The organism is Pseudomonas sp. RA_15y_Pfl1_P11, assembly GCF_963970975.1.
In the GTDB taxonomy this organism is placed as follows: Bacteria; Pseudomonadota; Gammaproteobacteria; order Pseudomonadales; family Pseudomonadaceae; genus Aquipseudomonas; species Aquipseudomonas tritici.
On record NZ_CAXAOY010000026.1, the window covers coordinates 1 to 56,583 of the forward strand.

Genomic DNA, 56,583 nt, shown 5'->3' on the forward strand with positions numbered 1-56,583 from the left:
CTTGGCGCGCACGATGGCGGCGGAGTCATTGGCGGTGACGGCGCGGGCTTCGATGGCGGCGGCAGCGCCGGCACCGTCGAGGCGGTCCATGTTGGCTTCGGTGGCGTGGCCGGCGTTGGCGCCTTTGATCACCGCTGCACCGGTGTCTTCGTTGTCGACTTCATCCCAACTCAGCATCGAAATATTCCTTTCAGATCGGGTTTGACGGCCCTTGGAGCCGCCAAAAAATAAGTAATTTGCAGGCTTCAGGCATTGAAATACTGCGCATAGTGTGGTCGATAAATACCGATACCGCACACTATGTAGTGGTCTGTTCTGTTTGTGGGCACACTATATGGTGTGTGGCTACGATGGTCAACGCGCAAGAGGGCAGCGAATGTCGCAGGGGCCATGGGCGAAATTCACAGCCCCCATGACTTTTAATGGTTGCGGCCGGCTTGCATCAAAAGCAAAAACCGAGGCGGCCTGCTAGCCGACCTGATCGATGAGGCGTACGCGTTTCCCTGTGGGGGCTTGCCTGCGAAGGCATCGACTCGGTGTGCCTGATGAACCCGGGCTTCTGCATCGCCGGCAAGCCAGCTTATACATTCGGACTGAGTAAGGCTTAGAGCGCCCGATTCAACCTCACAAACTGATCTCGATCTGCGCGCACCAGGTGTTCCATCTCGTGCAGGTCGCTCCAGAGTTTGTCGCGGTCGGCGCAGTCTAGCGATTGGCGACGCGGTTGCCTTGTGCCCTTTGTATTGCAGTGTATCGGGCGATAAGGCGCTACACGATGAAGCAAAATTGCGGGTTGGATACTCAGGGGAGCGCCAAGCTTTGCTCGACGTCCTACGCCATCCGGGAATAAAGCGATGGCTTCACTTGACCGGAATCGCTCGAACTTCCAGCTTCAACGCACATCCGGGTGTGTGCCCTGGATCGGAAGATCAGGCTTCATTGCCTGATAAGAGTGCATTCATGACAGTCGTTACTTCACGTGCGAGCAGCACATACCAGATGATTGAACAGTTTCAGCACCGAGATGACCGCGGTGGAGGCATCCAACACAACGGATTACCTTCAAAAACCCCTGAAGAGGCGATCGAGAGACTCTGGCGAGGGAGTGCCGGCTGGCCGGACATGAATGGGAATGGTCATTATGACGTGACCTATGAATTCCGGGCCTCTGAAGTCAAGGATAAAAAGCCCCGTAAAATAGCTGGTTTCACGCCTGTCTTCGACCTCCAAAAACAACAGGTCCGACGCAGTTTGCGATCTATTTCCGACGTGGCAAACCTCACGTTTACCGAGGGACCGAAAACAGCAACCAGCGAAGGTCATCTGACTATCGGCAATTACACCCATTTGGCCAATAAGGTGGGCCAGCCCTACCCGCAGACTTATTTGCCAAACCCCAAGGACACGCGAAGCGGCGAAGTGTGGTTTGTCGATACAACGGAGGATCAAGCCGTTTCCCATGCCGTTCAAGGCGACGCAGGTCGCTTTACCGTCGTGCATGAGCTGGGCCATGCCTTGGGGCTGAGCCATCCCAGCCGATATGACGCCCGTTCCGGGCCAGCGAAGCCCGGGTATTTCGAGGACTCTGAAAGCCATACCAGCATGAGTTATTTTGGCGTAGGTAGAGGCTATATGGACCATGGCGATACCCGCGCGTCGGCGCCGCAACTGGACGATATCGGTGCCTATCAAAAGAAATACGGCGCCAACTACGAAACCCGCAAAGACGACACCACCTACGGTTTCAACGCCAATACGAACCGGGACTTCTTGAGCCTAAAGACCGACAAAGACAAGATGGTCGCTGCCATCTGGGACGGTGGCGGCAATGACACATTGGACTTTTCCGGCTATCAGCAGGACCAAAAGGTCAGCCTGGAACCAGGGACGTTCTCTGACGTCGGCGAGCTCAAGGGCAATGTCTCGATTGCCTACGGCGCAACCATCGAAAACGCCATCGGCGGCTCGGGCAATGATTTGCTGGTCGGCAACGCAGCGGCCAACACGCTTATGGGAAGGGATGGCGATGACCGCTTATCCGGCGCGGGCGGGGCAGATATCTTGTGGGGCGGCAAAGGCAATGACGTCTTTGTTTATGGGAAGACCAGTGAGTCCACCTGGGCTGCCCCCGACCAGATCATGGATTTCGTCAGCGGTGAGGACCGGGTGGACGTGTCCGGAATCACCACGACACTGGGTGACATGCCGCTGAAGTTCGTCAGTGCATTTTCTGGTGCCAGCGGTGAAGCGATGGTGACCTATGACCCGGCACCTCAGATAAGTACGTTGCGCATCAGCGCCAAGCCCGACGAGCCCGCCTTGGTCCTTATGGTCCACGGCAAATTGAAACAGAGCGACATCGTGAGTTGATTCAACTGACACCTTGCAACCGCGCCTCAAACACCTGCTGCACCCGTGGCTCATCACTGTGAGCCACATTGAAGCGCATCGAGTCGCGGTGCGCCGGGTCATAACCGAGCAGCGCGCCCGGCGCCAGCACCATGTCTTGTTTCAATGCCGCCTGGGTCAGCAACTCGCCATTGATCCCAGGCGGCAGGCGCGCCCAGATAAACATCCCGCCTTCGTAACCCATGGGCAATTCGCAGCCGCAACGCTTGAGCCATTGCTCGACCCGCCCACCGGCCTCGATCAAGCGCAGCACCATGCGCTTGCGGTGCTTGGCGTAGCTGCCTTCGCTGAGCATGCGGTACACGATCTGTTCGAACAGCTCCGAGGTCACGCCGCCGCTCATCAGCTTCATATTGGTCAGGTTGGCCGCCAATTGCGGCGCGGCCACGACGAAGCTGACGCGGGCGCCCTGCGCTGGGCAGCGAAGCAGCCCCAAAACAGCCAATGCCTATTTATCTGAAATACCCATTGCCTGGACTGGGGCCGCTTCGCGGCCCAGCACGAGCAAGCCACAAGCGGCGATGTTGTCTTGGAGAGTGGTGTTGGTTTTACCAAGTTGATGGGTCTTCGAGGCCGGCTTTTTCGAGGTCGTCCTTCCAGACCTCGTTGGCGAGTCGGTAGATGTCGACGAAGAAGCCTCGAGGATCGGCGATTTCGGTTTCGTCCCAAGCCATTTTTGAATACGCCTCTGGATCGTCCTCAAAGTAAGCGTGGAAGTTAAAGTTTTCAGTGTTTAACGCCTGAAGTAAGGTTTCTACTAGTCGGTACCTATGGCGATAGGAAAGCCTGTTGAAAGGATCTAAGCAGTACTCATGTATAAGCGCTTCTCTGTCTTTCTTTTCGTTTGGATTGAGGCGGGCGAGTGCTTTCCCTTTGGTTTCCTCCCTGTCATAAATATCAAAAACGCCTACGAAATAGTTCAAGCTGGCATCGAAAGGTATGTGCTCGGAGGAAGGGTGAAATAGCATTTTTATTCCTTAATTGGGAATAGAGTAAAAGGCGTTCCGCTTTCACGAAATTTCATTTCTGCGCCATTCATTGAAGGGTTGAAAGTTGGATTGTCAGGGTCTTTCTTGTTAGGTCTGTAGCCACGTCCAGCTCCTGGTAATTCTAAGCGGACAATATCGTTTGTCTTGTCGTCAATGTCAGTGTAGCGCGGCAGGCCTCGTTCAACCCGAGACGTAGCCTTTGTCCATGCCTGAAGTTGGAGCTTCCAGCTGTTAAGTTGGGAACTTGGGACGCCTTTTTTATTTTGCGGAGTTATATCTGTTATTGGGTCTGCTCCATTGATCGAACGCCTTCTTATCTTGTGACTCTCTACCTCTGGACCGTGCTTGCCAACCATGTGCATGTCGTACTCTGCTTCGTATTCCAGTACTCGACGTTTCGCATTTGCTTCGGTAAGTTCCTCAGTTCTCTTCTGTCTAGCTGTAAGCTGCGGCCCGGGAGTTTTTGGCTCACCGGAGTTGACTTTAACGGAGTCAAAAGGACTTTGGGCGTTATAGGATGGTTTGCATCCAGCGGTTCTTGGGCAAGAAGTTAATCCCAGAGGATCCACCCAGCCAGTAGGATTGGGCACGTACCGGTACGCATTGATCCCACCCGCCAGCTTCACCGGGTCCGGCGTCAGGTAACGACCAACATCCGGATTGTAGTAGCGATGGCGGTTGTAATGCAGCCCGCTTTCCGGGTCGAAGTATTGGCCTTGAAAGCGCAGCGGGTTGTCGACTTTTCCTATGTCCAGGCGGCTGATTTCGCCGTAGGCGCGGTAGTGCGCAGACCAGACGATTTCTCCGTTGGAGGCGGTGAGTTCCTGTGGGGTGCCGAGGTGGTCGAGTTGGTAGTGGTAGGGCTTGGTGTCTTTTGGGCCGAAGCCTTCCAGCAGCGCCAACGGGCGAAAGCTGTCGGGTTCGTAGAGGTAACTGCGGTGGCGGTCCGCGTGGTGTTCGGCGATGAGTTTGTCGCCTTGCCAGAAGAACTCGGTGGTTAGGCCGTCGATGGTTTTGCTGATGCGGCGGCCGAAGGGGTCGTAGCGGTAGCTGGCCGTTTTTCCATTGGGTTGCGTTATACCGATCAGGCGGTGCTGGCAGTCATAGCGGTATTCGGTGACGAGTTGGTGGCCTTTGCCTCGGCGTTCACGGATCAGATTGCCGAAGGCGTCGTAGTCGTAATGGCGATCACCTTGGATCATCAGACGGTTGCCGGCGACGATGTCCGGGCCGGGGCGGTCTTGCATGAGCAGGTTGCCCGCCGGGTCATGGCCGAAGTGTTCCTGCTCGCCTTGGGAGTGGTCGGCGCGGGTCAGGCGTTGCTGGTCGTCGTAGTGGTAGTGGCTGATTAGGTGGCCTTGTTGGCGTTGGTGTTCCTGGCCGGCTTTGAATAAGTGTGAGGTCAGGACCGCACCATTCAGTTCAACTGTGGAAAGGTGTCCGCCTTTGTCGTGGTTGAAGGTGAGGCGGTTGTTATCCGGCAGGCGCAGTTTTTGAAGTTGGCCGCAGGCGTCGTAGCCATAGCGCAGAGTGCCCCAGCCTTGGTGTTCGGCGGTGAGGCGGTGTTGCGGATCGTATTCGTAGGCCAAGGCCCAGTGGCCGTCGTCGACGCTGAGGAGGTTGCCTTGGCGGTCGTAGGCGTAATCGACGATGTTACCGTCGGGCAGGGTTTTTCTGACGAGGCGTCCGGCATGGTCGCGCTCGTAGCGGGTGACTAGCTGACTGCCATCGTCGCCATATTCGGTCTTTTCTTGCAGGTTGCCGTTGAGGTCGTAAACGTAAGCCGTGCGCTGCCCGTCAAATCCGATTTCCTGTTGGATCAGGCCGTTGCTGTGGTACTGGAGCCGTTAGGTTTCGCCGACTTCGTTTTCGATCTCGGTCAGCAGTAGCCTGGCGTTGTCGTAACGCTGTTCCACCTTGTCCCTAACCATCGGCACCGGATTGGAAACCACCTGATCCCCAACCTTCAGCGGCACATCCGGAATCACCCTGATCGGCGTCGCCGGCCCCCCCCAGCAGAATCGGTTTGGCCGCTTCGATATGCGGCTCCAACCGAGGCCCCACCAGTTGATCCGCCAACATCTCAAGCAACTTGCGCGCTCTACCCGACTTGATTTGACTCAGCACCTGCACACCCAGGCGCACGGCCACACCCATGGCGCCCGCGACCCTCAACAGCAGCAGATTGATCAACACTTCGCCGGTGATTTCCCCCATCACCTCGTTCATCTCTGGTGGCGGCAACATCCGTACCCAGCTGGAGGTCGCCGCCAGATAGATGAACAACAGCGGTTCATCACTGAGTACGAGCAAACCCTTGGCAATTGATTCACTGCCCAGTTTCAGCAGCTCATCAAGCTCGGCCTCAGAGACGTATTGAAGCAACTTTTCGCTGTTAGGCTTGATGTCTGCCAGTAGGTCGTACAGCTGTGTGATGTTGTGCCACAGGCTGTAAAGCGCCTTGCCCATCCCATGTAGAAATGCCTTCTCCAGCATCCTGCGCTGATCAAGCGGGTTAGCGTCTGTGTAGTCCTTCCACTGGGCTTGGAAGGTGCTTTTCCACTCGTTGCGCAGGCGAACGTCCAATGCATCAATCACCGCCTGATAAGACGCATACAGCGCCCTGACGTGATCTTTGGAAACGTTGGGATAGAAGCAGACCCGGTACTGCTGGTTGCGATCACACTCGTTGATTTCGAGAATGCCGCTTGGGCCAATCGTTTTGTGGAGCGGTTCGCCCAGTGGGCCGCCGTTGGGATCGACGCGTTGCAGCATCACCGGCGTGTTGCCGATGGGCACGAATTGCGTGCTTTGAAACATGTGCACCAGGGTTAACGTGCCGTTGGCCTGGCAGGTGGCGGTGGTGGCACTGGGATAAAGAGAACGGTTGATCGGCGCGACCAGCGCCACCTCATCCCCGACCTTGAACACCTGCTCGATATCCAGCGCGGAAAAGCTCCAGACGCTCGACGCCCAGTCATCAAACGTGTTCAGGCATTCACGGAAATCGCGAAAGACGGCCTCGACATCGACCGTCTTCACATCCATTGGCGTCAGGGCCAGCCTGCCAATGGCCGGGTTCAAGAAACAGCTCCAACAACAGAAAAGTCCATCTGCAATCCCTCGCACTGTGTATTCAGGCGAGGGACTTTGCGGACCTTTTCAGGGGTGGGGAGTAGAGCTTATCCGGCAGTTATGTGGGGAATTTCGGCAGCTTTCGTCTTCTCTCGCCCCTGCACCAAACCGAACGGCTGGTTGAACAGCAGCAAAGTCGGCACCGCACCGATCAAACCCAGCGGCGAGGTAGCGAAGACCATGAACATCACGCCGAATGAACGCACCTGAAACATGATCACGCCGAGCATCACTGCCGGGTCGCCCTGGTGGCGAATGCGGTAGCGGGGCGGGTCTTCATAGCCACGGCTTAGGGTGGCCATATCGGCGATGCGCAACACGCGGTCATTGACCTCCAGCGGTACGGGCTTGAGCCACCTTGAATACGGCATCAATGTCGGCCTGATCGTGTCGATGCTGATCGTGGGTTCCACCGACACCCGGCGCAACATCATGCGTCTGGGGCCGCAGCGGGTTTGGCTGCTGGTTTGATGGGGTTTGCGCAGATGTTCGGTGCGACCTGCAGCGGGGTGTTGTTGAGCCAATTGCGCGATGGCAGTGCCGCGCCGATGATCATTATCCAGGCCTGCTTTGCGGTGGCGGCATTCATCGCGTTTCACCTGCTGCGACAGCGCCAGGCCAAGGGATTGTCCTATACATAGGACGAATAAGGTCGCTTTTGCCGGCTAGTCCTCAAGCGTTGGCAGACTTATGGTGTCTTCACTTTGGAGGCACACCATGAAAAAACTTATCGGCATCTACACCAGCCCCCGCGCCCATTGGGTTGGCGACGGCTTTCCGGTGCGCACGCTGTTTTCCTACGACACTATGGGCAAGCACATCAGTCCATTCCTGTTGCTGGACCACGCCGGCCCGGCTGATTTCACCCCGACTGAACAACGTCGCGGCGTCGGCCAACACCCTCATCGCGGTTTTGAAACCGTGACTATCGTCTACGACGGTGAGGTCGAACACCGCGATTCCACCGGCGCCGGCGGCAAAATCGGCCCGGGCGATGTGCAATGGATGACCGCCGCCAAAGGCATTCTCCACGAGGAGTTCCACTCCGAAGCCTTCGCCCGCAGCGGCGGGGCGCTGGAGATGGTGCAACTGTGGGTCAACCTGCCGGCCAAGGACAAAATGGCCGACGCCGGTTATCAGACTATCGTCGACGGCGACATCCCGGTATTGCCACTGGCCAACGACGCCGGGCAACTGCGCCTGATTGCCGGTGAATTCGCCGGCAGCCATGGCCCGGCCCGCACCTTCACGCCGATAGACGTGTGGGACGTGCGCCTCAACGCCGGCAAGCCAGTCACCCTGGACCTGCATGAAGGACGCAACACCGCACTGGTAATCCTGCGCGGCACGGTGCTGGTCAATGGCAAGGAGGTTGCGCGCCACGGGCAATTGGCGTTGTTCGAGCGCGATGGCAGCCAACTCACCCTGGAGGCAAGCGACGACGCCAAGGTTTTGCTGCTGAGTGGCGAGCCTATCGACGAGCCGATCGTGGGCCATGGGCCATTTGTGATGAATACCGAGCAAGAGATTCATCAGGCGTTTGCTGATTTCCACGCGGGCAAGTTCGGGCAGATGCACGCTTAGGGAGCGACCACAGTTCTAATGTGCGGGCTTGCTCGCGAATGCGGTGGTTCAGGCATGAATCTGGTGACTGACACACTGCATTCGCGAGCAAGCCCGCCCCCACATTGGAACTGTGGTCTTTGGAAGAGACGGGTTACTGCAAGTTAACGAACAGCCCGCCATCCACCAGCAACGACGCGCCGGTCACATAGCGTGCCATGTCCGAGGCCAGGAAGACGATCGGCCCCGCCACATCATCCGGCTCGCCGAGTCGACCCAGCGGCGTGCGCGAGGTCATGTAGGCGAGTTTTTCCTCATCCGCGAGATCCTCCTTGTTGATGTCGGTGGCGATGGTCCCCGGCAGTACCGAGTTGCAGCGAATGCCATGAGGCCCCAGGGCAATCGCACAGGACTGCATCAGCGAATGCAGCCCAGCCTTGGTCGGCGTGTAGTGGGTTTGCATGCCACCGCCGACCAGGGCGCTGATCGAGCTGACGGCAATGATCGCGCCGCCGCGCCCCTGGTTTTTCATCTGGTTGGCCGCCGCCTGTACGGCGAAGTAGGCGCCGTTGAGGTTGGTGTTGACGGTTTGCAGGTACACCTCACGGGGCATGTCGAGGAACGAGTGGAACGGGCAGATGCCGGCGTTATTGACGAACACGTCGACGCTGCCGAAGGCCTTGACTGCGCCCGCCACCAGTTTGTCGCCGGTGTCCGGGTCCGCAGCGTCGCCGCCCACTTCGATGGCTTCACCCCCAAACGCCTGTATCTCTTCAATCAACGAATAGGCCGCTTCCGTGCCTTGACCACTGCCGCTGTGGCCGATGACCACACGGGCACCTTGGCGTGCACATTCACGGGCGGCGGCGCGGCCGATGCCACGGGAGGCGCCGGTGATGATCAAGGTTTTGTCTGCAAGCAACATAAAAACACTCCTTCAAAAATGGGGTGGTGTCAGCCGAGGAAATTGCCGTAGCCGACCATGGCAATCGCGCCGAGGATCACCGCGATACCCGCTACCAAAACGCCCTTGTTGGCGACGCTGGTGCCGTGCCATTCGCGGAAATACAAGCCCCAGCAGTTGGACACGATGATGATGAACGACATGTGCAGTACCCAGGAGCTGGCGTCGTTCTGCAGGCGGCTTTCGCCCATGCCGTAGAAGAAAAACTGCAAGAACCACAGGGTGCCGGCGATGGCCACTAACAAGTAGTTGCCCAGCAACGGGGTGCTACGGTCGGTGTAGTTATGAAAGGTACGGTTGCGCCAGTTCAGCCACAGGCACCAGATGCCGTTCGTGGTCAGTCCGCCCCACATGATCACCATAAAGGTCACGTTGTTCTGGAACAGGCTGTTGGCGCCGTGTTCTACCGCTGCGGCGGCCAGCGGGCGGCCGGCAGAAATGCCGTAGCTGAAACACGCACTCAGCACCCCGGAAATCACCGCCACCAGCATGCCCTTGCCCAGCGCGAACTCGCTGACACTGGCGAACTTCACCGCCTGCGACACTTCGCGTTCCTTGATCAGCCCGGCCTTGCCGCACACCGCAATACCCACCAACGACACCGCCACGCCCCACAACACCCAATGCCCACCTTGAGAGGCCAGCATCGAGGTCAGCGTGCCTTCGGTTTCAGTGGTGAACAGGTCGCGGTACAGCGCCGGCATCAAGGCGCCGAGGGCCGAGGTGAGGCCCATGATCAGCGACATGCCGAGGGACAAGCCGAGGTAGCGCATGCTCAAGCCGAACGTCAGCCCGCCGATGCCCCACAACACGCCGAACAGGTAGGTCCAGAGCAGGGTGCTGGTGTCGGCGTTGCGCAGGATTTCCACCCAGCCGGGCACCGTCAGTTGCGCCGCGATCAGCGGCACGATCAGCCAGGACACCAGGCCGCCGGTGATCCAATAACTTTCCCAGGCCCAGCCGCGGACCTTCTTGTAAGGGATGTAGAAACTGCCGGAAGCGAAGCCGCCGATGAAGTGCAGAATCACACCAAGGAGAATGATTTCCACGTCGTCGAATCCTTTTTATTGTTGTTGTGGGTCAGTTGGATCAGGGGCGCGTCAGTTTGAACATCGGCAGCAGGTCGACACTGACCGGCGAGGCATCCGCATGGCTGTGCATGATGTCTTGCATGTAGTTCCACCAGCGTTGCATCAGTGCGGTGCCAGGCAGTTCATCCAAACCATGGGCGTCTTCGTGGGTCAGCGTGGCGAACAGTGCGTTGGCGGGCTCATCGAGGAAAATCCGATAATCCACCACGCCGGCCTCCAGCAGCGCCTGGGCGAGTTCCGGCCAGATCTCATCGTGACGTCGGCGGTACTCGGCGGCCTGGCCCGGGTTGAGGTTCATGCGAAAGGCACGTGTCTGCATCACTGCGCTCCAGGGTGAGGGGCGGGGCTGTAGACCCGTACCGCGTTGTGCACGAAGAACTTGGCTTGCACGGTCTCGGATTTGTCGGCCATGCAGCGTTTGACGAGCCCGAGGGTGGTGGCGAAATCTGCCAGATGATCACTGTTGGGCCAGTCGCTGCCGAAGAAGCAACGGTCTTCGCCAAAGGCTTCCCAGAGCACGGCCAGGCGGTCGTTGTAGAACGCTGTGTCGGTGATCACGCCGTGCGGCCCGAGCTGGGGGATTTCTGCCAGTTTGGCGAACACATTCGGGCGCTCTGCCAGGCGCAACAGGTCCGCGTGATACGCCGCTTCTTCACCCGCCGGCACCTGGGCATTAGGCAGGTGATCGACGACAATGCGCAGCGCTGGCAGGGCATCGCTCAACGTCAGCAGGCCCTTGATCAGGCGCGGGTTCGGGTTGGCGCTGTCCAGGCTGCGGCCCGTGGCGGCGAGCTGGCGCAGGCCGTCGATAAACCCTGGGCGTGTCTGGTCCAGCAACAGGTCGCGGTCCCACAGGTTGCCGTAGCGCAGGCCAAGGAACAGCGGCTCATCCGCGAGGGCATCAAGGTCGGCGGCAAAGCGTGCGTGCAGCGGGTCCAGGTTGCCCACAAAGCCGAGCATGCGCGGATCGCTGCGCAGGGTGTCGAGCAGCCAGCGGTTATCGTCGCGCCAGGGGCTGGCTTCCACGGCAATTGCGCCGACCACGTTGTGTGGCTCGGCCAGGGCCCAGTAATCCGCTGGCAGGTGCGCGGCATACAACCGGTTGCCCGGCTCGGGCCATGGAATGCCCTGGGGCCGACGCGGGTCGAACAGGTGCAAATGGCTGTCGATGATCGGGCCGCTATAGTCGGTCAGGGGCATGACGCTGTCCTTATCAGAAGCAAATTCGAAGGGGCCAGCACGCTAGCGTGCCTGGCCCGGTTTAACCCGCTCAGCTCTGCAGGTACACCACGTGCGTGTGGGTGTACTCGTAAAGGCCGTGCTTGCCGTCGGCGCCGCCGATGCCGGATTTGCGCACGCCGGCGTGGAAACCTTGCATGGCCTCGAAGTTCTCGCGGTTGACGTAGGTTTCGCCAAAGTCGATCTCGCGCACCGCGTGCATGGCCTTGCCCAGGTTGCGGGTGTAGATCGACGAGGTCAGGCCGTAATCGCAGTCATTGGCCAGTGCGATGGCTTCGTCGAGGTCGTCGACAATCTGGATCGGCAGTACCGGGCCGAAGATCTCTTCGCGCATGATCTCCATGTCGGCGCGGCACCCGGCCAATACCGTCGGCTCGAAGTGAAAACCCGCCCCCAGGTCGGCGATCTGCCCGCCACTGACCAAGCTCGCGCCCTGGCTCAACGCGGTGCGCACCTTGCGGTTGACGCTGTCCAGGCCCTGGCGATTGATCAGCGGGCCCATTTCCACGTCTGCCCTGGCGATGGGGTCGCCGTAGCGGGTGGCGGACATGGCTGCGCTGATGCGCTCGATGAATTGATCAGCGACCTTGCGCTCCACGTACACGCGCTCGGCGCAGTTGCACACTTGGCCGGTGTTGATGATGCGCGAGTCACGGATGGCTTTCACCGCCAGGTCCAGGTCGGCGTCCGCCAGCACGATGGCCGGGGCCTTGCCGCCCAGTTCCAGGTTGAGCTTGGTGATGTTCGGGGCGGCGGCGGTCATGATCCGCGCACCGGTGGCCACGCTACCGGTGAAGCTGATCATGTCTACGCCCTTGTGCGCCGTGAGTGCGCCGCCGACCTGGCCGTCGCCGCAGACCACGTTGAACACACCGGCGGGCAGGTCGGTCTCGGCGACGAGCTTGGCGAATTCAAAGCAGTTGTTCGGGGTTTCTTCGCTGGGCTTGATCACGATGGTGTTGCCGGTAAGCAGTGCCGGCGCCATTTTGCGCGCGATCAAGAAGAACGGAAAATTCCACGGCAGGATGCCGGCCACCACGCCCAACGGCTTACGGAACAGGAAGATATTTTCGTTCTGGCGGTCGCTGGTGATGATCTCGCCTTCGATGCGCCGCGCCCACTCGGCCATGTAGTCGAGGTAATCGGCGGTGAAGTTCACTTCCACCTCCGCCAAGCCACTGACTTTGCCTTGTTCCAGGGTAATGGTGCGCGCCAGGTGCGCAACGTTCTCACGCAGTTTGGCGGCGATGCGCCGCAGGTGCCCGGCGCGTTCAATGGCGGGTTTACGCGCCCAGGCCTTTTGCGCCTGGCGCGCGGCTGCCAGGGCCTGGTCGACATCGGCAGCGGTGGACGCCGGCACCTTGGACAGCAGCGCGCCGGTGGCCGGGTTGAGCACGTCAATGTGCGCTTCGCTGGGGGTGAAGCGGCCGTTGATGAAGTTCTGGTAAACGGGAACGGATGGCATGGGCAGGTTCCTCAGTAAGTGCGCGAAGGCGCTTGTGGGTCGGCAGCTGGGCGATAGCGGGCGAGGGTGGCCAGGGCGCTCTGGCGCAGCAGGCTGATGTCGATGGCCACTGCGATAAAGCGGCAGCCCCAGGCTTGGTAGCGGCGTGCGTCGTCTTCGTTGGGCGCCAGGATACCGCTGACCTTGCCGGCGGCGAGGGTGGCGTCGATGGCGTGTTTGATGCGCTCCTGCACCTCGGGGTGGCCGGGGTTGCCGGCATGGCCGAGGCCGATGGACAAGTCGGCGGGGCCGATGAACACCGCGTCAACACCTTCCACGGCGGCGATCGCAGCGACGTTTTCCACGCCAAGGCGCGATTCCACCTGCACGATCAGGCACAGCTGTTCATGGGCGGTGTTCAGGTAGTTGTCCACGCCGTCCCAGCGTGTGGCGCGGGTCAAACCGCCGCCGACGCCACGAATACCATGGGGCGGATAACGCATGGCACGCACCAGGGCCTGGGCCTGCTCGGCGGTTTCGACCATGGGGATCATCAAGGTCTGGGCGCCGACGTCGAGCAGTTGCTTGATCAGGCTGGCGTCACCGTTGACGGCACGCACCACGGGCGCCGTGGTGTACGGCGCGACCGTCTGCAACTGGTTGAGCACACTGGGCACAGTGTTGGGCGCATGTTCACCGTCGATCAGCATCCAGTCGTAACCCAGGCTGGCGACGATCTCGGCGGCGTAGCCGGTGGCGAAACCGGCCCAGATGCCATAGTGGGTGGCGTCCTTGGCGAGGGCGGCCTTGAAGCCATTGCGGGGCATGTGCATGGCGCTTTCCTCAGCGGTTGTAGGGACGGTGCAGTTGGCAATCGGGGTTCAGGTCCACGCCGAAGCCGGGCTTGTCCAGTACCGACAAGCGCATGCGGCCATTCACCGGCACCGGTTCGCCCAACAATTGCGGGTGGAACATCGGCACCACTTCATCCGCCTTGGGCGCCATCATCAGGAACTCGGCGAATGGGCTGTTATGGCGGGTGGCGACAAAGTGGTAGCTGTACACCGACGAACCGTGTGGCACGACCATTGCGTTATGCGCGTCGGCCAGCGCCGAGATTTTCACCAGCTCAGTGAGGCCGCCACACCAGCCGACGTCGGGCTGGATGATGTCGCAGCAGCCCATCTCCAGCAGCATGCGAAAGCCCCAGCGGGTGGCTTCGTGTTCGCCGGTGGTGACCAACATGCCTTTGGGCACGTTATTGCGCAGGGCCGCATAGCCCCAGTAGTCGTCAGGGGACAGTGCTTCTTCGATCCACTTCAAGCCATGTTCATGGGCGCCAATCGCCAGCTTGGTGGCGTAGTTAACATCCAGGCTCATCCAGCAGTCGAGCATCAGCCAGAAGTCCGGGCCGACCCGTTCGCGCATGGCCGCCAGGGCTTCGAGGTTCTTGCGCAGGCCGTCTTCGCCTTCGCTGGGGCTGTGATGCAGGGGCATCTTGCCACCGATAAAGCCCATCTTCTGCGCGAGGTCCGGGCGCGCGCCGGTGGCGTAGAACTGCAACTCGTCACGCACCGCGCCACCGAGCAATTGGTGCACCGGTTCCTGACGGATTTTGCCGAGCAAGTCCCACAGCGCCAGGTCGACGCCGGAAATCGTGTTGATCACCAGGCCCTTGCGGCCGTAATACAGGGTGGACTGGTACATCTGGTCCCAGATTTTCTCGATGTCGGTGACGCGGGCGCCTTCGATGAAGCGCGCCAAGTGTTTCTCGACGATGTAGGCGGCCGGTTCACCGCCGGTGGTCACCGCGAAACCAACGGTGCCGTCACTGGCTTCGATTTCCACCACCAGGGTGCCGAGTACGTTGATGCCGAAGCTGCGGCGACTCTGGCGGTACTCGGGGTACTTGCTCATTGGGGTGGAAATATGGTCGTCGATCCAGTGCCCATCGGCCTGGTCGTGGTAATCGGCGCCGCCGCCTCGCAGTACAAAGGCGCGGACGTGTTTGATGGTGAGATGACCCATGGTGTGACTCCTGGCGTTAAACAGTGGCCGGCGTTTTCGACGCGGTGCGGCCGGGTGAATGGATGCCCAGCACCAGCAATGCAGCCAGTACCGTGGTGGCGGACAGCAGGTACAAACCGGCTGCTGGGGAATTGAAGGCGCCTTCAGCCCAGTGCTTGATCACCGGGGCGATAAAACCACCGAGGGCACCGAAGGAATTGATCAGCGCAATGCCGGCTGCGGCGGCGCTGCCGGCCAGGTAGCTGGAGGGGAAGGTCCAGAACACCGGTTGCACCGCGATAAAACCGGAGGCGGCGAAACACAGCGCGAGCATGCCCAGCAGCGGGTTGGCGAAGGTCACCGAGCAAGCGATGCCGGCGGCGGCCATCAGCAGGGTCAGGCACGCGGTCTGCCGGCGCAGGCCGGTACGGTCGCAATAGCTGGGGATCCACCAGGCGGCGAACAACGCGAACAGCCAAGGGATGGCCGAGACCAGCCCGACCATCAACCCCACCTTGGTGCCGAGCAGGCCGCCGACCTGGGTCGGCAGGTAAAACACGACGCCGTACACGCTGGCCTGGATCAGCAGGTACACCAGGCACAGGTACAGCACCGAGGGTTGGCACAGTACGGTCAGCAGGCTGCGGCCGTGGGAGGTTTTGTGTTGGTCTTCGCTGTCCAGCAGGCTTTGGATCTGCTGGCGTTCATCCATGGTCAGCCACGTGGCATCGGCGGGGCGATTGTCCAGGTACCAGTACGCCCAGATGCCCACTGCCGTTGCCATCAGGCCTTCGACCGCGAACAGCCATTGCCAGCCGTGAATCCCAGCGAGGCCGTCCATTTCCAGCAGCAGACCGGACAACGGGCTGCCGAAGATGAAGGCCAAAGGCGCGCCAAAGTAGAAGAAGCCCATGGCCTTGCCGCGCACGGCCTGTGGGAACCAGTAGGTGAGGTAGAGGATCACGCCGGGGAAGAATCCGGCTTCGGCCACACCGAGTAAAAAGCGCAGCACATAAAAGCTGGTTTCGTTATGGGCAAATACCATGGCCGCGGAAACCAGGCCCCAACTGACCATGATGCGGCACATCCACAGACGGGCGCCGACACGGTGCAGGATCAGGTTGCTCGGTACTTCCAGCAGCGCATAGCCAACGAAGAACACACCCGCGCCAAATGCGAAGGCGGCGTCGCTCAAACCGGTGTCGGCTTGAAAGGCTTGTTTGGCAAACCCGACGTTGGCGCGGTCGAGAAAGGCCATGATGTACATCAACAGCAGGAAAGGCAGCAGCCGCCAGGAAATCTTGGCGAGCAGGGGCGTAGGCAGGGTTTTCATAGTGGCGTCCGATGTTTTGTTCTTATGGGACGGACTGTACGGCGGGCGATCAATGCGCTACAAATCGAATCTCGCTTACAACTGATAACCTCAGGGTATCGATATAAAGGAAGTTGATGAGTAGTCCGCCGATCTCCCGCAGCCTATTTAACCGCCTGCGCTACAAGCACCTGCATATGCTCGTAGCGCTGAGTTCCAGCCAGAACCTGCACCGTGCGTCCCAGGCGCTGAACATGTCGCAGCCGGCCGCCACGCGCATGCTGCGTGAGATCGAGGATATGTTTGCCTGCGACCTTTTCGAGCGTTTGCCCAGGGGCATGCGTCCGACGGCGCTGGGCCAGGAGTTGATCCGCTTTGCCGAATCAGCCTTGAGCGGGCTGGACCGTTGCGCCGAAGACTTGATGGCTCGCCAGCAGGGCGGCTATGGCTACCTGTCGATCGGCACCATCATGGGCGCCGCACCGGACTTGGTGATGGACTCCATCGCGCAGATCAAAACGCTAAACCCGCAACTGCGTATCCGCATCATGGGTGACACCAGCGACCAGGTGATCCAACTGCTTGAGCAGGGTCGCATCGACCTGGCGATCACGCGGCGCAACGCCGCCACTGACAGCGAGCATTACAGTTTCGAACCCCTGGGCAACGAACGCTTGCTGGTGGTGGTGCATGCGGGCCATCCCCTGGCTCAGCGCGAACACGTGCCCTTGGAGGAATTGGTGCACGACTGGCCGTGGATCCTGCAACCGCAAACCAGCCCGGCGCGTATCGGCTTCGACCAGGCGCTGCAGGACCTGGCGCTGCCGAGCCCAGCGGACATCATCGAATGCAGCTCGGTGTACTCCATGCAGCAGTTGATCCAACTGACCGACGCGGTGATGGTGCTGTCAGAAAGCGCGCTGCGTGATTACCTGAAGATGGGTTTGGTGGTGGCGTTGCCGGTAGCCCTGGAGGTACGGCTTGCGCCGTTTGGCATGTTATTGCGCAAAGGCGAGGGGGTGAGCCGGGAATTGGGGTGGTTTATCGACTTGCTGCGGCAGAAGGCCGCCATGCTTTAAACGCATTGTTGAAAAGGGCATGGTGTGTCAGTGCGATATTAAATAGAATGAATCTCATTTGAGACTCACTCGCGCCGCGCAGGTCGCTAGCCATGAATGATGCTGTTGTACCGACCCACGCCCCCGAACTGACCTTGTCGAGCCTGTACCGTGACCACCGCAGTTGGCTCGAAAGCTGGCTGCGCCGGCGCCTGGGCAATGCCTGGGATGCCGCGGACCTGAGCCAGGATACGTTTTTGCGGGTGCTCGCCAGCGCCCAGCCGATTGCGCAGATGCAGGAGCCGCGGGCGTACCTGGTGACCGTCGGCAAGCGCCTGCTGGTGAATTTTCATCAGCGGCGCAGCCTTGAACAGGCTTATCTGACTGCCTTGGCGAACCTGCCGGAAGAATGCGTGCCTTCCCCCGAGCAGCGTTGGTTGGTGTTGGAGACGCTGCAAGCCTTGGATGAATTGCTCGACGGCTTGCCGGTGCTGGTCCGCCGCGCCTTCCTCTGGAGCCAACTGGAAGGCCTGGGCTACCGGGAAATTGCCGAGCGCCTCGACGTGTCCGAGCGCACGGTGAAACGTTATATGGCCCAAGCCTACGAGCACTGCCTGCTGGTGGACCTGTGAGCCGCGACGTCGCCCGCGCCGCCGCCCATTGGTTGGCTCTGCTCGAATCCGGCGCGGCCACCGAGCGTGATCACGCCGCGTTGCAGCGCTGGCGTGACAGCCATCCCCAACACGAACAGACCTGGCAGAAAGCCCAAACCCTACGCCAGCGTTTCAGCGACTTGCCCCAGGCCCTGGCGATGGCCAGCCTCGACCGCCCACAACCGGGGCGACGCGCTGTGCTCAAGCGTGCCTTGGGGATCGCGGCATTGGTGCCGACTGCCTGGTTGGTCAGCCGCCAATTGCCCATCGAGGCATGGCGCGCCGACCTGCATACCGCCACTGGTGAGCGCAAACGCCTGCCATTGGCCGACGGCGGCAGCTTGCAACTCAATACCGCGACGGCAGTGAACATGGACCTCGCGCAGCACCGCATCACCTTGGTGGACGGTGAGTTGGCGCTGAATGTGCCTGGCGCGACGGCGATGACCGTGCACACCCGATACGGCGAATTGAGGGTCAGCCAGGCCGAAGTGTGTGTGCGGCAACTGGCCGCTGGCTGTCGGGTGTCGGTGCTCAAGGGCTCGGTTCACGTGCGCGACCTGAACGGGCAAGTGACGACCTTGCAGGCGGGCCAGCAAGCCCCCCTGAACGCCAGCGGGCTGGCCGCCTGGGCGCCGTTTGATGTGTCGCAGTTGGGCTGGCGCGCGGGTGTGTTGACGGCGCAGAATCAACCGTTGGGGGATTTTCTGCGGGAGTTGGAGCGCTATCGCCCAGGGGTGTTGCGCTGGGATTCACGCCTGGAGCGTATGCGGGTGACAGGCAGTTTTCGCTTGGACGACACGGACCGAATCCTCAACCTGTTGGCCTCAACGCTGGGGGTCGAGGTGCAGGCGCGGACGCGCTATTGGGTCACACTGAGTTAAGTGTGGGAGCCGTTTCAATTCAATCACATGGGCGCGTTGCAGCTCGCTCAAGCACAGCGGCTTCAGCTGCGCAGCACCGGATCACGCCGATTCGTTGGCGCTCGGCAGATGCTTCGCAGGTTGACAAATTCTTGAAGCGCTGTTGGCAGGGCAACAATTCACATATTCCTTAATGATATAAATAAATAGTTATATATTCTTTTTGATGTGGTCGGTATTGGCGCATTTTGAGGGCCTGCGCATACGTGCGGATTGACCCAACAGCCAAAAAGGAAAGTCGACATGACCATTAAAGCGATCAACGTGCGCAACCAGTTCAAGGGCGTGATCAAGGACATTCTGCTGGGGGACGTGGTGTCGGAAATCGACGTGCAAACGGCGTCCGGTATTGTCACTTCGGTGATCACTACCCGTTCGGTACGTGATCTGGAGTTGAAAGTGGGCAGTGAAGTGATTGCCTTTGTGAAGTCCACCGAAGTGTCCATCGCCAAGCTGTGACGATCCCGTGTCGTCGCCGGCTGGCGGGGCGCCTGAGATCAAGATCAAAAGCAGAGCAAAAGCTGAGCCCATTACGGCTCAGCTTAGGGTGAGTCAGGCCTGGCGTTGGCGCAGTACCCGTTCCATACGTTGCAAACCCTCTTCCAGCATCGACCGTGGGCAGCCGAAGTTCAGGCGCACGAATTGCTGGCTGTCGTCACCGAACTCGATCCCAGCGCTCAAGCCCACCTTGGCCTGTTCCAGGAAGAACTGTTGCGGGTCATCCAGGCCAAGCGCGCTGCAATCCAGCCAGGCCAAGTAGGTGCCTTGCGGTGCATGCATCACCACACCGGGCAGGCGGGTTTGCACGGCCTTGAGCAGGTAGTCACGGTTGGCTTGCAGGTACTGCACCAGCGCGTCGAGCCAGTCGCCGCATTGGCTGTAGGCCGCACGAGTGGCTTCCAGACCGAGGGGGCTGACGCTGTCGACCATGCCGCAACGGGCCGCGTTGAAGCGCTCGCGGATTTCGGCGTTCTGGACCACCGCAAAGCAGGTCTTCAAACCCGCCACGTTATAGGCCTTGCTGGCCGACATCAGGGTGATGGTGCGCTGGGCGATCTCATCGCTGAGGCTGGCGGTGGGGATATGGCGGCGGCCGTCAAAGCACAGCTCGGCGTGGATTTCATCGGAGATGATCAGCGCGCCGTTTGCCAGGCAGGCGTTGGCCACGGCGAGCAGTTCTTCGCGCGGGAAGACTTTGCCAATGGGGTTGTGCGGGTTGCTCAGCAGCAGTGCACCCGCGCCGGCCAGCGCATCGTGCAAGGCTGGCAGTGGCGTGAAGTATTCACCGTCGATCAGCTCGAAGGGGACTTCGATGCGCGGCAGGTTCCAGTGTCCTGGGGCCAGGCGGATCGGCCGATAGTTCGGGGTTTGCAGCACCACCGGCTGGCCCGGCTGGACAAACGCGTGCAGCGCCATGTTGAAACCCGGTTCGACGCCGGGCAGGAACAGCAGCTCATCCGGTTGTACGCGCCAAGCGTATTTGGCCCACAGGTCGGCGACGATCGCCTCGCGCACATCCGGGCCGGCGACGCTGTAGCCGAGGACCTGCTGGTCGAGGCGTGCATGCAGCGCCTGCAGCACGGCGGGGGGCGCGGCGATGTCCATGTCGGCGATCCACATCGGCAAAACGTCCTGCGGGTAGCGGCTCCACTTGGTGCTGCCGGTGCCGATGCGGGGGTGGATCGTGTCGAAATCAAAGCTCATGGGGGGCTCGTATCAGGGAGTCAGGCGCAAGAATGGCGCTGATTCTAGCGCCATTATTTTTATAGGCCAGAGCTGATTGCCACCGACAGTCGCTGATGAGCCTGCTCCAGCGCGCGGTTGACCGCTTCTGCGCCGCGCACCATGGCCGGTAAATACACGAAATCGACTGACTGAATGCCCACGGTAGACAGGATCGCGGTCATGTACGGCGTGAAAAAGTCCGGCTCATGGCCCTTGCGGGCGTTACCGGAACTGACCAGCACAAAGGTGCGTCGGTCCTTCAGTAAGCCGACTTTTTCAAACTGCTCATTCAGCGTAAAGCTGCGTTGGATGCGCACCACTTGGTCGATCCAGGCCTTGAGCGCCGCCGGCACGGTGAAGTTATGCACCGGCGCGCAGAGGATCAGCAGGCCGCAGGCTTCGAGTTCCACGATCAACTGTTCCGACAGCCCCGTCGCGCTGGCGCTGAGTCCGCCCGGAGTGGTCAGCGCGTTAGCGTATTCACGGGTCAAGGGCGGCAGTGCCTGGCTGCCATAATCGCGTTCGGTCACCTGCGCGCCCGGCATCAGGTCGCGTAACAGTGCGCGGGCCAGTTTGAAGGTCTGCGCGGCTTTGCCGTGGGGGCTGAAACTGAGGAGCAGGGCGTGAGTCATTGGCTCAAATCCTGGGAAAAGTGCATGCCCAGGGGCAGCAGGCCCTGGCGGAAATAGAAGCGCTGGGCCATGGCCATGTGCATGCCGGTGTCCAGCACCAGCCAGCGATAGCCACGCGCGCGGGTTTCCTCACGCACGCGATCCAGCAGGCGTTCACCCAGCCGGCGACGCTGCAATGAGGCGTCTATCACCAGGTCATCCACGTATATAAAGCGGCCATACAGGGTGTTTTCGGTCAACCGGTAGCCGGCCAGGCCAATCACCCGGCCGTTTTCGCGTGCGGCCAGCAGGCGATAGCCGTTTTGCCGTTGGCGCTGGATTTGCGCGGCAAAGGCCGTTGCGTCGGTGAGGTGCGGGCGCAGCTGTTGCATCACTACGAAGCAGGCGATGAAATCGGCCTGGGTTTCCATCTGTACGCATTCGACGTGTTCATTCATGGCCTTGGTTCTCAACGTGCGCCTTGATCGCTGCCGGCACTTTGCGGAAGCTGATCGCAACGCGGTTAAGCGCGTTCATCAACGAAATGGCCAGGGTCAGGTCGGCGATTTCCTTCTCACTGAACGCCGCCGCGACCTCTGTGTAATCTGCATCCGGCACTTGGGTTTGCGCCACGGGGGTGACCACTTCGGCCCAGGCCAGCGCGGCACGTTCACGCGGGGTAAAGAGCGGGAGCCCCTCGCGCCAGGCAGCCAGCAGCATGATTTTTTCCAGGCTCACGCCCTGTTTGAGCAAGTCGCGGGAGTGGCTGTCCAAGCAATAGGCGCAGCCATTGAGTTGCGAGACCCGCAGGTACACTAAGTCGATCAGTTCTTTCTCCAGGCCGCAGCCATGGATGTAGCTGTGCACCGTGCCCAGGGCTCTGTAGCCGACAGGGGCGGCCTGGGCGTAATCGAGGCGGTGTTTCATGGGCATTCCTTTGTTCGGTCAGGGATGCGCCATTGTCGTGGGGGTGAACGGGGGCCGACAGGGGCATGATTGGACAAGTGGGTTGGGACATGATCAGACTTCGGCCTGTCTTTGCGTCGAGCCACTTGCGATGTCGTCACTACCCAAATACCAGGAAATCTACCGGCGCTTTCGCCAGGCCATCGACCAGGGCCAATTGCGCCCCGGTGAGCGCGTGCCGTCGGTGCGGGCGCTGGCCCAGGAGCTCAAGGTGGCGCGCGGTACGGTGGAGGCGGCGTATCAGCTATTGGTCAGCGAGGGCTTCTTTGAGGCGCGCGGGCAAGCGGGAACGGTGATCGCCGAGGCGTTGCGGCCGAAGTCGGTGAAGCCAATGCCGGCCTCGTTGCCAGGCACTTCAGGTCCACGTCCGCTGCAGATGGGCTTGCCTGCTTTGGATGCGTTCCCGCGCAAGCTGTGGGCGCGGCTGGTCACCCAGCAAGTGCGCCGCACCGACGCCGACAGCCTGGCGATGGGTGACGTACGTGGCACCCAGGCGCTGCGTGTGGCGATCGCCAGCTACCTGGCGTTGTATCGGGGCGTGGAGTGCTCGCCGCAGCAGGTATTTGTGTGTGCCGGGTATGCGGGGTGCCTGACGTTGGTGTGCGACACGCTGGCGATGGCGGGGCAACGCTGTTGGTTTGAAGACCCTGGGTATTTGCATGCGCGGCAATTGTTGATGCGTCACGGTGTGGAGCTGGTGCCGGTGCCGGTGGATCGCGATGGCCTGGATGTCGAGCAAGGCATTGCGCGCGAACGCGAGGCACGATTGGCGATTGTTACCCCGGCGCATCAGAGCCCGTTGGGTGTGGCGTTGAGCCCGGCGCGTCGGCAGGCCTTGCTGGAGTGGGCGCGGGCGCAAGGCAGTTGGGTGGTAGAGGATGACTACGACAGTGAGTTTCGCTATCGCGGCCAGCCGCTGGCAGCGCTCAAGAGCCAGGATGTGGATGACCGGGTGATCTATGCCGGGAGCTTCAGCAAAATGCTGTTCCCGGGCTTGCGGTTGGGGTATCTGGTGGTGCCCGTGTCGTTGGTCGAGGTGTTTGAACGGGGTGCCCATGCGTTGCAGCAGCGCAGCGCGCAGTTGTTGCAGCTGACGGCGGCGGATTTTCTGGAGCAGGGGCATTTCACCCGGCATCTGAAGAAAATGCGGCAGTTGTATGCGCAGCGTCGGGGGTATTGGGTGGCGGCGTTGCGGGTGCATTGCGCGGCGTTTTTGCGGGTAGATGAGCAGGCGGGCGGGATTAACCTCTTGGCTCGGTTGATGGTGGATGTACCGGATCGGGTTGTGGCTGAGGCGGCTGATCGTGCAGGGTTGGCAGTTCAAGCGTTGTCATCGTGGACGCTCGAGGTGGGGTGGGGGCAGGGGTTGATGATGGGATTTACCAATGTCGCGACGGCTCAGCAAGCGAAAGACTTGGCGCTGGTTCTGCGCAGCACTCTCGCCGAACTTACCGGCCTGAGCGAGCGATAGAGCATGGGCTTTTTCAGGCCGGTTCTGTGACCGACAGGTTCTGTAATAAAAACGCCATTGCGCTGGGGATTAAATCCGCAACGGGCTATTTTGGTGCATCTCAATAACCAGAGTAGCCATGGATGAAATACCAACCCTTCAGCCGTACCTTGATTGTCACCGCCCTGGTGTTGACGGTCAGTGGTGTGCAAGCCGCGTCCCAGGCCCCGGTGGCCGGTGAAAATGGCATGGTGGTCACGGCCCAGCATTTGGCAACACATGTGGGCGTGGATGTGCTCAAGGCTGGCGGCAACGCGGTCGATGCGGCCGTCGCCGTGGGCTACGCGCTGGCCGTGGTATACCCGGCGGCGGGTAACCTGGGCGGTGGCGGTTTCATGACCGTGCAACTGGCTGACGGGCGCAAGACCTTCCTCGATTTCCGCGAAAAAGCGCCGCTGGCGGCCACCGCCAATATGTACCTGGACAAAGACGGCAACGTCGTCGAAGGCCTCAGCGCCAAGGGCCATCTGGCTGTGGGCGTACCTGGCACTGTCTCGGGCATGGAGCTGGCCCTGAGCAAATACGGCACCCTCAAGCGTGCCCAGGTCATCGCCCCGGCGATCAAACTGGCGGAAAACGGCTTCGCCCTGGAGCAGGGTGATATCGACCTGCTGCATACCGCTACCGGTGAGTTTGAAAAAGACAAGGACATGCGCGCAATCTTCCTGCATAACGGCCAACCGCTGCAGGTGGGTCAGAAACTCGTGCAGAAAGACCTGGCCAAGACCCTCAAGGAAATCTCGGCCAAGGGCAGTGACGGTTTCTATAAAGGTTGGGTTGCCAAGGCACTGGTGGATTCCAGCCAGGCTGGCAAAGGCATCATCACCCAGGCAGACCTCGACAACTACAAAACCCGCGAGCTGGCGCCCATCGAGTGCGACTACCGTGGCTACCATGTCGTTTCGGCACCGCCGCCGAGCTCCGGTGGCGTGGTGATCTGCCAGATCATGAACATCCTCGAAGGCTTCCCGATGGCCGACCTGGGCTATCACTCGGCCCAAGGCCTGCATTACCAGATCGAGGCCATGCGCCACGCGTATGTGGACCGTAACAGCTACCTCGGTGATCCGGATTTCGTAAAGAACCCGATCGAGCACCTGCTGGACAAAAACTACGCGACGAAACTGCGTGACGCGATTGATCCGCAAAAGGCCGGTGATTCCCAGGCGATCAAGCCGGGTGTATCGCCCCATGAAGGCAATAACACCACCCACTATTCCATCGTCGACAAGTGGGGCAACGCGGTGTCGGTTACCTACACCCTCAACGACTGGTTCGGTGCGGGCGTGATGGCGAGCAAGACCGGGGTGATCCTCAACGATGAAATGGACGACTTCACCGTCAAGGTCGGTGTGCCGAACATGTACGGGCTGGTCCAGGGTGAAGCCAACGCCATTGCACCGGGCAAGGCGCCGCTGTCGTCGATGAGCCCGACCATCGTGACCAAGGATGGCAAGACGGTGATGGTAGTGGGTACGCCAGGTGGCAGCCGCATCATCACAGCGACCTTGCTGACGATCCTGAATGTGATCGACTACAAGATGAACATCCAGGAAGCCGTGGACGCACCGCGTTTCCACCAGCAGTGGATGCCTGAGACGACTAACCTGGAGGCCTTCGCGGTCAGCCCGGACACCCAGAAGATCCTTGAAAGCTGGGGCCACACGTTTGCAGGCCCGCAGGACGCCAACCACTTGGCGGCGATCCTCGTGGGTGCTCCATCCCTGGGTGGCAAACCGGTGGGGAATAACCGCTTCTATGGCGCGAATGACCCGCGTCGCAACACCGGGCTTTCCTTGGGCTACTAACCACGCCTGCAGTGAGCGGGCTTGCCCCGCTCATACAATAATTCTTCTACGGCCTTGAAGGCCGCGACTCGGCGCTTCTCCCAATTCCCTCTGATCACTACGACTGCCTGCTGATGCTGCTGCATCCACGCCAGGCTATCCTCGAAAAACGCCTGCCGATCCGCCAGTTCCGGTTGGCAGCGTTGGCCGTCGGCGGTCCATTCCACATCATCCGGCGAGAGCAGCAGGTGCAGGTCGTAATGCCGCGCCAGCAGTTCGCTGTCCAGCCACGCCGGGTAGTCGCCGAACAGGGTCTGGCTCCAGAGTCTGTTGGTCAGCAAATGCGTGTCGAGGATCAGCCACTCAGGCTGTTCGGCGCGGGCAGCGTCCTCCCAGGCCAGTTGGCCGCGGGCAATGGCCGGGATATCGGCCAAGGTGGTATCACGTCGATGATGGTCGATGAAATGGCGCACATATTCACCGACCATCAGCCCGCCGAAGTGCGCTTGCAGTTCAGCCGCTAGCCAGCTCTTGCCGCTGGATTCGGGACCCGCCAATACCACCACTTTCATGCGCGCAACGCCGGGTCGGCGCGCCATTCACGCCAGCCTTGCACGGCGATCACAGTGAACAGCGCGTACAGCGCGGCGGTCAGGTACAGGCCTTTGTAGAGGAAGAGCCCGACGAAGATCACGTCCACCACAATCCACAACGCCCAGCACTGCACACGTTTCTGCGCCATCCACATTTGCGCCACGAGGCTGAAACCGGTGAGCGCGGCGTCGAGCCAGGGTTGGGCGGCGTCGGTCCAGTGGGCCATGGCGGCGCCGAGCAGCAGGCTGCCGACTGCGCCCACCGTGAGGCTGGCCATGATTGCCAGCCCACCAAGGCGGGTGACCTGGCGCCCTTGCTTGATCTGGCCGGCGCGGGTCCACTGCCACCAGCCGTAGACTTGCAGGGCGGCGTAAACCACCTGTAGCAGCATGTCGGAATAGAGTTTCACATCGTAGAACACCCAGGTGTAAAGCAGCACCATGACCAGCCCGATCGGCCAGCACCAAGGGTTTTGCTTGACCGTCAGCCACACGGCGATCACCCCCAGGGCAGCGGCGAACAGTTCAAGCCCGGACATGGTCGTTCCTTGGGAGAGTGGGAGAGGGCGGGGATTGTAACGAAAGAAGATTGGCGTAGGAATTGGCTTGTAGTGAGCGGGCTTGCCCGCTCACTACCGGACTAGACTTTGAACTGGCGCAAGAGTCCGTCGAGCTGATCGCTCAGGCTGCGCAAGTGCACACTTGCTACGCTCGACTGTTCCGCCGCCAACGCCGTGCTGTGGGACAAACCGGCGGCCTGGGTGACGTTCTGGTTGATGTCTTCCACCACATGCGCCTGCTGCAGCGTGGCGCTGGCAATCGAGGCATTCAGGCTGTTGAGGTTGTGCAGGGCCTGGCCGATGGCGGTCAGGCTGGCGCCGGCTTGGCCGGCTTGCTCGATGGTCAGTTGCGACGCGCTGTGGCTGTCGCTGATCACGTTGACCGCCGCTTCCGAGTGGCCTTGCAGGCGCTCGATCATGCCCTGGATCTCCGCCGTGGATTTTTGCGTGCGCTGAGCCAGCAGGCGTACTTCATCGGCCACCACCGCAAAGCCGCGGCCTTGCTCGCCAGCGCGTGCCGCTTCAATCGCCGCGTTCAAGGCCAGCAGATTGGTCTGGTCGGCGATGGAACGGATGACCTCGAGCACGCTGCCGATCTGGGTACTTTCAGCGGACAGGGTACGAATCACTTCCACGGCCTGGCTGATGGTGTTGGAGAGTTGGTCGATCTGTTGCAGGCTGCCGTCGATATTGACCTGGCCTTGCTGCGCCTGGGCCTGTGCATCGCGCATTTCGCTGGCGGCGTGTTCAGCGTTCTTGGCCACGTCCTGCACGCCGTAGGTGACTTCATTGATGGCGGTGGCCACCAGTTCCATCTGCTGGGACTGTTGCTGGCTGCGGTCATGGGCCTGGGTCGCATTGTTGCCCAGCTCCTGTGAGGACTGGCCCAGCGCGTTGGCGCATACCTGCAACTGGCTCACCACCTCGCGCAACTTGGCGGTGAAGTTGTTGAAGTGATGGGCCAATTGGGTGACTTCGTCCCGGCCGTGGGTGTCGAGGGTGCGGGTGAGGTCGCTTTCGCCGCTGGCAATGTTGCCCATGGCGTTCACCGCGTCCTGCAGCGGCCGCACAATGCTGCGGGCGATCAGTGAGACCAGCAACGCCATCACCAGCGCAATGCCTAGGCCGATAAACGAGGCTTTCCAGACCTGGGTGCTGAACTCGGCCTGCACATCATCCACGTACACACCGGAACCGATAATCCAGCCCCACGGCTGGAACAGTTGGATGTACGAAGTTTTCGGCACTGGTGCGTCGGCCCCAGGCTTGGGCCAGCGATAGTTGACGATGCCGGCGCCCTTGGCCTTGGCCAGGATCACGAATTCGTTGAACACGGCAAACCCGTCAGGGTCACGAATGGCCGAAAGGTTCTGGCCATCGAGCTTGGGGTTGGCCGGGTGCATGATCATCACCGGCGTCAGGTCGTTGATCCAGAAATAGTCATCATGGTCGTAGCGCAAGCCACGCACCACGCTCATTGCCTGTTTCTGGGCCGCTTCGCGGGTCATCACGCCAGTCGTCTCGAGGCTGTGATAAAACGTCAGAATCCCGCTGGCGGTCTGGACCACGTGTTGGGTTTGTAGGCGCTTGGCCTGGTACAGGTCGTCATGGATCTGCTTGAGCATCAGCAAACCCAGGGCCAACAGCATCAGCACGGCGACTATCAGGATCAGCCAGAGGCGCCGGCTGATCGACATATTGCGCAAACTGTTCATCGTCCTGTCACTCCGGGCTTTTTATAATTGTGGGCGTGCATCGACTTTTCCGCCTTGTCTGATAGTCTTTCGGCCTGTATTCGGAAAACCTGAGTACTGTCTGATTTTTCACAAGATTTTTGCAGGTTGGGGGTTAAAATCCAGCATCGTATCTTGTCGTCAGTGAACCATTAAAAAGATCAATGAGGCTTGCCATAGAGCAAGACCTTTGGGGGAAGCATGGATTTTTGGACCGCCATACAGGCATTGATTCTTGGCGTTGTGGAGGGGCTTACCGAGTTCCTGCCGATTTCCAGCACTGGCCACCAGATCATCGTCGCCGACTTGCTCGACTTTACCGGCGACCGTTTCAATGCGTTCAACATCATCATTCAGCTGGGTGCCATCCTCGCCGTGGTGTGGGAATTCCGTGGCAAGATTTTCGAAGTGGTCAGCGGCCTGCCGACCCAGCGCAAGGCCCAGCGGTTCACCCTCAACCTTTTGATCGCCTTCTTCCCGGCCGTGGTGTTGGGGGTGATTTTCGCCGACCTGATTCATCACTACCTGTTCAACCCGATCACCGTGGCAACGGCGCTGGTGGTGGGCGGCGTCATCATGCTGTGGGCCGAGCGCCGCGAGCACGAAGTGCATGCCGAAACCGTCGATGACATCACCTGGAAAGACGCGCTCAAGGTGGGCCTGGCGCAGTGCCTGGCGATGATTCCGGGCACCTCGCGGTCCGGCTCGACCATTATCGGCGGCCTGTTGTTCGGCCTGTCGCGCAAGACCGCCACCGAGTTCTCGTTCTTCCTGGCGATGCCGACCATGGTGGGTGCGGCGGTGTATTCGGGCTACAAGTACCGTGACCTGTTCCAGCCTGCGGACTTGCCGGTGTTCGCCATCGGCTTTGTGACCTCGTTCATCTTCGCGATGATTGCGGTCAAGGGCTTGCTCAAATTCATCGCCAGCCACAGCTATGCAGCGTTTGCCTGGTACCGCATTGCGTTCGGCTTGTTGATCCTGGCGACTTGGCAATTCGGCTGGATCGACTGGGCCGCGGCCAAGGCATGATGATTCAGCACCCACGCTTGAAGGCAGCGCTCTTCGTGCTGCTGTGCGCGGCGCCGCTGTTGGGTTCGGTACTGGTGTGGCAGCGCGGCGAGACCGTGATCCCGCTGGCGGCCTATGGCGTGGTCAGCGTGATCGCGTTTTTCCTGTATTGGAGCGACAAGCGCAAGGCGCGCACCGACAGTTGGCGCACGCCGGAAAATATCCTGCATGCCGTGGAACTGGCGGGCGGTTGGCCGGGGGCGCTGATTGCCCAGCAGGTGTTCCGGCACAAGACGCGCAAGGTGTCTTATCAGGTGTTGTTTTGGGTGATTGTGTTGTTGCATCAGGTGTTTTGGCTTGACCAGATGTTTCTCGGCGGCACGTTGGTTTCAGTCCTATAGGCTTGGGTATCTACAGCTCTTTTGGTGCTGCGCCAGACCTGTGGCGAGGGAGCTTGCTGCCGTGGCGGCGGGGCATGCGGCGACTTTTATCTGGCGAGAAACGGTTCAAATGTGGGAGCTGGCTTGCCTGCGATGGCTATGTGTCGGGCGACTAGGATCGAGTGTATATCCGTTATTTAGATAACGGCCACTTAGGGTTTCGCTCTTACAGCGACTCACTTTTGGAAAGGCCCAAAAGTAAGCAAAAGGCCTTCGCCCCACCACTCGGTGTCTCGCCTAGGCTCGACATGCCCTCACTCCGGCTTGAATCCGTGGGCCGCCGCGATGGGCCATCCTTGGCCCAGCGCGGCTAACCCGGCGTCCTGTCGGGTTACCCACGGATTCAAGCCTGCGTTCGGCCAGCGTGGTTGACGGGGCGCCTGAGATCAAGATCAAAAGCTGAGCAGAGCAAATCAAAAGCAGAGCAACCGATAGTCACTTAGATAACTAGGGTGCTTTTGCGTCAATTACCCAGCAACAGCCCGACCTGCGTGCGTTTGGGCAACTTGCTGACCACCAACTGGTGTGAACGCTGCAACAAGCCACGCAGTTCATCAGCCCCAAGCGGGTAGGGCGTGTTCATGATGATCCACTGCGCGCGGGCCAGATACGGCGCCGGGTGGATGCCTGGGCGGTCCACATGGCCGAGGAACAGTTCCTTATCGACCTTGAACGCCAGCGATTCACCGCGCAGGTTCTGCAGGGCAAACATCTTGTTTCCGGCAATCGAAAAGACGCGCACACCGCCCCATTTGTAGTCCTCCCGCGCGCCGGGCAGACTCAGGCAGAAGCTGGCGACGTGTTCTTCGGTCATCTTCATAGCAGGCGGTCTCCACAGCCTTTGAAGCCTTCTTCCAGGTAGTCGATCCAGGCCCGTATCGCCGGCAGCACGCCGCGCCGATGCGGGTAAACCGCTTGCAGCCAGCCGCCCGGCAACGACCATTCAGGCAACAATTGCACCAATCGGCCTTTGGCCAACTCTTCTTCGCAATACATCATTGGTAACACGGTAAAACCCACGCCCATGATCGCGCTGGCTTTACGCACAATGAAGTCTTCGATGCCCAGCCGGGCTTCCATCACCAGTTCGTGAGGGGTGCCCTGTGGGTCGAGGATACGTTGATGCACCATGCGGTCTGCCTCCAATGCACCGAGGATGGGCAGTTGCCTGAGGTCGTCGAGGCTGTTGACTCGACGCTCGCGCACGAGTTCGGGGCTGGCGACCAGTAAGGTCTGGGCCTGGCGCAGGCGTTTGGTCACCAGTAGCGGGTCTTCATCACCGAGTTCACGCACGCGCAACGCCACGTCGATACCTTCAGCCACCAGGTCGACACGGCGATTGACCAGGGTCATTTCCAACTGCACCTGGGGGTGGGCAGCGAGAAAGCCCGCGACGAGCTCCGGCAGAATGTGCTGCGCCATGCCCACCGGGCAACTGACCCGCAGCCGACCACGGGGTTCGCTGGACATGCTGGCCACGGCCTCATCGGCCATTTCCGCTTCCAGCAGCATGGCCTGGCAGTGGCGCAGGTAGCGCTCGCCGACGGCGGTGAGGGTCAATTGGCGGGTGGTGCGTTGCAGCAGGCGCGCGCTCAGGCGTTCTTCCAGCTCAGCGATGCGCCGCGACAGCCGCGACTTGGGAATCCCCAGCAATCGCCCGGCCGCCGCGAAGCCACCGGCTTCCACGACTTTGGCGAAATAGTAGAGGTCGTTGAGGTCTTGCATGGTCAGCCTATTGTCCTGTGAGTGGGACGAACTATCGCATTTAAGCCGTCTTATCGGCTATTGGTTTCATGTGTAGCATCACCACCATCTGATGGCCCTTGACGATCCTAACCGGAGATCTCACATGAAACTTTTGCATATCGATTCCAGCATTCTCGGCGACAACTCGGCATCCCGTCAGCTCAGCGCGGGTGTGGTCAAGGCCTGGCAAGCGGCGGAGTCGGGTGTGGAAGTGACTTACCGCGACCTGGCCAGCGAAGCTATCAACCACTTCTCCGGCGCGACCCTGGGCGCCCTGGGCACTGCCGCTGAACAGCGAGATGCCGCGCAAAAGCACGAGGCCGACCTGAGCGCATCGTCGCTGGCTGAATTCCTCGCCGCCGATGCCTTGGTGATTGGTGCGCCAATGTACAACTTCACCATCCCGACTCAACTGAAAGCCTGGATCGACCGCATCGCCGTCGCCGGCCAGACTTTCCGCTACACCGAAGCCGGCCCGGAAGGCCTGTGCGGCAACAAGAAAGTCATCATCGTGTCCACCTCCGGTGGCTTGCACGCCGGGCAGGCGTCTGGCGCTGCCCATGAAGGCTATCTGAAACTGCTGTTTGGTTTCCTAGGTATCACTGACATTGAAATCGTACGGGCCGAAGGCTTGGCCTACGGCGATGACGCGCGTAGCAAATCTTTGAGCGACGCCAACGTACGCATCAATGAACAATTGTTCGCCGCCGCGTAAAGCTTATGTAAAACAGCGCCTTTCCCCGTTTCAATCTGAAGCGGCGCGTCTAAACTCTGTATTCTGATCGCCTCAAAACGACCGGACTACGGAGTTTTTTCGTTTACCCGCAGTCATTACTCTGGCCCAGGTTATGCACGCATGGGTTTATCACCCGGTGCGAGCGCCTGAACCATGGATTTTTCAACCAGATATGCCGCGGATGTTGAACGTGGGCACACAGCAAAGGTGGCCATCCCCATGATGCGTCTTTGTGCTGTTATGGTTCTTTCCCTGCTCGGCAGCCTGGTTTCAGTGCACGCCGCCCCTGCGCCTCACCCCCATTGGAGTGTGGGTTTCCACCGCATGACTTTTCTCGACCCGGTGGACTTGCAGCCGATGAAAGCCATCGCGTTCTACCCGTCCACCGACGCTGAACACACCACGCCGTTGGGCGCCTATCACGTCGCGGCCTCCGAAGATTCCAAGATTGCCATTGGCCGATTTCCGATGTTGATGCTGTCCCACGGCAACACCGGCACACCTCTGGCCCTGCACGACCTGGCCACGTCGCTGGCGCGTAAAGGTTTTGTGGTGGTGGCGGTGCTGCATCCTGGCGACAACTACAAAGACCACAGTCGACTGGGCACGGTGAGCAACCTGTATGGCCGGCCGATTCAGATTTCTGAAGCGATCACTGCCACCCTGGGCGATCCGATGCTGTCGCCATTCGTTGACGTCGATCAGGTGGGCGTTATCGGTTACTCGGCCGGGGGTGAAACCGCGTTGATCCTGGCGGGTGCCAAGCCGGATTTCGACCGCCTGCGCCGTTACTGCCAGGAGCGCCCGGAGGATCGCGATGCTTGCACCACCAAAGGCGAATTGGTGGTGGACCGCGATGACCTGCAACCGCAATCCGACCTGCGCATTCACGCCTTGATGCTGATGGCGCCGTTGAGCCTGATGTTCGGCCGCCACACCCTGGTCGACGTGCATGTGCCGGTGCTGCTCTACAGTGGCGATGGCGACAAGTTGGTGGCCGTGGACAAGAACGCTGCCGCCCTGGCGCGCAAGCTGCCAGAGCCGCCCGACTTCAAGCTGCTGGCCGGGGCAGGGCACTTCGTGTTCATGGCGCCGTGTGACAGCGACCAATTGGCGGCGATGCCGGCGATTTGCACGGATGCTGACGGGGTCGACCGTGAAGGCATTCACCGTGACTTGATCTCTGAGGCGGGGCGTTTTTTCAGCCATACCCTCGGTCAATCCACCCGCGCCGGTATGCAAACGGCTGATCAGTAATCGCGGCGCATGAGCAACAGGGTCACGCCCAGGGCGGTGACCGACAACAGCGCGGCGCAGAAGAAGATCCAGCCGTAGCCGAGGTTCAAGGCCACGGCGCCCATCAACGGCCCGGCGATCGCGAGGGCCAAGTCAAAAAACACCGCATACGCACTCAGCCCCGCGCCACGGCTGCTGTTGGGCACCTGTTTGATGGCTTCCACCCCCAGCGCCGGGTACACCAGTGACAAGCCAAAGCCGGTCAGCCCGGCCCCAACCAACGCCACCGCGGTGGACGGTGCCAGCCAGAGCAGCGTAAGGCCGAGGGTTTCGATGGTCATGCAGGCAATCGCTGCCCGAAAGCCACCAAAACGGCTGATGGCGGCAATAAACACCAGCCGTGACAGGATGAAGCACGCGCCAAATACCGTGAGGCAGTACGCCGCGCCGACCCAACCTCGATTGAGGTAGTACAAGGTGATAAAGGTGGTGAGGGTGCCATAGCCAATCGATGCCAGGCACAGGCTGGCGCCAAACGGCGCGATACGCCCGAACACCGCCCAAAATGGCAGACGCTCGCCACGCACAACCGGCACCGACGGTTTGTTGCGGATCAGCGCCAGGCCCAGTGCCGCCAACACTGACAGCGCAATGCCGAGGCTGGTGTAGCCGTATTCGGCCACCATCACGACACCCAGCGGTGCACCAATGGCAATGGCACCGTAGGACGCGATCCCATTCCACGAAATCGACCGCGCGGTGTGTTCGGCACCGACCTGGCCCATGCACCAACTGATGGTGCCCACGCCGATCAACCCTTGGGCCACGCCCAACAACAGACGTGCGACGATCAGAATACCCAGGCTCAGCGACGGCAGGCTTTCCACCAGCGTCGCGAAAAACGTCAGCACGCCACTCACAAGAATCCCGGCCAGCCCCAACACAATTGCACGCTTGGTGCCGACATTATCCGACATGCGCCCGGCCATGGGGCGGCTGAGCAGGGTGGCGAGATATTGCGAGCCGATCGTGATGCCGGCCACTACAGCGCTGAACCCAAGTTGCTCGTGTACATAGCCAGGTATGACCGCAATCGGCAGGCCAATGCAGATAAAGGCGATGAAGGTGTAGAAGACGATGGAGACGATCTGCAGGGTGATCGACAGGGAGTTGGGCGTGGCGGCAGACATGGGCACTCGTTCGCTGGCGGGCGGTAGGCGCATCATCGCAAGGGCCAGGGGCAAAGGAAAGCAGACTAACTACTTAAACAACATCCCTCCCGGAGCGAATAACCTGTGGCGAGGGAGCAAGCTGCCTCGCCACAAAAAGCGTGCTCATCTCAAGATGCAAAAAGCCCCGTCACACTGGACGGGGCTCTAACTTGCTGCTTGCAGCCGAAAACTAATCGCTGCTCTTAAAACACCACGCCTTGGCTGCGCAGGTAGTCGTCATAGGTGCCGCTGAAGTCGATCACGCCGGTGGCGCTCAACTCGATGATGCGGGTGGCCAGGGAGGATACGAACTCACGGTCGTGGCTGACGAAGACCAGCGTGCCTGGGTAGTTTTCCAGCGCCAGGTTCAGTGCCTCGATGGATTCCATGTCCAAGTGGTTGGTCGGTTCGTCCATGATCAGCACGTTCGGCTTTTGCAGGATCAGCTTGCCGAACAGCATACGGCCTTGCTCACCACCGGAAATCACCTTCACCGACTTCTGGATCTCGTCGTTGGAGAACAGCATGCGACCCAAGGTGCCACGGATCATTTGCTCGCCTTGAGTCCACTGGCCCATCCAGTCGAACAAGCTCATGTCGTCTTCGAAGTCATGGGCGTGGTCCTGAGCGTAGTAGCCCAGCTCAGCCGCGTCGGTCCACTTGATGCTACCGGCATCCGGCGTCAGCTCGTTGACCAGAGTACGCAGCAGCGTGGTCTTGCCGATACCGTTCGGACCGATGATCGCCACGCGCTCGCCCGCTTCAACCTGGAAGCTGAAGTCCTTGAACAGCGGTTTGCCATCGAAGCCTTTGGCCATGCGCTCGACAATGACCGCCTGGCGGTGCAGTTTTTTGTTCTGGTCGAAACGGATGAACGGGCTCACACGGCTCGAAGGCTTGACCTCGGCCAGTTGGATCTTGTCGATCGCCTTGGCGCGGGAGGTGGCTTGCTTGGCTTTCGAGGCGTTGGCCGAGAAGCGGCTGACGAAGGATTGCAGTTCGGAGATCTGCGCCTTCTTCTTGGCGTTGTCCGACAGCAGTTGCTCGCGGGACTGGGTCGCTACAGTCATGTACTCGTCGTAGTTGCCCGGGAACAGGCGCAGCTCGCCGTAGTCCAGGTCAGCCATGTGGGTGCACACGCTGTTCAGGAAGTGACGGTCGTGAGAGATGATGATCATCAGGCTGGAACGCTGGGTCAGGATGTTTTCCAGCCAGCGGATGGTGTTGATGTCCAAGTGGTTGGTCGGTTCGTCGAGCAACAGCACTTCAGGGTCGGAGAACAGCGCCTGGGCCAGCAATACGCGCAGTTTCCAGCCAGGGGACACTTCGCTCATCGGGCCGAAGTGCTGTTCCAGGGGAATGCCCAGGCCCAGCAGCAGCTCACCGGCGCGGGATTCGGCAGTGTAGCCGTCCATCTCGGCGAATTCGGTTTCCAGTTCGGCCACGGCCATGCCGTCTTCTTCGCTCATTTCCGGCAGCGAGTAGATACGATCGCGCTCGGCCTTGACCTTCCACAGTTCCTCGTGGCCCATGATCACGGTGTCGAGCACGGTGAATTCTTCGTAGGCGAACTGGTCCTGGCGCAGTTTACCCAAGCGCACGTTCGGCTCCAGCATGACCTGGCCGCCGGACGGATCGAGGTCGCCACCGAGGATTTTCATGAAGGTCGACTTGCCGCAACCGTTGGCACCGATCAAGCCATAACGGTTGCCTGCGCCGAACTTGACCGAGACGTTCTCGAAGAGCGGCTTGGCGCCGAACTGCATGGTGATGTTAGCTGTGGAGATCAATTACTTTACCTATCAATGGGTTGCGAGCGTGTCGGCAGGAGCCTTCAGGCATGCGTCAACAGCGACATCAAGGCGCGAAACCCGGTCGCTGAGCAGAAAATTTTGGATGTGTGTTGGAATTTGGCGCGTATTGTCGCATATGTCAGGCGACAGTTGTATGTCGAGCGAAGGATGGTTTCATCAACGTCTCCGGCATCGCCAGCCATAAGAGCGCCAGGGCCAGCGCTGCAACGCCGGCGAGTGTCAGGAACGCCGCGTTGTAGCCCGCTTGTTGCACCACGAAACCGGCCAGGCTGCTGCTCAGCGCCGCTCCCAGGCCGAACACGGTGGTGAGGGTGCCCAGGCTGACGTTGAAGCGGCCGGTGCCCTGGGTCAGGTCCTTGACGATCACCGGGAACAAAGCGCCGAAAATCCCTGCGCCGATGCCGTCGAGCATTTGCACCGCCACCAGCCAGTAAGGATCGCTGGACAGCGTGTAGAGCACACCGCGCAGCGGCAGGATCATGAAACCGGCCATCAGCAAGGGTTTGCGCCCCCAGATGTCGGCCTTGAGCCCGACCAGCCAGGCCATCGGCACCATCACCAATTGCGCGGCGACAATGCAGGCCGACGTCAGCGGCGTGGCCATTTGCAGGTTTATCTGTGAGAGCTTTTGGCTGACCAGCGGCAGCATGGCGGCATTGGCCAAGTGGAACAGGGCGCAACAGATGGCGAATAACAAAAGCGGGCGGTTCGCCAGCAATGCCTTGAGGCCGGAAGGTTGTTCATGATCGGTGTGATGCTCAGGATCGAAGCCGCGGGCAACGTCGTGGTCGATCGCTGCTGCCGACACGCAGCTCACGGCCAAAACACTGGCGACTGCCATAAACGCCATCAGGTAAAACACCACCACAGGACCAAACAGGTAGGCCAGGCCACCAGCCAGCAATGCGGCCACGGCGTTGCCGGCGTGGTTGAAGGTTTCGTTGCGCCCTGTACGACGGGTGAAGGCGCGTGGCCCGGTAATGCCCAGGGAAATCGCGCTGATCGCCGGCGCGAACACCGACGCTGCAACAGCACTGGCGGCCTGGGTCAGCGCTACCAGGCCGAAAGAACTGACGAAAGGCAGCAGCACGCAACTGAGGGTCACTACGATGGCGGCCAGCGCAATCACCGCGCGCTTGCTGCGGGTGCGATCAATCAGCGCACCCGCCGGGCCCTGGGTGAGCAGCGCGGCGATACCTGCCAGGGTCATGACCACGCCGATACTGGCCGGGTCCCATTTATGCACGGCCAGCAGGTAGATAGCGAGGTAGGGGCCAAGGCCATCGCGGACGTCCGCCAGGAAGAAATTCAGGCTGTCCAGAGACAAGGCGTTACGCAGGTCAGACTGTGTGGCCATGGCTAGATCTTCGGAGGCGGCGTTCAAGGGCTGAGCGCTCATTGCGTTAATGACCCCCGGGCTTTGCGATAAGTTTCGCACGCTGCTCGGGGTTTTAATCCATGGGCACTTGGCTTATTTTCTGAGTCCCGCAGTACTGATTATCTGGAGATGCAATGGACATGCCCTCAGCGCAACAGGCGATTGCAAGCAACAAGGACGCCTGGGACCAATCTGCCAACCTGCATAAAACCAACGACACCTGGAACGCGTTGCTCAACAGCGTGGGTGACGCCGGTTTTTCTTGCCTGGACCCCACCCTTACCGGCTTGCTGCAAGACATCGGCGTAGCCGGCAAGGATGTGGTGCAACTGTGCTGCAACAATGGTCGTGAAACCTTGTCGTTGTTTGGCCTGGGCGCGCGCTCGGCGGTAGGCGTGGATCAATCACGGGCGTTTCTGCAGCAGGCCCGTGAACTGGCCAGTGTTTCGCCGCACAACCCCGAGTTCATCGAAAGCGATATCCATCACCTACCGCAGGATTTGCACCAACGCTTCGATATCGCCTTGGTGACTATCGGCGTGCTGGGTTGGATGCCGGATGTGGCGCTGTTCATGCGCCACGTCGCCAGCGCCTTGAAACCTGGCGGCACGCTGGTGATGTATGAAACCCATCCGTTCCTGGAGGTGTTTGATCCTCGGGCGCAAAACCCCTTCTTGCCAGCCAGCTCTTACTTCCAGCGCGAGCCCTTTGTGCTGCAGGAGTCAATTGTCTATGAAGGCCAGGGCGAAGTTGCCGGGCCAACGTCCTACTGGTACGTGCACACGTTGGGTGAGGTAGTAAATGCTGCGATCTGCGCGCAGTTACAGATCAGCGACCTGCAGGAATATGCCCACTCCAATCGTGAAGAGCTTTACGACAGATACGAACACCAGCCTGCGCAATTGCCGATGTGCTTTACCTTGACCGCCACCAAGTGTCCCGACTGAGACGACTTTTTCCAGTCAAAAAAAAGCCCGCGAGGAGAGGCGGGCCAAGGGATGCACTGGAGTAGGTAGGCATCACCCTATAGCTGCGAAAGTGAAGGCTTTGTGAAAATACTGTCGCAAGTTCGGATGGCGCGCGATCAGCCGCGACGTACGAAGGTGCGCATGGTTTGACCTGGGCCAGTACTGAACGCGAGCGGCCTGGGCATGTTTTCCTCGGCTGCAATAAACACGAACTCATCCTCTTCCAGGCGATAACTGGCGGGCAAGTGTTTGCCTGCGTCATCCCCAATGGCGTCGACCCAGGTAATGCTCTTGGGAACGGTGCTGCTGTCCAGGGAAAACCGGCCAGCCAGCAATACCTCGCCGCTGACGGTCTTCACTTCGAACCGGTCGCCGGTGATAGAGGTGATTGCACCCGGGGCGCTGTGGGCATCGACTGGGTTGAGCACGCCACTGTCTTCGAGGGAAGTTTGCTCCCAGGTACCTTGCAGGGCTTGGATATCCGGGTCTGGAAGGGATGACATAAAAATTCCTTTATGGCTGAAGGTTCATTGCGGCATCACGTATAAAATTTATTTTTTTTACGTTGAGAGTCCTTTTATTACAAACAATTAGTGCTATTTTGAATAATCTAGGTAACGTTTTGTAACGGCCTCTTGGTGCTCTGATTATCAGGTGGAATGAAACCGTGCCATTAAAATGAAAGGCTTGTTGGTTAGTCGGGTGCTCCTTCTACCGGAGGTCGCGCGCGGGGAACGTTTCCTCTGGTTATTCAGTCGTTGCTCTAGTGCTTGCTCTAAACGTTGGAATCAATTGATCAGGGTGTATGAACTTGAGTAAGGCTCTTCAACAGCATCAACCTTTACCTTCAGATGAAATTGATCTTTTTGAACTGTTCGGTGCCATCTGGAAGCAAAAAAAGCTGGTCGTGGGTTGTACGCTCCTGGCCGGCCTTTTGGGAGTAGGTTACGCGTATCTTGCGCCCAAGGTTTACGAGGTCAGCAGCGTGCTACGGCCTGCGGCGATCAATGAACTGGACGCCCTTAATCGCTCCGAGGTCTACAAGCTGCCGCCGGCCGAGGCGCTGACCAAAGTTGCCGCGCAGTTGGACTCTTATGAAACCCGACTGAGCTTCTTCAGGGCCAACCCCGAACTGTTCAAGGCGTTCCAGCAGCCTGGGCGTAGCCTGGAACAAAGTTTTGAGGCCTTCAACAACAACGCCGTTCAACTGACGATCCCGGACCTCAAGAACTCCGACTCGCCCAATAATTACGTGCGTCTGGAAATGCAATATCCCAGTGGCGTTGATGGGGCGGCAATTCTCAATGGGTTCGTGACCTACGCCATCGCGCAGCAGCGCGACCAAGTGGGAGCCGACCTCAAGGTCATCGTCAATAATCGCCTCAACGAACTTAAAGGCAAGATCAACGCGGCGCGCGCCAACTATGAAACGGACAAGTCGCTGCAAATCGCTAAATTGCTGGAGGCGGACAAAGTCGAGCGCGCTCAATTGCAGGACGAACTCAGTGCCTTGCGCCTGCAGATGCAAGCGCAACGCACCAGTCGCTTGGCCGAACTGGCCGAAGCCATCTCGATAGCCAAGTCGATCGGCATCAAATTACCCACTACGCCCTCTGCAATGGGGGCTGAGGCGCAGCGTGGCTCCAGCCAGGTGATGCGTACCGAAGTGACCAACCAGAAGATCCCGTTGTACTTCATGGGCACCGAGGCGCTGGAAGCTGAGCGGGCCGCGTTGGCGCGGCGTACCAATGATGACTTCACCAATACTCGCGTTGCCGAAATTGGCAAGGAGTTGCGCATGCTTGAGGTCAATCGCAAAGTGGAAGTACTCAGCAGTCGCCAGACTGAAGACATGTTCTTGCAAGACGTGGAACGCCTCCGAACCGAGGAGGCTAGGTTGCGTGGTCTGAATATCGACATGAGTGGGTTGAAACTGGTGACTGTCGATCGGCAGGCCCTGGAACCCTTGGACCCAATCAAACCAAAAAAGGCCTTGATCATCGCTTTGAGCCTGGTGGCAGGACTGATGCTCGGGATATTAGTGGCGTTGATTCGGCACTTCATCCGGGCGCAGCGGAAAATCGGGCCTCTTTCCGTGTCCGATGACCCTCTGTTGCCACGTCGATAGAGCGAGCTGAACCCATCGTGGGCTTGCCTTGCAACAAGCCCGCTGAACACATTCACAAGACAGCTTTTCACAATTCCTGTTTAACTTTTGGTTACAACTTGTGGCTAAATAACGGCAAAGGGCTACCGGTCGGATTGTCACTTTGCCGGTCGTGCCGATTGTGTGAATTGTGATTTCAGGTATTGCTATCCAACCTCGGCCGTAGTGGGCACGCAGGAGCAGCCTGTTTTCTTCTGACGTGTGACGAATCCCCGTGAAACTCATCATTGTTATGCTTTACGTTGCCTCGATTGCATATGTACACCTGCGCGGTCGGGTGCGGCATAAGCTAGGCCGCCAACTCAGTGATCATTCGACCTTCCTGGCACCGATCAACTGCTTTCTCTACCTTTTCTCTAAACTGCCCAGCCGACCTTATCTGTCGCCCGGCGATTTCCCGGACTTGAGCCCGCTGCAGGCGCACTGGCAAGAAATTCGCCAGGAAGGCCTGGCCCTGATGCGCGCCGGGGAGATCAAGTGCTCGGACCAGTACAACGACGTAGGTTTCAATTCCTTCTTCAAATCCGGTTGGAAGCGCTTTTACTTGAAATGGTATGGCGACAGCCATCCTTCCGCGATGAAGCTCTGCCCGCGCACCACTGAGCTGGTCCAGGGCATTGGCTCGATCAAGGCCGCGATGTTCGCCGAACTGCCGCCAGGTTCCAGGCTGGTGCGTCACCGCGACCCGTATGCAGGCTCGTATCGCTATCACTTGGGCTTGGATACCCCGAATGACCCGGGCTGCTACATCAATGTGGATGGCGAAAACTACTACTGGCGTGACGGCGAGCCAGTGATGTTCGACGAGACTTACATCCACTACGCCGAAAACACCACGCAGCAGAACCGCATCATCCTGTTCTGCGATATCGAGCGTCCGATGAAATACCGCTGGGCCGCGGCGTTCAATCGCTGGTTCAGCCGTACCGTCATGGCCGCTGCGGGCTCGCCTAACGATGCCGGTGACCAGACCGGTGGGCTCAATCGCGCCTTCACGCGCCTGTATAAGATCCGTCTGCGCGGCAAAGCGCTGAAAAAGCGCAACCGCATGCGCTACTACCTGGAAAAGTGGGCGATCTTCGCTGGGTTGGCGTTGATCTTTGTACTGATCTGAGGGGCGCCCTGGGCGCTCTTCACTGCGGTGGATGGGCGCCCAGCTTATCCCACATCTTCTTGCTGATTTTCTGGCGATTGGCATACCCGGCCCAGGGATCAACCTTCAACGCCTTTAAACGCTCATGCACGTTGGCGACCGTCCACTGCTGGGCACCGCGCAAGCCCTTCAATTCCTTACGACTGACCGGCACCGATACCGGCAATCCCGGGCGGGCGCGCACGGAGTAGGCCGCCACGGTACTGGCGCCTCGAGCATTGCGCAGGTAGTCGATAAAGATCTTGCCGACACGGTTTTTGGGCCCTGACGTTGCGGTAAAACGCTCCGGCAATTGCGCGGTCATGAACTGGGCAATCGCCTTGGCGAATGCCTTGACGGTGTCCCAATGGTCGCGCCGCGCCAGTGGCACGACCAGGTGCAGGCCCTTGCCACCGCTGGTCTTGACGAACGCCTGCAGCCCCAATTCGTCAAGCACCGACAGCGTGAGCTGCGCCGCTTCCAACATGGCTTTCCAAGGCAGTGCCGGGTCCGGGTCGAGATCGAGCACAAACAGGTCCGGGGTTTCGAGCTTGTCGGTGGTACCGCCCCAGGTGTGGAATTCCACGGTGCCCATTTGCACGGCACCGATCAATGCAGCGGCGCTGTCGATTTCCATCAGGCGTGAATGGCCAGGGTCGAGCGCCTGATCCAGTTGCTTGATGTCAGGCATGGCGAGCCGCTCGGAATGCTTCTGGAAGAACTGCTCGCCTTCAATGCCTTCGGGCGCTCTCAGCAGCGAAACCGGACGGTGACGCAGGAAGGGCAGAATCCATTGGCTGATGCTGTCGTAGAACTGCGCCAACTGCTGTTTTTGCGTACCGCTTTGCTTATCGATTACGCGGTCGGGATGGGTGATGTTCACGTTGCCGCTGGGTTTTTTCGCGGTTTTCATGGATTTGGCCGCGCGCGGTTGCTCATGAATGATCTGCGCAGCGGGCTTGTCGGTACGCATGCCGACAAACGCTGCCTGGCGAACCACGCCTTCTCGGGTCCATTCGGCAAATTGCACCTCGCCAACCAGCGTCGGCCGCACCCAATGCACACCGCGGGCCTGGGCGCTGGTCAGCGGTTTTTCCAAGGGTGACGTGCTGCACTCCAGCGGCGTAAGTTGCGCGTAGATCGACTTCAGCGACGCCTGATCAAAGCCTGTGCCCACACGCCCGGCGTACACCAGCCCGGAATCATCATTCACCGCCAGCAACAGCGCCCCGAAACCACTGCGTGAGCCCTGCGGCCGGGTGTAGCCGACAATCACGAACTCCTGGCGCAAGCGGCATTTGAGCTTGATCCAATCGGCACTGCGACTCGACGCGTAGGGGCTGCCGAGGCGTTTACCGATTACGCCTTCCAGGGCCAAGTCGCAAGCGCTTTCAAAGATGTCACGAGGGTGCGCAGTGAACGCCTCAGAGAAGCGCAGCAACTTGCTACGGCTACCGGCCAACGCGGCCTTGAGGGCCGCGCGGCGATCCTCGACAGGCGCTTCGCGTTGGTCCTGGCCGTTGAGGAACGGCGCATCGAACAGGTAGTAGACAATGTCCAGGCTGCGCCCGATATCAAACGCGTTTTGCAGCGCCTGGAAGTCCGGCACGCCGTCGCCGTTGAGACTGACCACCTCGCCGTCGAGCCAGCTGTCCTTGAGTTTCAGCGCTTGCAGGGCCTTGGCCTGACGGGGCAGGCGTTCGGTCCAGTCATGGCCGTTGCGGGTGAACAGGCGTACCTCGCCGTCACGAATGCGCGCGAGCATGCGGTAACCGTCGAACTTGATTTCGTAATGCCAGTCGCCTTCTGGCGCGCGGTCCACCAGCGTGGCCAATTGCGGGGCGAATTGCTCGGGGAGGGTGACTGCAGTTTTTCGCGGCTTGGGCTTGGGCTTGGCTTTAGCGTTGGGTTTGCCGACCGAGGCGTTGCTGAGCACGCTATTCGGTTGGGCCTGGACAATATCGTAGTCATCGGCAGGGCGTGCCTGTGGGTCCTTTTCCTTGATCAGCAGCCATTGTTGTTTATCGCCGCTGCCCTTCAGGCGCGTGCGCACCAGGGTCCAGTCGCCTGAGAGTTTCTCGCCGACCAAGGTGAATTTGAGTTTGCCGGCGGCGTAAGCCTTGCGCGGGTCGTCATGCGGTTGCCACACGCCGCGGTCCCACACGATAACGTCGCCTGCGCCGTACTGACCCGCCGGAATATTGCCTTCGAAGCTGCCATAGCCGAGGGGGTGATCTTCAACGTGGACGGCCAGGCGTTTCTGGCTGGGGTCCAGGCTCGGGCCTTTGGGCACCGCCCAACTGAGCAACACGCCATCAAGCTCCAGGCGGAAGTCGTAGTGCAGGTTGCGCGCGTCATGTTTCTGGACCACGAACGACAGCGCTGAGGCCTTCCTTTTACCGGCGGGCGCACTCCCTTGTGGTTCGGCGGTAATCCCGAAGTCGCGTTTGCGGTTGTAGTCGCTGAGGGGCTTTGGCATGACTTATGAGGCCTTGGTGGATTTTTTCACGGCGGGCTTCTTTGCCGGCTTGCCGGCCAGGCTGCGCTTGAGCAATTGCGTCAGGTCAATCACATCGGCTGACTTACGCTCCTCACCGTCCGCGCTGCTTTCGACGTCCTCGATCTTGCCGGCCTTGGCCTTCTTGGCCACCAGCGCCATGATTTTCTCTTGGAAGCTGTCGCGGTAGTCATCCGGTTGCCAGTCGGCGCTCATGTCTTCTACCAGGCGCTTGGCCATTTCCAACTCACCTTTGGCCAACGTGGGCTTGGTCACGTCGCTGCCCAGTTCAAGATCGTCCAGGCTGCGCACCTCAGCGGGCCAGCGCAACATCACCAGTATCAGGGCCGAATCCAGGGGCATCAATGCGGCCAAGTGCTGCTTGGTGTGCAGCACCACATTGGCCAGGGCGACTTTACTGGTTTTTTTAAGAGTCTCCCTGAGCAACGCATACACCTTGCCGCCGCGTTTGTCCGGGGCGAGAAAGTAGGGGGTGTCGATGTTCTGCAACGGAATCTGGTCGCTGGCAACAAACGCCATGATTTCAATGGTCTGGGTCGACTTGGGGTGGGCCGAGCGGATTTCTTCTTCGCTGAGCACCACGTACCGGCCTTTCTCGAACGCGACGCCCTTGACGATGTTCGCCTTCGTGACTTCCTTGCCAGTGGTCTTGTTGATGCGCTTGTAGCCCACCGGGTCCATGCTGCGTTTGTCGAGCCAGTCAAAGTCAACGCCCTGTGATGACGTGGCCGAGACCAGTGACACCGGTATATGCACCAGGCCAAAGCTGATGGCGCCTTTCCAGATTGCCCGTGGCATATGTGCGATTCCTTACATAGAGGCTGTGTTCAGGTGACTCGGACCCTGTGGGAAAAGTTTCCACGGACAGATGCACGGACAGATCGTGTTACACCTGATGAGAAACTATTTAGTGTCGAAAGCCGAACCTGAGGCGTAGCGTGTTATCGAAAGCACGTACTCCTCGCCCCAGAGAGGCTTTGTCATGAACAGCTGTGTGCGTCACGTTGCAGCGCTGGTGTTGGGTTTGGCCCTTGTCCCTTTGGCCCATGCGCAAAACCTGCCCGGCAACAACAACTCCAACAACGGTCCGATTCACCGGGCCAACCCCAACAGCATGCAGGGCACACAGCCCAATGCGCCGGCCATTCGCGGTATTCAGACTGGGCCGACCACACGTTCGCCGACCTTGGAGAACGGCGGCATCGGCAACCGCTATCCCCAGCGCGATGCCGCCCCGAGCCGCCCGGCCACCGAAACCAAAGCCCCCACTTATGACGCCAGCGGCAATCGCCGGTAAGGATCCAGCCTTATGTTTCTACGCAAAACCCTGCTAGCCGCCGTTTGTGCAACCACGCTGCTGCCGTTGACGGCGGCTGTCGCCGCCGAAGCCCAGCAGTTCCCCAGCGAACAAGGCAGTATCACCGCCACCCCGATTGCCAAAGGCCTGGACCACCCATGGGCGGTGGCCTTTCTGCCGGACAAGCAAGGCTTCCTGGTGACGGAACGTCCCGGCCACCTGCGCTTTGTCAGCCCGGACGGCAAGCTTTCCGCGCCACTGACGGGCGTGCCTGAAGTGTGGGCCAAAGGGCAGGGCGGTCTGCTGGACGTGGTGCTGTCACCGGATTTCAAACAGGACCGCATGGTCTACCTGTCTTACGCGGAAGGCGGCGGCGAGGGCGGCACGGCCGGCACTGCGGTGGGCCGTGGCCGGCTGGCGACAGATCTCAGTGGCTTGACCGACTTCAAAGTGATCCTGCGCCAGGAGCCTAAACTGTCCACCGGCAATCACTTCGGCTCGCGCTTGGCCTTCGACCGTGACGGCTACCTGTTCGTGACCCTTGGGGAAAACAACGATCGCCCGACGGCCCAGGACCTGGACAAGTTGCAAGGCAAGGTCGTGCGTATCTACCCGGACGGTCGCGTGCCGGATGACAACCCGTTTGTCGGCCAGCAAGGCGTTCGCCCGGAGATATGGTCCTACGGCCAACGTAATCCTCAGGGCCTGGCGTTGAACCCGTGGAGCGGTACGATTTGGGAAAACGAACATGGGCCGCGCGGCGGCGATGAGATCAACATCATCGAACGGGGCAAGAATTACGGCTGGCCGTTGGCAACCCATGGCATCAATTATTCGCTGACACCCATACCCGAAGCCAAGGGCAAAACGGTGGAGGGCACGGTGCCGCCGCATCACGTCTGGGAGAAATCACCGGGTATCAGCGGGATGGCGTTTTACGATGCAGACCGCTTCAAAGCCTGGCAGCACAACGTATTTATCGGCGCGCTGGTCAGCCAGGAGTTGATCCGGTTGCAGTTCGATGGCGACAAGGTCGTTCACGAGGAGCGTTTGCTGGGCGGCTTGAAAGCGCGGATCCGCGATGTGCGGCAGGGGCCCGATGGCTTTTTGTACGTGCTGACGGATGAGAAGGATGGCGTGCTGTATCGGATTGGGCTGAATCAGGACTGAGGTAGACCGACACTTCCCTGTGCGAGCTGGCTTGCCTGCGATGCAGGCACCTCGGTGTATCAGGTGCACCAAGGCAGGCAAGCCAGTTCCAAAGGGTTACAAGCCCAGGTCGGACAGCCCCGGGTGATCATCCGGGCGCCGGCCCAGCGGCCAGTGGAGCTTGCGTTCGCTTTCCTTGATCGGCAGGTCGTTGATGCAGGCAAAACGATTGGCCATCAGGCCATTCTCATCGAATTCCCAGTTCTCGTTGCCATAGGAGCGGAACCAGTTACCCGAATCGTCGTGCCACTCATAGGCATAGCGCACCGCGATGCGGTTATCGGTGAACGCCCACAGCTCCTTGATCAGCCGATAATCCAGCTCCTTGGCCCACTTACGGGTCAGAAAAACTTTGGCTTCTTCGCGGTTATGCGCGAATTCGGTACGGTTGCGCCACTGCGTGTCCAGGGTGTAGGCCAAGGACACCCGCTGCGGGTCGCGCGAATTCCAGCCGTCCTCGGCCAAGCGCACTTTTTCGATGGCCGACGCGCGGGTAAACGGCGGCAAGGGCGGACGTGTTTCTGCAATCGATGACATCGTGTAATTCCTCAAGCAATAGGGTTTATCGAGCGTTGCGCCTGCCTGTGCATTCAAAGTCCCAATAACGTTCGCGCCATGCCTTGCGCATGATCGGCTGCTGTTGAATCGCCCATCACCAGGGCAACGGTAATGGCGCCATCGATCAGGATCAGCAGTTGCGCGGCCTGCCGTTCGGGCGCAGGGGTACCCTGTGCCTGACACAGTTCAAGTGCATACTCGAACAGTTTTTGTTTATGCGCCTTGGCCAGCAGACGCACTGGATCTTGCGGGTCGCCGGTTTCGCCACTGGTATTGATAAAGGCGCAGCCACGGAAATCTGCAGTACCGAACCAGGCCTTGAGCGCGCTAAACAGCGCAAGCAGGCGCTCACCTGTGCCTTCGCTGCGTTCCACCTCATCGCGCAGCCACTGCATCCAACGCTCATCGCGGCGCTGCAGAGCGGCAATCACCAGTTCGTCTTTATTGGCGAAGTAGCGGTAAATGCTTTTTCTCGAGACACCGGCGGTTTTCACCAGAAAGTCCATGCCAGTGGCGGCGATGCCATGGCGGTAGATCAGCTTTTCGGTGACGTCGAGGATAATATCGCGGGTTTCATTACTGGCTATGTCGTTCATGTCACAAAAAGTAGAACGATCGTTCTTCTTGGTCAATTAATTTTTTTCCATGCCGCACAGCGAGACCTGAGCCCCCCCATGGTGTAAGCTCAGGGCTTCTTCGGATTCGACCCATTGCGAGCCTTATGCCGTTGTTCTTCAAACGCTCCCTGTTGCCCAAACTGCGCGGTTTCCCCCTCACTCCAGACGCCCTTGAGGTGCTGTCCGGCGCCGACGCGTATCGCCGTTGCCTGCTGGAGAAGATTGCCCAGGCCACGCGCCGTATCTACATTGTCGCGCTGTACTTGCAGCAGGACGAGGCGGGCCAGGAGATCTACGATGCGCTGCACGCGGCCAAGGCGGCACGGCCGCAGTTGGACATCGTGGTGGTGGTCGACTGGCTGCGCGCCCAGCGCGGTTTGATCGGCGCCGGCAAGCAGCCAGGCAACAGCGCCTGGTATCAGTCCATGACTCAAAGCCACAGCACTGAAGTGCCGGTGTATGGCGTGCCGGTGCAAACCCGCGAGTTGTTCGGCGTGCTGCACCTCAAGGGCTTTGTGATCGACGACACGGTGCTGTACAGCGGTGCCAGCCTGAATAACGTGTACTTGCACAAGTTCGACAAGTACCGCTTCGACCGTTACCACCTGATCCACAGCCAACCGCTTGCCGACTCCATGCAGCACCTGGTGGAACACGGGCTTGTCGCCTCCAAGGCGGTTAATCGCCTGGACCTGCCCAATCCCCCGACCACGCGCAGCTTGCGCAATGATATCGGCGACTTGCGCAGCCGTTTGAAACACGCGACCTATGACACCACGACGGGGCAGTTGCCCAATGGTCACCTGTTGGTCAGCCCATTGCTCGGGGTTGGCAAGAACAACCCCCTGAACCGGGTGATCCTCGAACTGATCGCCAGCGCCCAGCACCAGTTGACCATCTGCACGCCGTACTTCAACCTGCCGCTGCCGGTGACTCGCGAAATCAACCGCGCCCTGGCGCGAGGTGTGAAGGTCGACATCATCGTCGGCGACAAGACCGCCAACGATTTCTACATTCCGCCGAGCGAGCCGTTCAAGGTCATTGCTGCGCTGCCCTACCTCTACGAAATCAGTCTACGCCGCTTCGCCAAGCGCCATCAGCGCGACATCGACCACGGCCAGTTGAACCTGCACCTGTGGCACGACGGCGACAACACCTACCACCTCAAGGGCATGTGGGTCGACCAGCGCTACACGTTGCTCACCGGCAACAATCTCAACCCGCGGGCGTTCCGTCTCGACCTGGAAAACGCTTTGCTGATCGACGACCCGCAAGGCCAGTGGCTTGAACCGCGCCGCACCGAGCTGGCGCAGATTTTCCAGCACAGCACGCGCATCGAGCGTTATCAGGACCTGCAAACGCTGCTGGACTACCCGGAGGCGGTCGGCAAATTCCTGCGTCGGGTCAGCCGCGTTCGGATCGAGCGGCTGCTGTACCGCATCCTGTAGAACTGCAGGCGAAAAAAACCCCAGCCCCTCAACAGGGCTGGGTCTTTTTTTATCCAGCGTTTAGTTCAGGCCCAGCTTGCCACGCAACATGGACAGGTCTTCAGCCAGGGTGTTGACCGGACCCACCAGCGCCTTGCGGTCGCTTTCCTTGACCTTGTCGTAGGTCTCAAAGCCGCCGTCCTTGGTCTTGTACTTGGCCAGGATCTTGTCCACGGCGGCGAAGTTCTTGTCGACTTTGGCCAGGAAGGTTTTGTCTTGCTTCTCGATCTGGCCACGGAACAGGTCGACGATTTTTTTTGCGCCGTCGATGTTGCCCTGGAAGTCGTACAGGTCGGTGTGGCTGTAGCGGTCTTCCTCGCCGGATATCTTGGTGGCGGCGACTTCTTCAAGCAGCGCTGCGGCGCCGCCGACGACTTTTTCCGGCGGGAAGGTCAGGCCGTCGACGCGGGTCTTGAGGTCGTTGACGTCGGTGTTGAGTTTGGCGGTCAGGGTTTCCAGGCCCTGGGTGCTGTTTTGCGAGAACAGTGCGTATTCGAGGCGGTGGAAGCCGGTGAAATCTTCGGCGGTCACGCCTTTTTCATGGTCATCGACGCGGGAGTCGATGGACGCATCGAGATCGCTGAACAGTTCGGCAATCGGCTCGATGGACTCATAATGTACGCGGGTCGGCGCGTAGAGCTTTTTGGCGGTGGCCAGGTCGCCTTTATTGATGGCGTCGGTGAACGCCTGGGTCTGGGTGACCAGCTCACCGATTTCTTCGGTGACGTAGATCTTGTAGTCCGACACCGGGCCTACCAGGTCCAGCGGCGCGGTAGCGGCAAACGCTGCCAGCGGCGAAAGGGTCAGCAACAACGACAACGCAATGGTCGACTTCTTCATGGGACGATTTCCGCTCTGGGGGTTGTTTTAGGGAGTGGCAGTGGTGTGAGGGTGTGTTGCAGCCAGCAGCGTGCGCCCGATGAAATCCTTGGGCCCAGTGACCCCCGGCAAGGTGAAGAAGTATCCGCCGCCGACCGGCTTGAGGTACTCCTCCAGGGGCTCGCCGTTGAGCCGGGTTTGTACGCTGATAAAGCCTTGCTCCAAGTCAGCCTGGTAGCAGATGAACAACAGCCCCATGTCCAACTGACCGTTTTTGTTGACGCCGTTGGAGTAGTTGAACGGCCGGCGCAGGATCAGGTTGGCCTGCGTCTGCGGGGTGCGCGGGTTGGCCAGGCGGATATGGGCATCGAGCTTGGTCAATGTGCCTTCCGGGTCCTTGCTGTAGTCGGGTACCTGGGTTTCTTTGTCGCCGTCCATCGGCGCGCCGGTCGGCTTGATGCGGCCGATGATGCTTTCCTGCTCTTGCAGCGGGGTTCGGTCCCAACGCTCGACGAAGTTGCGGATGATGCGCACGGCCTGATAGCTACCATTGGCCGCCCAGGCCGGTTCGTCGCTGCCAGGCTGGACCCACACAATCTGGTCCATTGCCTTGGCGTCGTTGGAATTCGGATTAGCCGAACCGTCACGGAAACCGAGGAAGTTACGCGCGCTCTGCGCAGGTTCTCCGGGTTTACTCGGCGCCTGCGGCGGTACGCTGCCTTCCTGCTTCCAGCGCACCATCAGCAGGTCCGGCAGGTTCTTCACAATGTCGCGCAGGGCGTGGATATTGGTGTCAGTGGTGTTGGCGCAAAATTGCAGGCTCAGGTCACCGTGGCACTGCGCCGGTTCCAGCGCGTCGTTGGGGAAACCGACCATGCGGCTCAGGCGCTTGGGCTTGACTGCCGTGAGCCCGAAGCGCTCGTCGAACAGCGACTCACCGACAGACACGGTGATGGTGAGGTTGTCCGGCGTCACCACCGGGCCGAGAATGCCGGAGTCGGTGGGCGGCAGTTTCGGATCGACTTGCGGCACGGTGCCGCCGGTCATCAGAAAAGCGATGCGTTCATTCAACGTGCGGAACAGGCGTTCCAGGTCTTCACGGTCGCTGGCCAACACATCGAATGCGACGAGCATGCCGCAGGCCGGGCGCGGAGTGACGATGCCAGTCTGGTGCTTGCCAAAAAAATCGTGGTGGTCCTGGGTTTTGTCACTGCGGGGTGCCGCGGTGACTTGTTCCGCTGCGGCGGCCATGGCCGGGCAGCTCAATGTGCTACCGGCAATCGCGGCGCCGGTGGCGGCCATGCCCAACAGGACACGGCGCCGCTGAAGGTCAAACTGTTCTGAATTACTCATGTAGGTGGTCGTCTTCACTGCAGGCCGGAAAGGCCAAGGGCGGGGTCGATTCCATCGAGTGCAACGGCCAGAGCCTTGGCCTTGTCGGCGATCTGCTTGCGCTGATCGGCGGTCACGCTGTCGTAGCGGCGGTACTGGCCGTCGACTTTCAACTCATTGAGTTCGCTGTCGAACGCCGCGAGGGCGCTGTCGACTTTTGGTAACAGGTCGGCGGCGGACTTGCTCAGCAGCGGGCGCATCAGCTCGACGACCTTGTGGGCGGCTTGCAGGTTGGCGGCAAAACCATTCAGGTCGACGTGGCTGTAGCGCTCTTCTTCACCGCTGATGGCGCGCACATCGGCCAGGCCATTGAGGTTGCGCACCACGATGCTCACCAGTTGCTCGGGCGGCAGGGACTGGGCCAGCAGTTGTTGCTTCAGTGTCGTGACGTCGGTTACCAGGCGCTGCGCAATCGGCGCCAGGCCGTCGAGGCTGCGTTGTTGGAATAGGCTGTATTCCAGGCGGTGGAAGCCGCTGAAGGCCGGATCCCGTTCGCGTTTCTCAAAGTAGTCGGCGCGGGCGTTGATCGCGTTGTCCAACTCCGCCAGGCGTTGCGCCGCCGGGGCCAGTCGCTGGTAAGCCTCGCGCGCCGGTAGGTAAAGCGCTTGGGCTTGCGCCAGGTCACCCGCATCGATGGCTTTCTGTAAGGCAGTCACCGCCTTGACCAATGCGCTGCCTTGGCTGCTCAGATACACGCGGAACTCCGACAATGGGCCGATAAACGCCACCATCGACGGCTTGGCTCTGGCCTGGGCGTCGGATTCGGCGGTGGGCGTTACGTGCAAGGTGCCGCGCGGGTTGCTCAGCAGGCCGCACGTAATCGCGTAGTCGCCGGGCAACAGGTTGGCGTTGATCACCTGGCTTAGACCGGGGGCGATGTTCTCGCGCTCTTCGACCACCAGCACGCCGTCGAGGATTTCCCATTCCACGGCACGCTCGGAGCGGTTGATGATGCGAAAACTCGCGCGGCCAGCGGGTACAGTCAGTTCATTCGGTTCGCAGGCATGGCCGTGGATGGTCACGGCAATTTCATTGTGGTTGACCTGGCGCTTGCTGGCCGCCAGTTGCGAGGCGTAATAGAACAGGCCACCGGCGGCGATCATCACGACCACCGAGCCCGCCACGGCCCAACGCAAGGCGCGGGGTGGCAGAGCCGGTTGAGGAGTTGGGTTGGACAAGAGGCGGTCCTTAGTGGGTGGAAACGGAAGAAGGAGTGGCGGCAGGTTTGGGCGGTGAGGCGGGCAGGAAGAACATCACCAGCGCCACCACCAGGTAAGTCAGGTAAGCACCGAGGGTGCTGACGGTGGGGGCTTCCTGATAGCCGAACATGCCGGCCAGTACCGAACCCAGCGGGCTGTCCATCGGCAAAGCAGTGCTGAAGTCGAACAGCACGGTTTGCAGGTGGTTCCACACGCCCGCTTCGTGCAGGGCTTGCACCGAGTTGGCGAGGATGCCGGCGGCGACGACAAGGATGAACAGGCCGGTCCAGCGGAAAAACGCGCCGAGGTTCAGGCGCATACTGCCGGTGTAAATCAGGAAGCCGACAATGATCGCCAGGATCAGGCCGAGCAGGGCGCCCATCGGCGCGCCCGGGCCTTCGCTCTGCTGGAACACCGCCAGCAGGAAGAACACGGTTTCCAGGCCTTCACGGGCCACCGCGAAAAACACCATCAGGATCAGCGCGGTCACCTGATGTTTGGAACCGGCCAACGCGTGATCCAGGGAGGCGTGCAGGGAATGCTTGATGGAGCGCGCCACTTTGCGCATCCAGAACACCATGGAACTGAGGATGCCCACGGCGACCAGGCCGACGATGCCTTCGAACAGTTCCTGCTGTTTCTGCGGGAACTCGGCGCTGACCAGCTCAAGGCCACCACCGACCAGCAGGGCCAGCGCAGCGGCGAGGAATACACCGATCCACACGGCGGGCATCCACTGGCCACGGCCGGTCTGTTGCAGGTAGCTGGCGATGATGCCAACGATCAATGCGGCTTCAATGCCTTCGCGCAGCATGATGAGAAAAGGAACGAGCATTTGGCACCGCAGTAGAACTAGATAGGGTGCTAAGTTGTAGCATAATGATACTCATTGCTAAACAAGAAATATTGACTTTAGCTGAACAGGGCCTGAACGGTGGTGGCAAATCGCGACCCACTTTATGATGCATGCCATTATTTGCCGTACAACCGGATGCCCGATCGCTCATGTCGGAAAAAGACACCATCTCCATCCACCTCGTGCGCGAAGCTTTGTTGCAGAGCTGCGTGCCCGGGACGGCCAGTGCCGAAGTGCTGCATAAAGCCGGTATCGATCCGGCACTGTTAAGCGAGCCCACCGCACGCGTCTCTGCCACGACCTACGCGCGCCTGTGGCGCCTGCTGGCGCGGCGCAGGGATGACGAGTTCTTCGGCATGGACCCACGCAAGCTCAAGTCCGGCAGCCTGGCGTTCCTGTGCCGCGCCGCGATAGCGCAGCCGACCCTCGCCACCAGCCTGGAAACCGGCCTGGGGTTTCTGTCACTGGTGCTGGAGCGAATGCCCGCGCAACTGGTGCGTCAACAAAGCCTGGCGGAGATCGTGCTGCTGGAACCGGAGCCCGAACCCAACAGGGCCTTCACCTACTTTACGTATTGGATGATTGTGCATGGCGTAGCCTGTTGGCTGGCGGGACGTCGGATTCCAATTCTCGCGATTGAACTGCGCTGCTCAAAACCGGACTTCTGCGATGATTACCAGGTGATGTTCTCCGACAACCTGCGCTTCGACCGGCCGCGCACCCGCATGATCTTCTCCGCCGACTACTTGGACCTGCCGATCAAGCGCAGCGCGGAAGAGCTCAAACGTTTCCTGGCCCATGCGCCGGCCAATATTCTGGTCAAGTACCGCGACCCCGACAGCCTCGCTACCCACATCAAACACGACCTGCGCCAAATGCCTCCCGAGACCTGGCCGGAAACCGAAGGCCTCGCCGCCAGCCTGTGCATCTCCGCTTCCACACTGCGCCGCCGCCTGGCGGAAGAGGGGCAGACTTATCAGGGCCTCAAGGACAGCGTGCGTAAGGAGTTGGCGATTGTCTGGCTGGCCGAACCGCAGATCAGCTTTGCCGAGATCGCCGAGCGGTTGGGGTTTGCTGATACCAGTTCGTTCTACAAGGCTTTTCGTAAGTGGGCGGGGTCGAATCCGGGGCATTACCGAAGTTTGATTTTGAATGAAGTCGCGCGGTGTTAGTTCTGGTGTAAGGCGGCAAGAAATAACTTCTCTTATCTTTCATTAGCGTCTGAAGAGCTTTCCCGCAACTTTTTAGGATGTGGCCGGCATATCTCATCTGATAGTTCGTGCACAGTGGTTGGCATGGTTCTCGCCGATGCTTTCGCTGATTCCTACTTGGAGTTTCGCGATATTAAACGCTCGGTGTAAACAATCCTCCCTCCGGCTGTGAGGAATGCCTAGGCATAACTAAAAACCTGCAGTTGCTTTGCTGCATGCGTCGCATGTTGAGATCTTGATTATTAATTCATGAAGGTGGATTTATGAAAAGTCTTATTGCATTGCCATTTGCATTATTGATGGGGTTGTCGTTTCAGGCGTCGGCCTTGTGCTTAAACGTTTCTGAAAGTTATAGCGGTATCATAGAGGGTAAGACGGAACTGACTGCGCATGGCCCTTTTACGATTACACCTGCCAACGGCTGTTCCGGAGCTAGCATTGATGCCTTTGTTTCTCCGGGTGGTGCGGGGAGTGCCCCTCGAATTCTAATTGAGCGAGAGTTGGGAGGGAGCTGGCAGTCGGTGTCGACTAGCATAGGAAATAGTGTTTCTCACGTCGGCAGTTTCGGAACGTATCGAGTGAGGTTGGACAATCCTGAAGCAATATCAAAGTCTTATTCAGGTAGTGTCAGGTACGGGCGTTAATACGCTTGCAGGTAGCGCGCTGAAGGTATCATCAGCGCGCTGCTTTCTGAGTGTTTTGATCATGCGTGATCATCTATAGATAAGGTACTGGCTGTGGAGCTTCCTAGGTAGGCCAGGGCATTGATTGCTTGGTTGGCACTAACCATTCGGTGAGTAATATACGCAATATGCTCCGGCTTCGAATAGCGATCAGTTTTGAAATACGCCATGTTATCTTCCAGTTTCTCGTTAAATAAAGCGATCGCATTGAATTTAACGTCCATTTTCGTTTGGCGGCCATTTGCATCTGATGCGCCGTCTCCCGATATGAACATCATGAACGTATTGTCATCGATGAGTCCGTTATCGTAAAGTTTGCTGCCCACTTCTTTAAGTTCGTTGGTGCTGATAGAAGTCAGGTCATAGCTTTTTAAAAAGATTTTTAGGTCGTTAATTTTTTCTGAATTTTTTAGCTTCAGCGTCTCCGCCGCTTTGGACTCTTCCGTCAGCGTAAACGCATTCGTCACCATGGTTGGGTTTCTGACCACACGAGCATCAGTTTGCTTCGATAACGTGGTCGCTGTGTTCGTAACGAGCATGCCCATAACAATCTCCTGTCTGTATTAAGAATTACACCCCCGTTATCGACGTACTAGAGTCCAACATTAGCTTTTGAAGAAATTTCA

The 56,583-nt window shown here is 59.9% G+C and carries 52 protein-coding genes and 4 pseudogenes; 20 read left to right on the top strand and 36 right to left on the bottom strand.

The genetic code is table 11. The features are described 5' to 3' along the window. Positions 1-177: pseudogene (locus tag AACY44_RS25210) on the bottom strand (ribonucleotide-diphosphate reductase subunit beta); the annotation flags it as partial. Between the two features lie 783 nt (positions 178-960). On the opposite strand from AACY44_RS25210, the gene AACY44_RS25215 reads away from it, so the two are divergent. Beyond that, entirely contained in the window at positions 961-2,370 is a 1,410-nt protein-coding gene (locus AACY44_RS25215) for a M10 family metallopeptidase C-terminal domain-containing protein (RefSeq protein ID WP_339494541.1), read from the top strand. A 1-nt stretch (position 2,371) separates the two neighbouring features. Here the strand turns inward: AACY44_RS25215 and AACY44_RS25220 are convergent. The 5 genes and pseudogenes from AACY44_RS25220 to AACY44_RS25235 all read right to left on the bottom strand — a co-directional run. Continuing rightward, positions 2,372-2,815: pseudogene (locus tag AACY44_RS25220) on the bottom strand (PLP-dependent aminotransferase family protein); the annotation flags it as partial. A 142-nt stretch (positions 2,816-2,957) separates the two neighbouring features. Then, positions 2,958-3,377, bottom strand: a complete 420-nt coding sequence (locus AACY44_RS25225; RefSeq protein ID WP_339418900.1) for a hypothetical protein — start codon at positions 3,375-3,377, stop codon at positions 2,958-2,960. Between the two features lie 2 nt (positions 3,378-3,379). Next, a pseudogene (locus tag AACY44_RS27865) lies at positions 3,380-5,317 on the bottom strand (RHS repeat domain-containing protein); the annotation flags it as partial. A gap of 4 nt (positions 5,318-5,321) precedes the next feature. Beyond that, positions 5,322-6,482: a hypothetical protein gene (locus AACY44_RS27870; RefSeq protein ID WP_445261934.1), complete on the bottom strand. Its 1,161-nt coding sequence runs from the start codon at positions 6,480-6,482 to the stop codon at positions 5,322-5,324. 98 nt (positions 6,483-6,580) lie between these two features. After that, on the bottom strand, positions 6,581-6,904 hold the full coding sequence (locus AACY44_RS25235; protein WP_339419127.1) for a hypothetical protein: 324 nt from the start codon (positions 6,902-6,904) through the stop codon (positions 6,581-6,583). Between AACY44_RS25235 and AACY44_RS25240 the strand changes: the two are divergent. Continuing rightward, positions 6,879-7,174 (top strand): annotated as a pseudogene (locus tag AACY44_RS25240) (MFS transporter); the annotation flags it as partial. The gene AACY44_RS25235 and the pseudogene AACY44_RS25240 overlap by 26 nt on opposite strands. A 76-nt stretch (positions 7,175-7,250) precedes the next feature. Further along, positions 7,251-8,117, top strand: coding sequence for a pirin family protein (locus AACY44_RS25245; RefSeq protein ID WP_339418901.1), 867 nt, complete (start codon positions 7,251-7,253; stop codon positions 8,115-8,117). A 133-nt stretch (positions 8,118-8,250) separates the two neighbouring features. Here AACY44_RS25245 and AACY44_RS25250 read toward each other — a convergent pair whose 3' ends face one another. The 8 genes from AACY44_RS25250 to AACY44_RS25285 all read right to left on the bottom strand — a co-directional run bounded on the left by AACY44_RS25250 (position 8,251) and on the right by AACY44_RS25285 (position 16,174). After that, positions 8,251-9,021, bottom strand: a complete 771-nt coding sequence (locus tag AACY44_RS25250; protein ID WP_339531290.1) for an SDR family NAD(P)-dependent oxidoreductase — start codon at positions 9,019-9,021, stop codon at positions 8,251-8,253. A 29-nt stretch (positions 9,022-9,050) separates the two neighbouring features. After that, positions 9,051-10,109 carry an L-rhamnose/proton symporter RhaT gene (gene rhaT, locus AACY44_RS25255; RefSeq protein WP_339418905.1) on the bottom strand — a complete coding sequence of 353 codons (1,059 nt, stop codon included), beginning with the start codon at positions 10,107-10,109 and terminating at the stop codon, positions 9,051-9,053. Positions 10,110-10,149: 40 nt separating this feature from the next. Further along, a complete protein-coding gene (gene rhaM / locus AACY44_RS25260) occupies positions 10,150-10,470 on the bottom strand; it encodes an L-rhamnose mutarotase (RefSeq protein WP_339418907.1) in 321 nt (106 codons plus the stop codon). After that, positions 10,470-11,351, bottom strand: coding sequence for an amidohydrolase family protein (locus AACY44_RS25265; protein WP_339428219.1), 882 nt, complete (start codon positions 11,349-11,351; stop codon positions 10,470-10,472). The genes rhaM and AACY44_RS25265 overlap by 1 nt, the downstream gene beginning before the upstream one ends. A gap of 70 nt (positions 11,352-11,421) precedes the next feature. After that, on the bottom strand, positions 11,422-12,855 hold the full coding sequence (gene aldA, locus AACY44_RS25270) for an aldehyde dehydrogenase (RefSeq protein WP_339418909.1): 1,434 nt from the start codon (positions 12,853-12,855) through the stop codon (positions 11,422-11,424). Positions 12,856-12,866: 11 nt separating this feature from the next. Further along, entirely contained in the window at positions 12,867-13,667 is an 801-nt protein-coding gene (locus AACY44_RS25275) for an HpcH/HpaI aldolase family protein (protein ID WP_339418911.1), read from the bottom strand. A 10-nt stretch (positions 13,668-13,677) separates the two neighbouring features. Continuing rightward, positions 13,678-14,862, bottom strand: coding sequence for an L-rhamnonate dehydratase (rhmD, locus tag AACY44_RS25280; protein WP_339418913.1), 1,185 nt, complete (start codon positions 14,860-14,862; stop codon positions 13,678-13,680). 16 nt (positions 14,863-14,878) lie between these two features. Then, on the bottom strand, positions 14,879-16,174 hold the full coding sequence (locus AACY44_RS25285) for an MFS transporter (RefSeq protein WP_339437093.1): 1,296 nt from the start codon (positions 16,172-16,174) through the stop codon (positions 14,879-14,881). A gap of 116 nt (positions 16,175-16,290) precedes the next feature. On the opposite strand from AACY44_RS25285, the gene AACY44_RS25290 reads away from it, so the two are divergent. The 4 genes from AACY44_RS25290 to AACY44_RS25305 all read left to right on the top strand — a co-directional run bounded on the left by AACY44_RS25290 (position 16,291) and on the right by AACY44_RS25305 (position 19,246). Then, positions 16,291-17,232, top strand: coding sequence for a LysR family transcriptional regulator (locus AACY44_RS25290; protein WP_339418917.1), 942 nt, complete (start codon positions 16,291-16,293; stop codon positions 17,230-17,232). Positions 17,233-17,324: 92 nt separating this feature from the next. Beyond that, entirely contained in the window at positions 17,325-17,843 is a 519-nt protein-coding gene (locus AACY44_RS25295; protein ID WP_339418918.1) for a sigma-70 family RNA polymerase sigma factor, read from the top strand. Beyond that, positions 17,840-18,748 (top strand): FecR domain-containing protein, encoded by a 909-nt coding sequence (locus AACY44_RS25300; RefSeq protein WP_339418920.1) that lies wholly within the window; start codon positions 17,840-17,842, stop codon positions 18,746-18,748. Before AACY44_RS25295 ends, AACY44_RS25300 begins: the two co-directional genes overlap by 4 nt. A gap of 282 nt (positions 18,749-19,030) precedes the next feature. Then, positions 19,031-19,246, top strand: a complete 216-nt coding sequence (locus AACY44_RS25305) for a TOBE domain-containing protein (protein WP_339418922.1) — start codon at positions 19,031-19,033, stop codon at positions 19,244-19,246. 93 nt (positions 19,247-19,339) lie between these two features. Here the strand turns inward: AACY44_RS25305 and AACY44_RS25310 are convergent, their stop codons facing one another. From AACY44_RS25310 to AACY44_RS25325, 4 genes are read right to left on the bottom strand one after another with little or no spacing between them, the layout of a single operon-like run. Continuing rightward, positions 19,340-20,491 (bottom strand): MalY/PatB family protein, encoded by a 1,152-nt coding sequence (locus AACY44_RS25310; RefSeq protein ID WP_339437091.1) that lies wholly within the window; start codon positions 20,489-20,491, stop codon positions 19,340-19,342. Positions 20,492-20,550: 59 nt separating this feature from the next. Further along, complete coding sequence (locus AACY44_RS25315) at positions 20,551-21,144, bottom strand: FMN-dependent NADH-azoreductase (RefSeq protein ID WP_339418926.1); 594 nt, start codon at positions 21,142-21,144, stop codon at positions 20,551-20,553. Continuing rightward, positions 21,141-21,581 (bottom strand): GNAT family N-acetyltransferase, encoded by a 441-nt coding sequence (locus AACY44_RS25320; protein ID WP_339531292.1) that lies wholly within the window; start codon positions 21,579-21,581, stop codon positions 21,141-21,143. Before AACY44_RS25320 ends, AACY44_RS25315 begins: the two co-directional genes overlap by 4 nt. After that, positions 21,574-22,050, bottom strand: coding sequence for a carboxymuconolactone decarboxylase family protein (locus AACY44_RS25325; protein WP_339418928.1), 477 nt, complete (start codon positions 22,048-22,050; stop codon positions 21,574-21,576). The genes AACY44_RS25320 and AACY44_RS25325 overlap by 8 nt, the downstream gene beginning before the upstream one ends. Before the next feature lie 130 nt (positions 22,051-22,180). Here AACY44_RS25325 and pdxR point away from each other — a divergent pair, with 130 nt between their 5' ends. Together pdxR and ggt are read left to right on the top strand one after the other, a co-directional pair. Continuing rightward, positions 22,181-23,560 carry a MocR-like pyridoxine biosynthesis transcription factor PdxR gene (pdxR, locus tag AACY44_RS25330; RefSeq protein ID WP_339531294.1) on the top strand — a complete coding sequence of 460 codons (1,380 nt, stop codon included), beginning with the start codon at positions 22,181-22,183 and terminating at the stop codon, positions 23,558-23,560. 122 nt (positions 23,561-23,682) lie between these two features. Next, positions 23,683-25,407, top strand: a complete 1,725-nt coding sequence (gene ggt, locus AACY44_RS25335) for a gamma-glutamyltransferase (RefSeq protein WP_339531296.1) — start codon at positions 23,683-23,685, stop codon at positions 25,405-25,407. Here ggt and AACY44_RS25340 read toward each other — a convergent pair. From AACY44_RS25340 to AACY44_RS25350, 3 genes are all read right to left on the bottom strand, one after another. Further along, positions 25,404-25,958 carry an AAA family ATPase gene (locus AACY44_RS25340; RefSeq protein WP_339531312.1) on the bottom strand — a complete coding sequence of 185 codons (555 nt, stop codon included), beginning with the start codon at positions 25,956-25,958 and terminating at the stop codon, positions 25,404-25,406. The genes ggt and AACY44_RS25340 overlap by 4 nt on opposite strands. Next, entirely contained in the window at positions 25,955-26,518 is a 564-nt protein-coding gene (gene pnuC / locus AACY44_RS25345; protein ID WP_339439284.1) for a nicotinamide riboside transporter PnuC, read from the bottom strand. Before pnuC ends, AACY44_RS25340 begins: the two co-directional genes overlap by 4 nt. A 101-nt stretch (positions 26,519-26,619) precedes the next feature. Further along, positions 26,620-28,254, bottom strand: coding sequence for a methyl-accepting chemotaxis protein (locus tag AACY44_RS25350; protein WP_339437089.1), 1,635 nt, complete (start codon positions 28,252-28,254; stop codon positions 26,620-26,622). A 219-nt stretch (positions 28,255-28,473) separates the two neighbouring features. Here AACY44_RS25350 and AACY44_RS25355 point away from each other — a divergent pair, with 219 nt between their 5' ends. Beyond that, a complete protein-coding gene (locus tag AACY44_RS25355; protein WP_339428229.1) occupies positions 28,474-29,304 on the top strand; it encodes an undecaprenyl-diphosphate phosphatase in 831 nt (276 codons plus the stop codon). Next, positions 29,301-29,684, top strand: coding sequence for a DUF1294 domain-containing protein (locus AACY44_RS25360; RefSeq protein ID WP_065909282.1), 384 nt, complete (start codon positions 29,301-29,303; stop codon positions 29,682-29,684). Before AACY44_RS25355 ends, AACY44_RS25360 begins: the two co-directional genes overlap by 4 nt. A 502-nt stretch (positions 29,685-30,186) precedes the next feature. On the opposite strand, the gene AACY44_RS25365 is transcribed toward AACY44_RS25360, so the two are convergent. Then, positions 30,187-30,543: an MmcQ/YjbR family DNA-binding protein gene (locus AACY44_RS25365; RefSeq protein ID WP_339428230.1), complete on the bottom strand. Its 357-nt coding sequence runs from the start codon at positions 30,541-30,543 to the stop codon at positions 30,187-30,189. Continuing rightward, positions 30,540-31,448, bottom strand: a complete 909-nt coding sequence (locus tag AACY44_RS25370; protein ID WP_339497621.1) for a LysR substrate-binding domain-containing protein — start codon at positions 31,446-31,448, stop codon at positions 30,540-30,542. Before AACY44_RS25370 ends, AACY44_RS25365 begins: the two co-directional genes overlap by 4 nt. A 124-nt stretch (positions 31,449-31,572) precedes the next feature. Between AACY44_RS25370 and AACY44_RS25375 the strand changes: the two genes are divergently transcribed. Then, positions 31,573-32,184 carry an FMN-dependent NADH-azoreductase gene (locus tag AACY44_RS25375; RefSeq protein ID WP_339418938.1) on the top strand — a complete coding sequence of 204 codons (612 nt, stop codon included), beginning with the start codon at positions 31,573-31,575 and terminating at the stop codon, positions 32,182-32,184. 240 nt (positions 32,185-32,424) lie between these two features. Further along, positions 32,425-33,462: an alpha/beta hydrolase family protein gene (locus AACY44_RS25380; protein ID WP_339506898.1), complete on the top strand. Its 1,038-nt coding sequence runs from the start codon at positions 32,425-32,427 to the stop codon at positions 33,460-33,462. Here the strand turns inward: AACY44_RS25380 and AACY44_RS25385 are convergent. The 3 genes from AACY44_RS25385 to AACY44_RS25395 form a co-directional block, all read right to left on the bottom strand. Beyond that, positions 33,456-34,631: an MFS transporter gene (locus AACY44_RS25385; RefSeq protein ID WP_339418940.1), complete on the bottom strand. Its 1,176-nt coding sequence runs from the start codon at positions 34,629-34,631 to the stop codon at positions 33,456-33,458. The genes AACY44_RS25380 and AACY44_RS25385 overlap by 7 nt on opposite strands. 224 nt (positions 34,632-34,855) lie before the next feature. Next, positions 34,856-36,442 carry an ABC-F family ATPase gene (locus tag AACY44_RS25390; protein WP_339418942.1) on the bottom strand — a complete coding sequence of 529 codons (1,587 nt, stop codon included), beginning with the start codon at positions 36,440-36,442 and terminating at the stop codon, positions 34,856-34,858. Between the two features lie 142 nt (positions 36,443-36,584). Beyond that, the gene (locus AACY44_RS25395) at positions 36,585-37,823 is read right to left on the bottom strand and encodes an MFS transporter (protein ID WP_339419082.1); all 1,239 of its coding nucleotides are present in this window, start codon (positions 37,821-37,823) and stop codon (positions 36,585-36,587) included. A gap of 155 nt (positions 37,824-37,978) precedes the next feature. Here AACY44_RS25395 and AACY44_RS25400 point away from each other — a divergent pair, with 155 nt between their 5' ends. Further along, the gene (locus AACY44_RS25400) at positions 37,979-38,791 is read left to right on the top strand and encodes a class I SAM-dependent methyltransferase (RefSeq protein WP_339428235.1); all 813 of its coding nucleotides are present in this window, start codon (positions 37,979-37,981) and stop codon (positions 38,789-38,791) included. Between the two features lie 137 nt (positions 38,792-38,928). Here AACY44_RS25400 and AACY44_RS25405 read toward each other — a convergent pair whose 3' ends face one another. After that, positions 38,929-39,315 carry a TIGR03067 domain-containing protein gene (locus AACY44_RS25405; RefSeq protein WP_339419084.1) on the bottom strand — a complete coding sequence of 129 codons (387 nt, stop codon included), beginning with the start codon at positions 39,313-39,315 and terminating at the stop codon, positions 38,929-38,931. A 302-nt stretch (positions 39,316-39,617) separates the two neighbouring features. Here AACY44_RS25405 and AACY44_RS25410 point away from each other — a divergent pair, with 302 nt between their 5' ends. Next, a complete protein-coding gene (locus tag AACY44_RS25410; RefSeq protein ID WP_339428236.1) occupies positions 39,618-40,940 on the top strand; it encodes a Wzz/FepE/Etk N-terminal domain-containing protein in 1,323 nt (440 codons plus the stop codon). Between the two features lie 253 nt (positions 40,941-41,193). Further along, the gene (lpxO, locus tag AACY44_RS25415; protein WP_339428237.1) at positions 41,194-42,093 is read left to right on the top strand and encodes a lipid A hydroxylase LpxO; all 900 of its coding nucleotides are present in this window, start codon (positions 41,194-41,196) and stop codon (positions 42,091-42,093) included. Positions 42,094-42,112: 19 nt separating this feature from the next. Here the strand turns inward: lpxO and ligD are convergent, their stop codons facing one another. Then, the gene (gene ligD / locus AACY44_RS25420; protein ID WP_339428238.1) at positions 42,113-44,590 is read right to left on the bottom strand and encodes a DNA ligase D; all 2,478 of its coding nucleotides are present in this window, start codon (positions 44,588-44,590) and stop codon (positions 42,113-42,115) included. A gap of 3 nt (positions 44,591-44,593) precedes the next feature. Then, the gene (ku, locus tag AACY44_RS25425; protein WP_339428239.1) at positions 44,594-45,427 is read right to left on the bottom strand and encodes a non-homologous end joining protein Ku; all 834 of its coding nucleotides are present in this window, start codon (positions 45,425-45,427) and stop codon (positions 44,594-44,596) included. 184 nt (positions 45,428-45,611) lie between these two features. On the opposite strand from ku, the gene AACY44_RS25430 reads away from it, so the two are divergent. Then, positions 45,612-45,926, top strand: a complete 315-nt coding sequence (locus AACY44_RS25430) for a hypothetical protein (RefSeq protein ID WP_339428240.1) — start codon at positions 45,612-45,614, stop codon at positions 45,924-45,926. Positions 45,927-45,938: 12 nt separating this feature from the next. Beyond that, positions 45,939-47,096: a PQQ-dependent sugar dehydrogenase gene (locus tag AACY44_RS25435; RefSeq protein WP_339419092.1), complete on the top strand. Its 1,158-nt coding sequence runs from the start codon at positions 45,939-45,941 to the stop codon at positions 47,094-47,096. Between the two features lie 96 nt (positions 47,097-47,192). Here the strand turns inward: AACY44_RS25435 and AACY44_RS25440 are convergent, their stop codons facing one another. Then, positions 47,193-47,672, bottom strand: coding sequence for a nuclear transport factor 2 family protein (locus tag AACY44_RS25440; RefSeq protein ID WP_339428241.1), 480 nt, complete (start codon positions 47,670-47,672; stop codon positions 47,193-47,195). Between the two features lie 53 nt (positions 47,673-47,725). Then, entirely contained in the window at positions 47,726-48,289 is a 564-nt protein-coding gene (locus tag AACY44_RS25445; RefSeq protein ID WP_339419124.1) for a TetR/AcrR family transcriptional regulator, read from the bottom strand. 125 nt (positions 48,290-48,414) lie between these two features. On the opposite strand from AACY44_RS25445, the gene pssA reads away from it, so the two are divergent. After that, positions 48,415-49,758 carry a CDP-diacylglycerol--serine O-phosphatidyltransferase gene (pssA, locus tag AACY44_RS25450; protein WP_339419094.1) on the top strand — a complete coding sequence of 448 codons (1,344 nt, stop codon included), beginning with the start codon at positions 48,415-48,417 and terminating at the stop codon, positions 49,756-49,758. A gap of 60 nt (positions 49,759-49,818) precedes the next feature. Here the strand turns inward: pssA and efeO (AACY44_RS25455) are convergent, their stop codons facing one another. The 4 genes from efeO (AACY44_RS25455) to efeU are packed head-to-tail and all read right to left on the bottom strand — an operon-like array spanning position 49,819 to position 54,042. Beyond that, on the bottom strand, positions 49,819-50,637 hold the full coding sequence (gene efeO / locus AACY44_RS25455) for an iron uptake system protein EfeO (RefSeq protein WP_339457256.1): 819 nt from the start codon (positions 50,635-50,637) through the stop codon (positions 49,819-49,821). Between the two features lie 27 nt (positions 50,638-50,664). Then, positions 50,665-51,969, bottom strand: coding sequence for an iron uptake transporter deferrochelatase/peroxidase subunit (efeB, locus tag AACY44_RS25460; RefSeq protein WP_339531303.1), 1,305 nt, complete (start codon positions 51,967-51,969; stop codon positions 50,665-50,667). Between the two features lie 14 nt (positions 51,970-51,983). Then, positions 51,984-53,186 carry an iron uptake system protein EfeO gene (gene efeO / locus AACY44_RS25465; RefSeq protein ID WP_339531305.1) on the bottom strand — a complete coding sequence of 401 codons (1,203 nt, stop codon included), beginning with the start codon at positions 53,184-53,186 and terminating at the stop codon, positions 51,984-51,986. A 10-nt stretch (positions 53,187-53,196) separates the two neighbouring features. Continuing rightward, the gene (efeU, locus tag AACY44_RS25470; RefSeq protein WP_339437011.1) at positions 53,197-54,042 is read right to left on the bottom strand and encodes an iron uptake transporter permease EfeU; all 846 of its coding nucleotides are present in this window, start codon (positions 54,040-54,042) and stop codon (positions 53,197-53,199) included. Between the two features lie 170 nt (positions 54,043-54,212). Between efeU and AACY44_RS25475 the strand changes: the two genes are divergently transcribed. Then, positions 54,213-55,235, top strand: coding sequence for an AraC family transcriptional regulator (locus tag AACY44_RS25475; protein ID WP_339437010.1), 1,023 nt, complete (start codon positions 54,213-54,215; stop codon positions 55,233-55,235). A 742-nt stretch (positions 55,236-55,977) separates the two neighbouring features. On the opposite strand, the gene AACY44_RS25480 is transcribed toward AACY44_RS25475, so the two are convergent. Next, the gene (locus AACY44_RS25480; RefSeq protein WP_339428245.1) at positions 55,978-56,502 is read right to left on the bottom strand and encodes a hypothetical protein; all 525 of its coding nucleotides are present in this window, start codon (positions 56,500-56,502) and stop codon (positions 55,978-55,980) included. Positions 56,503-56,583: the final 81 nt, after the last annotated feature.

Bases quoted from the DNA above. Each gene is read 5' to 3' on its own strand.
- AACY44_RS25290 (WP_339418917.1), top strand. From the start codon at position 16,291: ATGAGTAGTCCGCCGATCTCCCGCAGCCTATTTAACCGCCTGCGCTAC.
- efeO (WP_339457256.1), bottom strand. From the start codon at position 50,637: ATGAAGAAGTCGACCATTGCGTTGTCGTTGTTGCTGACCCTTTCGCCG.
- pnuC (WP_339439284.1), bottom strand. From the start codon at position 26,518: ATGTCCGGGCTTGAACTGTTCGCCGCTGCCCTGGGGGTGATCGCCGTG.
- AACY44_RS25380 (WP_339506898.1), top strand. From the start codon at position 32,425: ATGATGCGTCTTTGTGCTGTTATGGTTCTTTCCCTGCTCGGCAGCCTG.
- AACY44_RS25395 (WP_339419082.1), bottom strand. From the start codon at position 37,823: ATGGCCACACAGTCTGACCTGCGTAACGCCTTGTCTCTGGACAGCCTG.
- AACY44_RS25250 (WP_339531290.1), bottom strand. From the start codon at position 9,021: ATGTTGCTTGCAGACAAAACCTTGATCATCACCGGCGCCTCCCGTGGC.
- AACY44_RS25235 (WP_339419127.1), bottom strand. From the start codon at position 6,904: ATGCCGTATTCAAGGTGGCTCAAGCCCGTACCGCTGGAGGTCAATGAC.
- aldA (WP_339418909.1), bottom strand. From the start codon at position 12,855: ATGCCATCCGTTCCCGTTTACCAGAACTTCATCAACGGCCGCTTCACC.
- AACY44_RS25440 (WP_339428241.1), bottom strand. From the start codon at position 47,672: ATGTCATCGATTGCAGAAACACGTCCGCCCTTGCCGCCGTTTACCCGC.
- pssA (WP_339419094.1), top strand. From the start codon at position 48,415: ATGCCGTTGTTCTTCAAACGCTCCCTGTTGCCCAAACTGCGCGGTTTC.
- AACY44_RS25480 (WP_339428245.1), bottom strand. From the start codon at position 56,502: ATGGGCATGCTCGTTACGAACACAGCGACCACGTTATCGAAGCAAACT.
- AACY44_RS25375 (WP_339418938.1), top strand. From the start codon at position 31,573: ATGAAACTTTTGCATATCGATTCCAGCATTCTCGGCGACAACTCGGCA.
- AACY44_RS25430 (WP_339428240.1), top strand. From the start codon at position 45,612: ATGAACAGCTGTGTGCGTCACGTTGCAGCGCTGGTGTTGGGTTTGGCC.
- AACY44_RS25215 (WP_339494541.1), top strand. From the start codon at position 961: ATGACAGTCGTTACTTCACGTGCGAGCAGCACATACCAGATGATTGAA.
- AACY44_RS25365 (WP_339428230.1), bottom strand. From the start codon at position 30,543: ATGAAGATGACCGAAGAACACGTCGCCAGCTTCTGCCTGAGTCTGCCC.
- AACY44_RS25400 (WP_339428235.1), top strand. From the start codon at position 37,979: ATGGACATGCCCTCAGCGCAACAGGCGATTGCAAGCAACAAGGACGCC.
- AACY44_RS25355 (WP_339428229.1), top strand. From the start codon at position 28,474: ATGGATTTTTGGACCGCCATACAGGCATTGATTCTTGGCGTTGTGGAG.
- ggt (WP_339531296.1), top strand. From the start codon at position 23,683: ATGAAATACCAACCCTTCAGCCGTACCTTGATTGTCACCGCCCTGGTG.
- AACY44_RS25340 (WP_339531312.1), bottom strand. From the start codon at position 25,958: ATGAAAGTGGTGGTATTGGCGGGTCCCGAATCCAGCGGCAAGAGCTGG.
- AACY44_RS25265 (WP_339428219.1), bottom strand. From the start codon at position 11,351: ATGCCCCTGACCGACTATAGCGGCCCGATCATCGACAGCCATTTGCAC.
- AACY44_RS25410 (WP_339428236.1), top strand. From the start codon at position 39,618: ATGAACTTGAGTAAGGCTCTTCAACAGCATCAACCTTTACCTTCAGAT.
- AACY44_RS25285 (WP_339437093.1), bottom strand. From the start codon at position 16,174: ATGAAAACCCTGCCTACGCCCCTGCTCGCCAAGATTTCCTGGCGGCTG.
- AACY44_RS25360 (WP_065909282.1), top strand. From the start codon at position 29,301: ATGATGATTCAGCACCCACGCTTGAAGGCAGCGCTCTTCGTGCTGCTG.
- AACY44_RS25385 (WP_339418940.1), bottom strand. From the start codon at position 34,631: ATGTCTGCCGCCACGCCCAACTCCCTGTCGATCACCCTGCAGATCGTC.
- AACY44_RS25445 (WP_339419124.1), bottom strand. From the start codon at position 48,289: ATGAACGACATAGCCAGTAATGAAACCCGCGATATTATCCTCGACGTC.
- AACY44_RS25305 (WP_339418922.1), top strand. From the start codon at position 19,031: ATGACCATTAAAGCGATCAACGTGCGCAACCAGTTCAAGGGCGTGATC.
- AACY44_RS25370 (WP_339497621.1), bottom strand. From the start codon at position 31,448: ATGCAAGACCTCAACGACCTCTACTATTTCGCCAAAGTCGTGGAAGCC.
- AACY44_RS25320 (WP_339531292.1), bottom strand. From the start codon at position 21,581: ATGAATGAACACGTCGAATGCGTACAGATGGAAACCCAGGCCGATTTC.
- AACY44_RS25435 (WP_339419092.1), top strand. From the start codon at position 45,939: ATGTTTCTACGCAAAACCCTGCTAGCCGCCGTTTGTGCAACCACGCTG.
- AACY44_RS25245 (WP_339418901.1), top strand. From the start codon at position 7,251: ATGAAAAAACTTATCGGCATCTACACCAGCCCCCGCGCCCATTGGGTT.
- AACY44_RS25405 (WP_339419084.1), bottom strand. From the start codon at position 39,315: ATGTCATCCCTTCCAGACCCGGATATCCAAGCCCTGCAAGGTACCTGG.
- rhmD (WP_339418913.1), bottom strand. From the start codon at position 14,862: ATGGGTCATCTCACCATCAAACACGTCCGCGCCTTTGTACTGCGAGGC.
- AACY44_RS25275 (WP_339418911.1), bottom strand. From the start codon at position 13,667: ATGCACATGCCCCGCAATGGCTTCAAGGCCGCCCTCGCCAAGGACGCC.
- ku (WP_339428239.1), bottom strand. From the start codon at position 45,427: ATGCCACGGGCAATCTGGAAAGGCGCCATCAGCTTTGGCCTGGTGCAT.
- efeB (WP_339531303.1), bottom strand. From the start codon at position 51,969: ATGAGTAATTCAGAACAGTTTGACCTTCAGCGGCGCCGTGTCCTGTTG.
- AACY44_RS25295 (WP_339418918.1), top strand. From the start codon at position 17,325: ATGAATGATGCTGTTGTACCGACCCACGCCCCCGAACTGACCTTGTCG.
- rhaM (WP_339418907.1), bottom strand. From the start codon at position 10,470: ATGCAGACACGTGCCTTTCGCATGAACCTCAACCCGGGCCAGGCCGCC.
- AACY44_RS25315 (WP_339418926.1), bottom strand. From the start codon at position 21,144: ATGACTCACGCCCTGCTCCTCAGTTTCAGCCCCCACGGCAAAGCCGCG.
- AACY44_RS25225 (WP_339418900.1), bottom strand. From the start codon at position 3,377: ATGCTATTTCACCCTTCCTCCGAGCACATACCTTTCGATGCCAGCTTG.
- ligD (WP_339428238.1), bottom strand. From the start codon at position 44,590: ATGCCAAAGCCCCTCAGCGACTACAACCGCAAACGCGACTTCGGGATT.
- AACY44_RS25310 (WP_339437091.1), bottom strand. From the start codon at position 20,491: ATGAGCTTTGATTTCGACACGATCCACCCCCGCATCGGCACCGGCAGC.
- pdxR (WP_339531294.1), top strand. From the start codon at position 22,181: ATGTCGTCACTACCCAAATACCAGGAAATCTACCGGCGCTTTCGCCAG.
- AACY44_RS25325 (WP_339418928.1), bottom strand. From the start codon at position 22,050: ATGAAACACCGCCTCGATTACGCCCAGGCCGCCCCTGTCGGCTACAGA.
- efeU (WP_339437011.1), bottom strand. From the start codon at position 54,042: ATGCTCGTTCCTTTTCTCATCATGCTGCGCGAAGGCATTGAAGCCGCA.
- AACY44_RS25475 (WP_339437010.1), top strand. From the start codon at position 54,213: ATGTCGGAAAAAGACACCATCTCCATCCACCTCGTGCGCGAAGCTTTG.
- AACY44_RS25350 (WP_339437089.1), bottom strand. From the start codon at position 28,254: ATGAACAGTTTGCGCAATATGTCGATCAGCCGGCGCCTCTGGCTGATC.